We start from the raw sequence: 57,671 nt of genomic DNA, 5'->3' as shown, positions 1-57,671 counted from the left end.
GCAGCAGTGGCGTACTACGACAGCTACCGCGCTGCCGTTCTGCCTGCGAACCTGATTCAGGCACAGCGCGACTATTTTGGCGCGCATACCTATAAGCGTACTGATAAAGAAGGTGTATTCCATACCGAATGGATGGAATAAGTTAAATAACGCGTTGTAATTAAGGCCCGGAGCTCGTCTCCGGGTTTTTTTTACGCAAAATCTGGCTCGCGATACTCGAAGTAGTCTGAATGTCATCCTGCGAGCAGGGATTACTCCTGGTTTGCCTTGACAGTTCTGTTGGCCAGGAGGTACAAAGCCCAACAGTCAGGTTTATCGCGATGGTCAGGCGGCCATCAGTACAGTTAACTCACAGAAGTCATTAGCGAATGAAAATAACAATCTCCGGAACAGGCTATGTCGGTCTCTCAAACGGCATTCTGATTGCCCAGAACCATGAAGTGGTTGCGCTGGACATCGTACAGTCCAAAGTGGATATGCTAAATCAGAAGAAATCGCCGATTGTAGACAAAGAAATCCAGGATTACCTTTCGAACAAACGGCTGAATTTCCGTGCTACCACTGATAAAGAAGATGCTTATCGTGATGCGGACTTTGTCATCATTGCGACCCCAACAGACTACGATCCAAAAACCAACTATTTCAACACTTCGACGGTTGAAGCGGTGATCAAAGACGTTATCGCGATTAATCCGAATGCAGTGATGATCATTAAGTCGACCATTCCGGTCGGTTTCACTAAATCAATCAAAGAAGAGTTGGGTATTGATAATGTCTTCTTCTCGCCAGAGTTTCTGCGCGAGGGCAGGGCGTTATACGATAACCTGCACCCATCCCGTATCGTGATCGGTGAGCGCTCTGAGCGTGCGGAGCGTTTTGCTGCTCTCCTTCAGGAAGGCGCAATCAAGAAAGATATCCCGGTGCTGTTTACCGATTCCACTGAAGCCGAAGCGATCAAGCTGTTCGCGAATACCTACCTGGCAATGCGCGTGGCTTACTTCAACGAGCTGGACAGCTATGCCGAGAGTCTGGGCCTGAACACCCGTCAGATCATCGAAGGCGTGTGCCTCGACCCGCGTATCGGCAATCATTACAACAACCCGTCGTTTGGTTACGGCGGCTATTGCCTGCCTAAAGATACGAAACAGTTGCTGGCGAACTATCAGGCTGTGCCAAACAATTTGATTTCAGCGATTGTTGATGCAAACCGTACGCGTAAAGACTTCATTTCTGATTCCATTCTCGCGCGTCAGCCGAAAGTGGTGGGTGTATATCGCCTGATCATGAAGAGCGGTTCTGATAACTTCCGCGCCTCTTCCATTCAGGGGATCATGAAGCGTATTAAGGCCAAAGGCGTTCAGGTAATTATTTATGAGCCAGCGATGCAGGAAGATGAATTCTTCCATTCTCGTGTGATTCGTGACCTGGATGCGTTCAAGCAGGAAGCGGATGTGATTATCTCTAACCGTATGGCGGAAGAACTGGCCGACGTGGCGGATAAAGTGTATACCCGCGATCTGTTTGGTAGCGACTGAGTCTCTGCTTAAGGCGCATAAAAAAACCGGCACTTACCGGTTTTTTTGTTTTTATACTTTGTAGAAGTCGCGATACCAGTCAACGAAATTCTTCACGCCTTCTTTAACGGAGGTCTGCGGTTTGAAGCCAATAACGTCATACAGCGCTTTAGTATCTGCGCTGGTTTCCAGTACGTCACCCGGCTGGATTGGCATCATATTCTTTTCTGCCTCTATCCCGAGCGCCTCTTCAAGAGCCGTAATGTAATCCATCAGTTCAACCGGAGAGCTGTTTCCGATGTTATAGACGCGATAAGGCGCAGAGCTGGTTGCCGGTGAACCGGTTTCAACGGTCCAGTTTGCATCGGCCTGAGGGATAACATCCTGCAGACGGATAATGGATTCGGCGATATCATCAATGTAAGTGAAGTCGCGCTTCATCTTACCGTAGTTGTAGACATCAATGCTTTTGCCTTCAATCATCGCTTTGGTGAATTTAAACAGCGCCATATCCGGACGACCCCACGGACCGTACACGGTAAAGAAACGCAGGCCCGTCGTGGGCAGGTTGTACAGGTGGGAATAGGTATGCGACATCAGTTCATTGGCTTTTTTGGTCGCGGCATAAAGTGAGACAGGGTGATCGACCGAATCGTCAGTCGAAAAAGGCATCTTGCGATTCAGACCGTAAACGGAGCTGGAAGATGCATACAGAAGATGTTGTACCTTGTGATGGCGACAGCCTTCCAGCACGTTGAGGTGCCCTACCAGGTTGGCATCTGCATAGGCGTGAGGGTTTTCAAGCGAGTAGCGTACACCTGCCTGTGCGGCCAGGTGGATGACGCGATCAAATTTCTCACGGGCGAACAGTGTGGCCATGCCTTCACGGTCGGCCAGGTCCAGCTTGTGGAAGGCGAAAGTGTCAGATGTCAGCAGATCCAGACGTGCCAGCTTAAGATTGACATCATAGTAGTCATTCAGGTTATCAATACCGACGACCTGATGACCGGCATCCAGGAGCCGTTTGCTGACATTTGCGCCGATAAAGCCTGCTGCACCCGTTACCAGAAATTTCATATCTTCCCTCATAAACATGTGTTCTTACTGATGCCATCACGCATCACATTGCGTCTATCATAGCGCGGCGGATGTCAGTTACATAACCCATCTTTCCGATTTAACTCATCGGATTCTTATAGAAAAATCCGTAGCAACAGATACACTATGTGAACATGTTTATTTTTGCCCTTTTTTATCTGTTAGGGATTGTATGACGCAGAACAACAATAGTCAGGTCAGCAGAAGTAATGACCCGGAGCAAATTGATTTACTTGATTTAGTGATGCAATTGTGGCGTGGGAAATGGGTTATTGGAGCTTTTGTCGCCTTTTTTATCATACTAGCGGGCGTTTATATCACCATAGCTAAAGAAAAATGGACATCGTCCGCGATCATTGCTCAACCTGATGCCGCCCAGATTGCGACGTATACAAACGCGTTGAATATCCTTTATGGGGGCGCCTCGCCCTCGATTTTGGATATTCAGAATCGTGTAATCGGTCGTTTCAATTCATCCTTTTCAGCATTAGCGCAGGCTCTTGAAAATCAAGAAGATCCAGAAAAGCTGACTATTGAGCCTACAGTGAAGGGGCAAGGGCTGCCATTAACCGTAACCTATCAGGGTGAAACTGCCGAAGCTGCGCAAAAGCAGCTTGCACAGTATATTCAGCAGATTGATGAACAGACGGCGAAAGAACTGACGCTCGACCTAAAAGATAACATTAAGCAGCAGATCACAACCCTGAATGACTCCCTGGGGAACCAGGAGAAAGTCTCTCAGGAACAAAAAGATCTGCGCATTAAACAGATTACGGAAGCGCTGAAGAACGCAGAGGCAGCGAAAATCACCTCTCCGCAAATTCAGCAAACTCAGGACGTGACGCAGGAAACCATGTTCCTGCTGGGCAGCGAAGCGTTGAAATCGATGATTGAAAACGAAGCGTCTCGTCCGCTGGTGTTCTCAGGAGCGTACTACCAGACCAAGCAGAACTTGCTGGATATCGAAAAGCTGAACGTTAACCCTGACACTATCCACGTCTACCGTTATGTGATGAAGCCAGATTTACCGATCAAACGTGACAGTCCGAAAAAGGCCATCACTCTAATCCTTGCCGTACTCCTTGGCGGGATTATCGGTTCAGGTGTGGTGTTGGGTCGCAACGCGTTGCGGAACTACAAACCAAAAGCGTGATTCTCATCAGATAAAAAAACCGGGGACATTCCCCGGTTTTTTTATTGTCATCCCTAAACCACCTCCTGGGGAGGTGGTGATTGTTCCTGTAAGGCTCTAGCCTGAAGAATGCCCATGTCGGAATATCTTTGCTTACTCACCACAAGTAAAAGGAGACAAACCGACATGGGGCTTTACAGGAGTTCATCACATGTATATTGGCGTTGCAAATACCACATAGTCTGGACGCCGAAGTACCGTTTCAGGATCCTGAAAGATAAGCTGGGTAAAGAACTTTACAGGACAATCTACATTCTCTGCGGAATCAAAGATTGTGAGGTTCTGGAGCTAAATGTTCAGCCAGATCATGTACATCTCGTTGTCATTGTCCCACCGAAAATTTCTATATCCACTCTGATGGGGCATCTGAAAGGCCGCAGCGCTATCAGGCTCTACAATCGTTTTCCGCACATAAGAAAGAAGCTATGGGGCAATCATTTTTGGTCCCGCGGATACTTTGTAGATACGGTGGGGGTAAATGAAGAAATAATCAGACGATATGTGCGGCATCAGGAGAAAACGGAACAGACACATGAACAGCAGATGGAATTGTTAGAGTGGTTAGTGGAAAGTGATAGTAGCCCCCCTTACAGGGGGCATTCTCAAAAGCCACCTTCTAAGAAGGTGGTCTTTTACTTATGTCTCTTACGTAAATTCTCAATCACCGCCGTCAAATCCAGCTCCTGATCCTGCAGCAGTACCAGCAAGTGATACATCAAATCCGACGCCTCGTTGGTCAGCTCTTCGCGGTCATGCACGGTCGCGGCCAGTGCTGTCTCAACGCCTTCTTCCCCCACCTTTTGCGCAATACGTTTAGTCCCGCTGGCGTACAGCTTAGCCGTATACGAACTTTCAGGATCCGCCGTTTTACGCTCAGCGAGTAACTGTTCCAGTTGATACAGGAACAGCCACTGGTGGCTTGCATCTCCGAAGCAGCTGCTGGTCCCTTTGTGGCAGGTTGGGCCGATCGGATTCGCCAGTACCAGAAGCGTATCGTTATCGCAGTCCGGCGTAATGCTGACCACATTCAAGAAATGGCCAGAGGTTTCCCCTTTGGTCCACAAACGTTGTTTGGTACGCGAGAAAAAGGTGACCTTGCCGCTGTCGATGGTTTTGGTTAGTGCATCCTGGTTCATATATCCCAACATCAGCACTTCACCTGAGACGGCATGCTGTACAACCACCGGCAGTAATCCGTCAGTTTTTTCCCAGTCCAGTTGTGCCTGTTGTTGCTCTGTTAACATACCCTGATCTCCACGCCCTGGTCGGCCAGGTACGTTTTTAACTCACCAATATTAATAATCTGTTTGTGGAATACGGAGGCCGCCAGCGCGCCGTCAACGTTTGCATCGCGGAAGGCTTCCAGGAAGTGTTCCATGGTGCCTGCACCGCCGGAAGCAATCAGCGGTACGTGGCAGACCGCGCGGACTTTTTTCAGCTGCTCCAGGTCGTAACCGTTACGCACGCCGTCCTGGTTCATCATGTTCAGCACAATTTCGCCTGCGCCACGTTTCTGCACTTCCTGCACCCAGTCCAGCGTTTCCCATTGGGTTACGCGTGTCCGGCTTTCATCGCCGGTGTACTGGTTGACATGGTATTTACCCGTTGCGGCGTCATACCAGGTGTCAATCCCCACAACAATACACTGTACGCCAAAGCGATCGGCCAGACGGGTAATCAGCTCCGGGTCTGCCAAAGCAGGGGAGTTAATGGAAATCTTATCGGCACCAAAGGAGAGGATTTTTGCCGCGTCTTCCGAAGATTTAATCCCGCCTGCCACGCAGAAGGGAATATCAATCACTTCTGCCACGCGCGCCACCCAGCTTTTATCCACAACGCGGCCATCGCTGGAGGCGGTGATATCGTAAAATACCAGTTCATCTGCGCCTTCTTCAGCGTAGCGTTTTGCCAGCGGGACGATATCGCCAATGATTTCGTGATTGCGGAACTGCACGCCTTTCACTACCTGGCCGTCACGTACGTCCAGGCAAGGGATTATCCGTTTTGCCAGCATTGAATCGCCTCCGTCACAGTAAATTTACCTTCCAGCAGGGCCCGGCCCACAATCACGCCCTGTACACCCGTTCCGCGCAGCGCGGCAATATCAGCGATATCACCAATACCCCCCGATGACTGGAAGGCCACCTGCGGATAACGCGCACAGACTTCTTGGTATAAAGAAACGTTAGAGCCTGCCAGCGTGCCGTCGCGGGAGATATCGGTGCACAGCACGTGCTTCAGGCCAACGGGCAGATACCTCTCAACCAGTTCTTCCAGCGTCACCCCAGAGTTTTCCTGCCAGCCGCTGACTGCAACCTGCTTGTTACCCTGTTCGTCGATACGAACATCCAGCGCCAGCACCAGCGCGTCAGCGCCAAAGCGGCGGAACCAGGCTTTAACCTTTTCAGGATCGTTAACGGCAGTCGAGCCGACGATCACACGCGCCACGCCAGCGTCCAGCAGCGCCGCAACGTCATCTTCCGTACGCACGCCACCGCCTACCTGGACGGGCACATCCACGCCGGCCACCAGTTTTTTAAGAAGTGGGATTTGACGTTTTGTCGGATCTTTTGCGCCAGTCAAATCCACAAGGTGCAACACCTGCGCGCCCTGGGCGGCGTAATCCTGCAAACGTGGCAAGGGGTCGTTACCGTAGTCGCGTTGCTGCCCGTAATCGCCCTGATGGAGACGGACAACCGTGCCGTCGATTAAATCTAAAGCGGGAATAATCATTACATCTCCAGGAAGTTTTTCAGCAACTGTGCGCCTGCGGCACCGGAGCGTTCCGGGTGAAACTGCACGCCGAAGAAGTTATCTTTCTGCACCGCCGCGGTAAATGCTTCGCCGTAATTGCACTGGGCAATGGTGTACGGATTTACCGGCATGGCGTAGCTGTGCACGAAGTAAAAATAGGCCCCGTCTTCAATGCCGCGAAACAGTCTGTCACCGGCTTTGGCATAAACACGGTTCCAGCCCATGTGCGGCAGAGGCAGACCGTGATCGGTCATTTTCGGCACGTCTTCGTCGATAATCCCGAGCAGATCAACGCCGTTGCTCTCTTCACTGCGTCGGCCCAGCAGCTGCATGCCGAGACAAATTCCCAGCACCGGTTGAGTACAGGCTTTGATGAGACTCACCAGCTCACGCTCGTGGATCTGATCCATCGCCGCCTGCGCTGTCCCTACGCCGGGCAGAAAAAGCTTATCGGCGCGCAGTACGACGTCCGGGTCGCGACTCACGTCCGGTGCATAGCCGTGACGGGCAATTGCCGATTTTACGGAGTTCAGGTTGGCGCATCCGGTATCCAGAATCACCACATTCATTACAGCACTCCTTTCGATGAGGGCAGGGCGTCACCTTCCACACGAATCGCCTGGCGAAGGGTACGGCCAAAGGCCTTGAACAGGCTTTCCACGCGGTGGTGGTCGTTCTTGCCCTTGGTCTTGAGGTGCAACGTCAGGCCCATGGTGTAGGACAATGAACGGAAGAAGTGTTCAACCATTTCGGTGCTGAGGTCGCCCACGCGCTGGTAGGTGAAATCCGCTTTGTATTCCAGGTGTGGGCGCCCGGAGATATCCATTGCGCAGCGCGCCAGGCACTCGTCCATCGGCAGCACAAAACCAAAACGGTTGATGCCGCGTTTGTCGCCGAGTGCCAGCTTCAGCGCTTCACCCAGCGCCAGGCCGGTATCTTCCACGGTGTGGTGATCGTCGATATACAAATCGCCTTTCACGGCGATCTCCATGCGGAAACCACCATGGGTCGCGATCTGGTCCAGCATATGGTCAAAGAAACCCACACCGGTGTGGATCTTGCTGCCGCCTTCACGATCCAACCAGACCTTAACGTCGATTTGCGTCTCTTTGGTGTTGCGCTCAACGTGCGAGTAGCGGTCACGCTGGGTCAACTGCTCACCAATTTTTGCCCAGTTAAGGGTGGAACGGTCATAGCGCAGCCCGGAGATACCCATGTTCTCCGCCAGTGTAATATCGGTCATGCGATCGCCAATGACATAGCTATTGGCTTTATCCAGCACGTCATCCGTCAGGTAGCGTTCGACCAGCTTTACCTTCGGCTTGCGGCAGTCACATTCATCGGCAGGCAGGTGTGGGCAGATCAGCACCTCATCAAATTCAACGCCCTGAGAGGTCAGCACCTGCATCATCAGGTTATGTGGGCCGTCAAAATCCGCCTGCGGGAAACTGTCGGTACCCAGCCCGTCCTGGTTAGTGATCATCACCAGCTTATAGCCGGCTTTCTGCAGCTTGAGCAGCACCGGGATTACATCGGGTTCAAAAGCCAGTTTGTCGAAACGATCGACCTGAAAATCGGTTGGCGGCTCCGAAATAAGGGTACCGTCACGATCGATAAAGAGGGTCTTCTGGCTCATACTTTCTCCGCTTTCAGGGCGTCAATCACGCGCTGACTCTCTGCACGGGTGCCTACGGTAATACGCAAACAGCCGCTTAAGGATGGTTGTTTATTTTGGTCTCGTAAGATAATGCCCTGATCCCATAAAGATTTAAATACGGCACTCGACGCGGTAAAGCGTACCAGGATGTAGTTGGTTTCAGAGTCGAATACCTGCTCCACGCAGGGAATATCTTTCAGGGCAGTGACCAGATACTGCCGTTCTTCAAGAATTTGTGCCACGCGTTCGCGCATTGCCTTGATCCCCTGAGGGGCCAAAGCCTGCGCCGCAATGTCGGCAACCGGCGTAGAGAGTGGATATGGCGCAATCACTTTCATCAGCAGGTCGATGACTTCTTTATTGGCCAGCGTAAAGCCGCAGCGCAGGCCAGCGAGAGCGAAAGCTTTTGACAGCGTACGCAGTACAACCAGGTGCGGGTACTCCTCGAGCCAGCCAGCCAGCGTCGCCTGCGGGCAGAACTCAATATAGGCTTCGTCAGCCACCACCAGCGCTTTACCGCGCGTCATCTCCAGCAGGGTTCGAATGTCCTGCGGGTTGATAATCTGCCCGGTCGGGTTATTTGGACTGCAGACGAACACCACCTTCACGCCGTCAAGATTATCGGCAATCCCCTGCAGATTGAGCTGCCAGTCTTCCAGCGAAAGCACGTTACGGCACGCCACGCCAAAGGTTTCTGCGCTGACGCTGTACATTCCGTAGGTTGGCTGGCAGTACATAACAGCATCTTTGCCCGGTTCGCAGAAGGCTCGGATCAGCAGTTCAATGCCTTCATCTGCACCCCGGCTGACCAGCACCTGCTCAGGCTTTACGCCTGCGTACCGGGCGTAATTTTCGATAACCGCTTTCGGCTGGCATTCCGGATAGCGGTTCAGTGTTTGCTGCGACAGCTCGAACTGTACGGCCGTCGGGTATTCGTTGGCGTTCAGCCAGACATCACCGTTGCCACCCAGACGACGAGCAGACTGATAAGGCGTCAGGCGACGGACATTTTCGCGGGCTAATTCTTCAATGCTCATGCTTGCTCCTTCAGGGCTGCAACGCGCAGCGTAACGGCGTTTTTGTGGGCGGTCAGACGTTCGGCGGCGGCCAGGGTCTCAATGGTGGAGGCCAGAGAGGCAAACCCCTCGCGGGACAGCTCCTGTACGGTCATGCGTTTCTGGAAATCCGCCAGCCCGAGGCTCGAACAGGTTGATGTATAGCCGTAGGTTGGCAGAACGTGGTTGGTGCCGGAAGCGTAATCGCCGGCGGATTCCGGTGACCAGTCGCCAAGGAAGACCGAACCTGCGCTGGTAATGCTGTCAACCAGATCGCGCGCATTGCGGGTCTGGATAATCAGGTGTTCCGGGCCGTACTGGTTGGAGATGGCAATGCACTGCGCCAGATCGCGCGCCACAATCAGGCGGCTTGCTGAGAGTGCCTGGCGTGCCGTGTCGGCGCGCGGCAGGTCGGCAAGCTGACGTTCAACGGCTTCACCCACGCGTCTTGCCATATCCGCATCCGGCGTCAGCAAAATAACCTGTGAGTCCGGGCCATGTTCTGCCTGGGATAACAGATCGGAGGCGACGAAGTCCGGCGTTGCACCGCTGTCGGCAATCACCAGCACCTCAGAAGGACCGGCAGGCATATCAATCGCGGCACCGTCCAGACGCTGGCTGACCTGACGCTTTGCTTCGGTCACATACGCGTTGCCCGGGCCAAAAATTTTATCTACTTTAGGAATGGATTCGGTACCAAACGCCAGCGCGGAAATTGCCTGTGCACCACCCACTTTATACACCGCCTGTACGCCACACAGTTTTGCCGCATAGAGAATTTCATCGGCAATCGGAGGCGGCGAGCACAGTACAACTTTCTGACAACCGGCGATGCGTGCCGGGGTTGCCAGCATTAATACGGTAGAGAACAGCGGGGCGGAACCGCCGGGGATGTAAAGCCCCACCGACGCTACCGGACGCGTGACCTGCTGGCAGCGTACGCCGGGCACGGTTTCCACATCGACCGCCTGTAATATCTGCGCGGTGTGGAAGCTATCAATGTTTTTCACCGCGACGGCCATCGCCTGTTTGATCTCGTCACCGAGGCGGTTTTCCGCGTCCGTGATTTCCTGTTCAGTTACCTTTAAAGCGCCAACCTCGGTTTTATCAAACTTTGCGCTGTATTCCCGCAGCGCATCGTCGCCACGGGCTTTGACGTTATCAAGGATCTCGGCCACGGTGCGGGTAATGCTTTCTGAGGCGGAAATCGCCGGACGCATCAGCAGCGCGCGCTGTTGTTCTTGCGAACAATCGTTCCAGTTGATAATTGTGTTAAAGCTCATGGCCATCACTCCATCATCTTCTCAATTGGCAGCACCAGAATTGAGCTTGCGCCCAGCGCTTTCAGTTTTTCCATGGTTTCCCAGAACAGGGTTTCGCTACTGACCATGTGCATGGCGACGCGCTGCTGGTCACCGGCCAGAGGCAGGATGGTCGGGCGCTCTGCGCCTGGCAGCAGGGCAATGACCTCATCAAGACGTTCGGTTGGCGCGTGCATCATGATGTATTTCGATTCACGGGCCTGAATCACGCCCTGAATACGGGTCAGCAGTTTGTCGATCAACTGCTGTTTCGCTTCGGCCATTTCGCCGTCGCGCTGGATAAGGCACGCTTTGGAGCGGTAAATCACTTCCACTTCGCGCAGACCGTTCGCTTCCAGCGTGGCGCCCGTAGAGACGAGGTCACAGATGGCGTCAGCCAGACCCGCGCGCGGCGCCACCTCAACAGAGCCGTTCAGCAGACAGGATTTAAACTGTACGCCTTTCTGATCTAGGTAACGTTTTAACAGGTGAGGGTAGGAGGTGGCGATACGTTTGCCGTTCAGCGCGGCCGGGCCGTCCCAGGCTTCATCGACAGGCGTGGCCAGCGACAGGCGGCAGCCGCCGAAGTCCAGACGACGCAGGGTAAAATAGCGTGGATCTTCACCCTGAGCACGGCGGGTCAGGAGCTCTTCTTCCAGCACGTTTTCACCGATGATGCCGAGGTCAACAACGCCATCCATCACAAGGCCGGGAATATCGTCATCACGCACGCGCAGAATGTCGATGGGCATATTTTCAGCCAGGGCAATCAGGCGCTGGGTGTGCAGGTTGATTTTAATCCCGCAGCGGGCGAGCAGTTCGCGTGAATCATCACTCAAACGGCCTGATTTTTGAATAGCTATGCGTAAACGTGAGTTATCTAACATTCTGTTTTCCTCGTTGACCTGTTTTAACCTGTCTGAATTTGGTCCAAAAAAAAGCCCCCGGAAGAAGATCTTCCGGGGGCTTTTTCATGCGTTCATGCACCACTGGAAGATCCAAACGTCTTCCAGCACACATCGCCTGAAAGACTAGTCAGGATGATGGTGATGATGGTGGTGTTTAAATTGAACGCGTGTCATAAAATTCTCGATGAATGCTTATTCATTTGATGTCTTTTAACCTAAACCAGTTGTATGACTGATTGCAAGGGCTTTTTTTGATCATTAATTCATTTCATATTGACGCTATGAATTGTGTGTTCTGTCGGGCTGGCGTAGCCTTAAGAAAGACGAGTAAAAGTCAGGAGAATTCGCATGAAAAAGGTCGCGATTGTCGGTTTAGGTTGGCTGGGAATGCCGCTGGCGATGTCATTGGCCGCAAAAGGCTGGCAGGTGACCGGAAGCAAAACCACGGCGGATGGGGTAGAAGCGGCGCGCATGTGCGGTATTGACGGCGTCGAGCTGCGTCTGGAACCTGAACTGGTGTGTGATGCTGACGATCTGGACACGCTGATGAACGTTGATGCGCTGGTGATTACGTTACCTGCACGGCGCAGCGGCCCGGGCGAATCATTTTATCTGCAGGCGATGCAGGAGATTGTCGACAGCGCGCTGGCGCATCACATCCCACGCATTATTTTTACCAGCTCAACCTCGGTCTACGGCGATGTTGACGGCGTGGTGAAAGAGACCTCTGAGCGTCATCCCGTTACCGCGAGCGGTAAAGTGCTGAAAGAGCTGGAAGACTGGCTGCATCATCTTCCCGGCACCCAGGTCGATATCGTACGGCTGGCAGGTCTGGTTGGCCCCGGACGACATCCAGGGCGCTTCTTCGCGGGAAAATCCGCGCCAGACGGACAACATGGCGTCAATCTTGTGCATCTTGATGACGTAATTGCCGCAATAGAACTACTCTTACAGGCTCCAAAAGGTGGGCACATCTATAATATATGTGCGCCTTCTCATCCAGCGCGTAGCACGTTTTACCCGCTGATGGCACGCCAGCTGGGTCTGGTTCCGCCTGTTTTTGGTGAAGCAAAGGACGAAAGTAAAGGCAAAATTGTTGATGGCAATCGCATTTGTCATGAGCTGGGGTTTGAGTATCAATATCCCGATCCGCTGGTGATGCCGATGGAATAAGTTTCTCAGCGGAAACGATCGCACACCGGAAGGGGGCGAACATGAAACCGCTGCTGGATGTTCTTATTATTCTGGATGCACTGGAAAAAGAGGGGAGCTTTGCCGCTGCTTCGGCAAAGCTCTTCAAAACCCCGTCGGCGCTGAGCTATACCGTTCATAAACTGGAAAGCGATCTTAATATCCAGATCCTCGATCGCTCTGGTCACCGCGCCCGTTTTACCCGTACCGGGCAGATGCTGCTGGAGAAGGGGCGCGACGTCCTGCATACCGTTCGCGAATTGGAAAAACAGGCCGTCAAACTGCACCAGGGATGGGAGAACGAACTGGTCATCGGCGTTGATGATACTTTTCCGTTTTCTCTTCTGACGCCGCTGATTGAGGCGTTCTATCAGCACCACAGCGTAACCCGATTAATCTTCATTAATGGCGTGCTGGGCGATTCATGGGATGCCTTAACTCAGGGCAGGGCAGATATTTTTGTCGGTGCGCTGCATGAACCGCCCCAGTTAAGCGATTTCGGTTTCGCCCGGCTGGGTGTGCTGGAGCAGGTTTTCGCCGTCGCGCCACACCATCCGCTCGCGCAGGAGCCGGAACCCCTTAACCGGCGCACGATTAAAGGCTACCGCGCCATTGTGGTCGGTGACAGCTCGCGTCCCGACTGTGCGGCCTCCACGCAGTTGCTTGATGAGCAGGAGGCGATCACGGTGTTCGACTATAAAACCAAGCTGGAGCTGCAAATCAGTGGCCTGGGGTGCGGCTATTTACCCCGCTATCTGGCACAGCGGTTTTTAGACAGCGGTGCGCTTGTTGAAAAACAGGTGCTTGCACAAAGCAGCAATGAATCGGTGTGGGTCGGCTGGAATGAACAAACTGCGGGGCTGGCAAGCGCCTGGTGGCGGGACGAAATTTTAGCAAATAGTGCTATTGCTGCCGTTTACTCGCAAAGCAGCGTCGAGAAATCAGCCAGTTAGAAAAAAGAAAATCGCCCCGGGCGTTGCAAAGTATTGCCTTTTGTATCCGATGTGGGGCAAAATGCGCCGCTGCAACCAAATGAATAATCGACGATATAAAAGGCGTCGGTTATTTTTTTTTGCACGTATGAAACGAAACTAAAAACCAAGAGGCCGGGCTTCGTACCGGATAGATATTTACTAAAATCCGACAGTTGTTGTCGCTGAGGAATACAGAAATGGGGCAATTTTTCGCTTACGTGGCGGTTATCACCGTAAAGGAGAATAACTATGTCGCATAACGCAACTCCAAACACCTCTCGCGTGGAATTACGTAAAACCCTTACGTTAGTTCCGGTTGTTATGATGGGCCTTGCCTATATGCAGCCAATGACGCTGTTCGATACATTCGGTATCGTATCAGGCCTCACAGACGGTCATGTGCCGACGGCTTACGCCTTCGCGCTGATTGCGATCCTCTTTACCGCGCTGAGCTACGGTAAACTGGTCCGTCGCTATCCGTCTGCCGGTTCCGCCTACACCTACGCCCAGAAATCCATCAGCCCGACCGTTGGCTTTATGGTGGGCTGGTCTTCGCTGCTCGACTATCTGTTCGCGCCGATGATCAACATTCTGCTGGCTAAAATTTATTTTGAAGCACTGGTGCCGTCGATCCCTTCGTGGATGTTCGTCGTGGCGCTGGTGGCCTTTATGACGGCGTTCAACCTGCGCAGCATCAAGTCCGTTGCGAACTTTAACTCCGTTATTGTTGTGCTTCAGGTCATCCTGATTGCCGTGATTCTGGGCATGGTTATCTTTGGTGTCTTCCACGGTGAAGGCGCAGGTACCCTGGCGAGCAGCAAGCCGTTCTGGTCTGGTGATGCGCATGTGATCCCGATGATTACCGGGGCAACCATTCTGTGCTTCTCCTTTACCGGTTTTGACGGCATCAGCAACCTGTCTGAAGAGACCAAGGACGCAGAGCGTGTTATCCCGCGTGCTATCTTCCTGACGGCGCTGATTGGTGGTCTGATCTTTATCTTTGCGACCTACTTCCTGCAGCTGTACTTCCCGGATATCTCTCGCTTTAAGGATCCGGATGCCTCTCAGCCAGAAATTATGCTCTACGTGGCGGGTAAAGCGTTCCAGGTTGGCGCGTTGATCTTCTCCACCATCACGGTACTGGCATCCGGCATGGCCGCGCACGCAGGCGTTGCACGTCTGATGTACGTAATGGGTCGTGACGGCGTATTCCCGAAAAGCTTCTTCGGCTACGTTCACCCAACCTGGCGTACGCCGGCGATGAACATCATCCTGGTCGGCGCTATTGCTCTGCTGGCGATTAACTTTGACCTGGTGATGGCAACTGCGCTGATTAACTTCGGTGCGCTGGTGGCGTTCACCTTTGTTAACCTGTCGGTTATTTCTCAGTTCTGGATCCGTGAAAAGCGTAATAAAACGCTGAAAGACCACTTCCAGTATCTGTTCCTGCCGATGTGTGGTGCGCTGACCGTGGGTGCGCTGTGGGTTAACCTGGAAGAGAGTTCCATGGTGCTTGGCCTGATTTGGGCGGGTATCGGCCTGGTTTACCTGGCGTGCGTCACGAAGAGCTTCCGTAACCCGGTTCCTCAGTACGAAGACGTTGCGTAAGAGCTAAGTAAAAAAAAACCGGAGACCATCGCCTCCGGTTTTTTTTCGCCCAAAATCTGTCAGACGATTTCCTGCGCATACTGATACAGCGCTTTTAACAGCGCCTGCTTTTCAGCATTTCCTTCATACTGGCTATACAGCATCTCCAGCTCCTGCGCGTAGCTCTGCAGAAACTCCGGTGTAAACACATGACGACGATGCTGAAGCCAGCGCGCCTGTTCGGTTTCATCCAGCGTGCCAGGATAGTTGCGCGCGCGGTAATTAAACATCAGTTTTTCGATACGTGCATCCGCGAAGGTAATATCCAGCGCGGGTAAGTTACGCGGTTCGGTTTGCAGAACAATATTCATTGCCGCACGGTCTGCGTCGCTGAAAAAGCCGTTGTACAGCTGCGCATCGACGTTGTCGGACGGAACAAAGGGTTCGGCTTCGGCAAAGATCGCCACCGCTTTCTCACGCACCTGCGGGTTTTCACGCAGCACCTTGAGGTTATCCAGGCAACGCTGACGGTTAATCCCCAGCCTGTCGGCATCCTCTGCGCGCAGCGTATTGGCCTGGGCCAGGACCGGACATTTATTGATATGGACCAGTTTGACCGGCACCGCGGGCAGATCGCCGAGTTCATCTTTTGGGGTATAGAGCCGTTCGCGCAGCGTATCGCTGTCGAGATCGAGCAGCGGTGTAATATCACCGGCTAAATCCACCATAATCACGGCATTACGGTTATCCGGATGCCAGGCCAGCGGAGCGACCCAACTGGTATTGCCGCACCAGGCGCCAAACATACCGGAGATATGTACCAGTGGTTTCATCTGCGGCACATCAATCAGCGTGGTGAGTTTCTGCTTGCTGCGGTGGCTCAGCAGATAGTCAAACAGCCGCGGCTGAGCAGTTTTCACCAGCTTTGCCATAGCAATGGTGGCGTAGACATCGGCCATCGCATCGTGGGCATTACTGTGCTCAATACCGTTCGCGCGCGTCAGGTGTTCCAGTCTGAAACTCGGCAGCCCTTCGTCATTCTCAGGCCAGTTGATGCCTTCCGGGCGCAGCGCATAGCAGGCACGCATAATGTCGAGCAAATCCCAGCGCGAGTTGCGGTTCTGCCAGCTCCAGGCATAAGGATCGTAGAAGTTGCGGTAGAAGATATTGCGCGTCACTTCGTCATCGAAACGGATGTTGTTGTAACCGACCACGCAGGTATTCGGGACGGTGAAGAGGTCGTGAATGCGCCGGGCGAATGCGGCCTCGTTCACGCCTTTGTCCCGGGCTTCCTGTGGGGTGATCCCGGTGACCATTACCGCGCCGGGCTGGGGCAGGTAGTCATCGGCCGGCTTACAGTAAAAGACCTCAGGCTCGCCTATGATGTTGAATTCATCGTCGGTACGGATGGCCGCAAACTGTGCCGGTCTATCCAGCGCCGGGTGGGTGCCAAAGGTTTCGTAGTCGTGGAACAAAAAGGTTGATGATCGTTGTGTTCCGTTCACATAAATCTCGCAGTTGCTTCCTAACATGGGGGTTAATAGTAAACGATGAGGTCGTTGCACCCCAACAAATTCTCTTACAAAAATTAAGATTAATCTGATAAAATGTTGAATCAATGTTGGGCCTAAGAGTGGTTTTTTGCCACGTAATAATATTATTCAGGTGATTAAGTGTTCTCAAAAGGGAAGCAATTAAAAGTTGGTTATCGTCCAGATATTGATGGTATTAGGGCAATTGCTGTTTTGGCTGTGATCTTCTATCATTTTAATATTACGGGATTTTCTGGCGGATTTGTAGGTGTCGATATTTTTTTCGTAATCAGTGGCTATTTAATTACAAGCGGCATTGTTAAAGGGGTTGATAACAATCGCTTTTCATTTGGTGATTTTTATATCCGGCGTACGCGAAGACTAATCCCGGCATTGTTATTTGTTATAACCATAACATATGTAGGCTCTTTTTTTATACTTGCACCAAAAGATTTTTCTTCACTTTCTGGGTCTGTTGTTTATGCGTTATCCGGTATCTCAAATATTTTTTTCTGGATGCAGTCTGACTATTTTGATAACTTCTCAACTCTAAAACCGTTGTTGCATACGTGGTCGCTAAGTGTTGAGTTGCAATTTTATCTTTTATGGCCGCTATATTTGATTGTATTATGTAGGATTACCAAAAACATTCATTTTCGGGCGTTTGCTGTTTTTTTGTTTTTTATAATTTTTGCTTTCTTAGCGATTTATTATATTAGTGTGGATTCTAGTGGGGCTTTCTATTTGACTCCATTCCGCATGCATGAATTTGCAATTGGAGCAATTGGGGTTTTTATTAATCATTTATTTAATGGTAAGAGATTTAATCAGGTGTTATATGTTTCAGGCTTTTTTTTAGTTCTATATTCAATTTTTTCTTTTGATATTAAATCAATTATTTTCCCGGGTTATTATGCATTAATTCCTTGTTTTGGTACATTGCTAATGATACTTTCTGGGGAGAAAACTGCTATTTCAATGCTCCTCTCATGCCGTTTCCCGAAATATATTGGAGAAATTAGCTATTCATTATATTTGGTTCATTGGCCAGTTTACGTACTTGGGAGTTATATTGTTGTTTTCACACCTAGTACGATGCAAATAACTTTAATGCTTGCTCTTACTCTAATATTGAGTGCTGTAGTATATTATACTATTGAAAAACCATTTAGGTCGTCAAATCCAGAGAAAATGAATGGTTCTACATTTTCTTTGGCATGTGCAGCAGTTGCATTAATTGTAATTGTACCTTCTGCCAGCAGTTGGGCAAATAATGGTTGGGAATGGCGAATTCCTGAGGAGATTCGTATGATCAATCAAATAGATAAGAAAGATGCCGCTGATTATACATGGACCAAACAACGTATGCTTACCCATAAAAGTAATTTTTCAAATGCCGATGGGAAATTAAAGGTTCTGGTCATTGGAGATTCCCAGTCCGCTGATCTGATTAACTTATTGGAAGAGTCTGGGGTTTTAGAAAAAGAAGATGTAATAGCCAGGACAGTTTATTTTGATTGCGGTACAAATTACGTCGAAACAGACAAGATGCACGATTTTTTCTATAAGCTAAATGCGCTAACAATAGCAAAGCCAGATTTGATCCCTGTCTGTAAGGCACAAATGATGAAAGCTATGAACCAGGACCTTCTTCAGCAAGCTGATAAAATCTATATAGCCTTTCATTATCAACCTAACCTAGTTGAGTATGTTACTCATGGTGTTGAAAAAATACGTGCGATGACTAATGCAAAAGTATACGTGGTTGGTCGTAAAAATCTCAAGAAAAGCAGTATTGAAATCATTAATTCTTTCAATCGTTTGGTCGGTGTTGAACGATTCGCAGCAAAGTTTAAAGATAATGAAACTGTAATAATTAACGATAAACTTTCAACTATACCTGGCGTGCATTTCATAAACATGATGGATTATATCTGCCCAGAAAAAAATAAGTGTTTAACTGTTACTGATAACAACAAGCCAATTTTTTATGATCCAGCTCATTTAACTCGATTTGGTGCGCAGTATTTGGCTGAAAAAATAATTCCCGATTTATAATAAAAACGGATAAAAAACAGCGATTGCTGTTTTTGTTACCATTGATAGCCCCCTAGACAGGGGGCTTTGTATCACACACAGAGTTTTCCTGGCCATTAACATTTTTTTGCAATTAAGCCAGGTAACGACAACAGAACTCCCGTAAAAAGGTCATCGATTTTTAATGACCTGAGGATATACCGTTGAAACGCCGTCTGTTTATTGCTGTTTCTTTACTCGCTTCGAGTGTCTCTTCTGCCTTCGCGGCCGATCCGCTGGATTTTTCGCCGCAGCCTCCGGCCATTCAGGCGGGCTCCTGGGTGCTAATGGATTACACGACTGGTCAGATCTTAACGGCGGGCAACGAACATCAACAACGTAATCCGGCGAGCCTGACCAAGCTGATGACGGGCTACGTTGTCGATCGGGCCATCGACAGCCACCGCATTACCCCGGATGACATCGTTACCGTTGGCCGCGACGCGTGGGCAAAAGGGAACCCGGTGTTTGAAGGATCGTCGCTGATGTTCCTGAAAGAGGGCGATCGCGTCTCGGTGCGCGACCTGAGCCGTGGTCTGATTGTGGATTCCGGTAACGACGCCTGCGTGGCGCTGGCGGATCATGTGGCGGGTGGTCAGCCGCAGTTTGTGAAGATGATGAACGACTATGTACAAAAGCTGAACCTGCGCGATACCCACTTTGAAACCGTCCACGGTCTGGACGCGCCGGGCCAGCACAGCTCTGCCTATGACCTGGCCGTGCTCTCCCGGGCTATCATTCACGGCGAGCCAGAGTTCTACCACATGTACAGCGAAAAGAGCCTTACCTGGAACGGGATCACCCAACAAAACCGTAACGGCCTGCTGTGGGATAAAACCATGAACGTTGATGGCCTGAAAACGGGGCACACGTCGGGAGCGGGCTTTAACCTGATTGCGTCAGCGGTTGACGGTCAGCGTCGTTTAATCGCGGTGGTGATGGGCGCTGACAGCCCGAAAGGGCGTGAGGAACAGGCCCGGAAGCTGCTGCACTGGGGGCAGCAGAACTTTGATACGGTGCAGATCCTGCATAACGGCAAAAAAGTGGGAACAGAGCGTATCTGGTACGGCGATAAAGAGCAGGTGGAACTGGGCACCGACCAGGATTTCTGGCTGGCCTTGCCTAAAACAGAAGTTCCTAACATCAAAGCCAAGTACGTGCTGGATAAAAAAGAGCTGGAAGCGCCGATTGCGGCTCATCAGCGGGTAGGGGAGATCCAGCTTTACGACCGTGACAAAGTCGTGGCGCACTGGCCTCTGGTGACGCTCGAAGCGGTGAATAAAGGCGGCCTCTTCTCCCGTCTGAGCGATTATCTGCATCACACGCTGTAACGGCCTGCGTTAAAGCACATGAGCAGACTGGCGCGGTTGCGAGTCTGCTCACATAATAAACACTCCTCGTTTGCTGAACAGTTAAAACCTGCTTTATAGTGTATAAATATACAGTAATAAAAGGAGGCAGCATGGACTACAGCATCAAGCAGCAACAGAAACGTAAAATCGCCGGCTTTCATCTGGTCGGGCCGTGGGACAAAACGGTAAAACAGGGCTTCGAACAGTTAGTCATGTGGGTGGATGGCCGTCACATTCAGCCGCTGGAGTGGGTTGCGGTTTACTACGATAATCCGGACGAGGTCCCGGCAGAAAAATTGCGCTGTGACACGGCCGTAACGGTCCCGGACGATTTTGTCATTCCTGAAAACAGCGAAGGCGTCATGATGACGGAAATCGCCGCTGGAGAGTATGCGGTGGCGGCGGCGCGCGTTGAAAACCATGACTTCGCGACCCCATGGAACCAGTTCTTTAATTCCCTCTTGCAGGACAACAGCTACCAGATGGCCCCTAAACCCTGTTTCGAGCGCTACCTTAATGATGGTAACGCGGACGGTTACTGGGACATCGAAATGTATATTGGTGTAGAGCACAAAGCGGGTTAAGCCTGGTTATTACAGGGTTTTTCAGCCGGGTGTGATCCGCCCGGCTGAAAACACAGTACAATTGTGATTTGCCGTGTAGCTGGAGAGCGGGTGTGCGTCCCGACAAATCATTAACCCCTTTTGAAATTCGTCTGTACAAACACTACCGCGTGGTACATGGGTGCCGTATCGCGCTGGCCTTTGTGTTGACGTTTGTGCTGGTTCGTTTGCTGGATGTTCCTGAGGGAACATGGCCGCTTATCACGCTGGTGGTCGTGATGGGGCCTATTTCGTTCTGGGGGAACGTTGTTCCACGCGCCTTCGAGCGCATTGGCGGTACCGTTTTAGGCTCTGCCCTGGGGCTTATCGCGCTGAAGCTTGAGCTTATCTCGTTTCCGGTTATGTTGATCTGGTGCGGTGTCGCGATGTTCCTTTGCGGCTGGCTGGCATTAGGCAAAAGGCCCTATCAGGCGCTGCTGATTGGTATCACGCTGTCAGTGGTGGTCGGTGCACCGGCGGGGGATATGACGACCGCCCTGTGGCGAAGCGGGGACGTTATCCTCGGCTCACTGCTGGCTATGCTTTTTACCGGCATCTGGCCACAGCGTGCTTTTCTGCACTGGCGTATTCAGATGGCTAACTATGTCACCGCGTTCAACCGCGTCTATCAGGCCGGATTTTCCCCTAACCTGGTTGAGCGTCCCCGGCTGGAAAAACACCTGCAAACGATCCTCAACGATGTGGTCAGGATGCGCGGGCTGATTACTCCGGCCAGCAAAGAAACCCATATCCAGAAATCCATTTTTGAAGCCATTCAGACGGTAAGCCGCAATCTGGTATGCATGCTTGAGCTGCAAATCAACGCGCACTGGGCTTCTCGTCCCAGCCACCTTTTAATGCTCAACGCCCATACCTTAAAAGAGACGCAGCAGATGACGCAGCAAACGCTGCTCACCATCGCCCACGCGCTTTATGAAGGTAACCCGCAGCCCATTCTGGCGAACAGTGAACGTCTGAATGAGATCGTTGCGGAGCTGAAGCAGTTAATGAATGAGCGTCAGAGCGATAACGTTGCGGAAACGCCTATTCATGGTTATGTCTGGCTGAGCATGGAGCTGGCGCGGCAGCTGGAGCTACTGTCGCATCTCATTTGCCGGGCGCTGCGCAAATAAAGAGCAGCTATCTCCATATGTGACGCCTGCTGCTTCGATTCAGCATCAATTGGGGTTATGATAGCTTTAAACGATATACTCATTGTCATTCGCAGCCGCTGTCAGTAAGGTTATTGTTACAACGGTTGCTTTAACGAATCCGAATCTCACATTATCAGGGGTGTAAAAATGGAAACTACCAAGCCTTCGTTCCAGGATGTTCTGGAATTCGTCCGCCTGTTCCGCCGCAAAAACAAACTGCAGCGTGAAATCCAGGACGTTGAGAAGAAGATCCGTGACAACCAGAAACGTGTCCTGCTGCTCGATAACCTGAGCGACTACATCAAGCCAGGCATGAGCGTTGAGGCTATTCAGGGCATCATCGCCAGCATGAAGAGTGACTACGAAGACCGCGTTGATGACTACATCATCAAAAACGCTGAGCTGTCTAAAGAACGCCGTGATATCTCCAAGAAACTGAAAGTAATGGGCGAAATCAAAAACGGTGAAGCCAAAAGCGAGTAATCGCCGATGAATACAAAAAAGGCTCTCTGGTGACAGAGAGCCTTTTTTATTACGCAGTACGCGGCTGTAGCTGATAAATCCAGGCGTTGACCTGTTTTCCATCCGGCGTGGTCACATTGACCTCAACCCGATCGTAGCCGTCTTCAAATTCGTCCAGCATTGGCCAGTGTGCACTCAGGCTATCAGAGATAAACAGGAAGCCCTCCACGCGTGGGCCGTCCGGGTGCAGCACTATCCCCGGAAAATCTGCCGCCGCGCCCCAGCCACGTTCGTAAAACGTCCCGGTGACAAAACCGGCCTGCCATTCGCCACCGATGTTTTCAAGAATATGTGCATTCGCGTGACCCGGGCGTAGCGTGCCGTAGACAAACAGAGCGTTCATTTTCCCTCACCAGCAAAGCAAAAAGCCTGCTATAAAAGCAGGCTTTTTAAATTTGGCTCCTCTGACTGGACTCGAACCAGTGACATACGGATTAACAGTCCGCCGTTCTACCGACTGAACTACAGAGGAATCGTTGTGGAGGCTTATCTTAGCGGCGAAAAAAGTTTTGTCAAACCTGATCTTAGCGATTAGCGATCGATTGATGATTCTGTCGACAGTTTGTTGTAAATCCACACATCTTTTTATGGAAAATACTTTGCAGGTTTAGCATTTCTCCCCCATCATTTGAAATGGAGTTTCAACTTTCTCGTTAAGGTCCATTTTGAACGTCACTGCCCCCCTACGCCAGGCGATTATGCGCACGCCATGGTATGCAAAGCGTAAAAGCTATCGTGTTCTGTTCTGGCGTGAAATCACCCCCCTTGCCGTGCCTATTTTCCTGGAAAACACCTGCGTTCTGTTGATGGGGGTGCTGAGTACCTTCCTGGTCAGCTGGCTGGGTAAAGAGGCGATGGCCGGTGTCGGGCTGGCGGACAGCTTTAACATGGTGGTTATTTCTTTTTTTGCCGCCATTGACCTCGGGACGACGGTTGTCGTCGCCTTTAGCCTCGGTAAGCTCGATCCTAAACGTGCGCGCGAGGCTGCCCGACAGTCGCTGATGATCATGACCATTTTCTCGATCGTGCTGGCGGCGGTGATCCACTATTTCGGCAGGGAAATTATCGATTTTGTCGCCGGTGAGGCCACAAATGAGGTTAAAGACCTCGCGCTGACCTACCTGGAAATGACGGTCCTGAGTTATCCGGCTGCAGCCATCGCGCTGATTGGCAGCGGCGCGCTGCGCGGGGCGGGCAACACCAAAATTCCGTTGCTGATAAACGGCGGGATGAACATCCTGAATATCATTATCAGCAGCGTGCTGATCTACGGCGTCTTCTCCTGGGACGGGCTCGGGTTCGTGGGCGCCGGGCTGGGGTTAACGATTTCACGTTATATCGGTGCGGCCGCCATTCTCGGCGTGCTGATGGCGGGGATCACGCCGTCACTGCGCCTTACGCTGAAGAGCTATTTCCGCCCCTTTAACTTCGCCATTATCTGGGAAGTGATGGGAATTGGTATTCCCGCCAGTATTGAATCCGTGTTGTTTAACGGGGGCAAGCTGCTGACGCAAATGTTTGTCGCCGGGATGGGGACTGACGTTATCGCCGGTAACTTTATTGCCTTCTCCATCGCCTCCCTGATAAACCTGCCGGGCAACGCCCTCGGTTCGGCGTCGACCATCATCACCGGTAAACGGCTGGGGAAAGGGCAGATAGGGCAGGCGGAACGGCAGTTGCGGCACGTCTTCTGGCTGTCAACCATTGGCCTGACGCTGATCGCCTGGGGAAGCGCCCCCTTTGCCGGGCTTATGGCCTCTTTTTATACCCACGAAGATGATGTCAAAGAGGTCGTTAAGATCCTGATCTGGCTGAACGCGGCCTTTATGCCCATCTGGGCGGCTTCATGGGTTTTGCCTGCCGGGCTGAAAGGGGCACGCGATGCACGCTTCGCGATGTGGGTGTCGATGCTCGGCATGTGGGGTTGCCGTGTGGTGGTGGGTTACACGCTCGGGGTCATGCTTGGCATGGGGGTAGTCGGCGTCTGGCTGGGGATGTTCCTTGACTGGGCGGTGCGTGGGGCGTTGTTCTACTGGCGTATGGTCAGTGGGCGCTGGCTCTGGAAATACCCGCGAATAAAACAGGAACCAACGACCACAGAATCAACAGAATGCCTGACAAATGCGCGAAGTGGAGAATAATTCGGCAAACAGTCAGAAATATGCATTCTGCCTTTGACATCATCGGGGAGCATCGATAATATGCGCCCCGTTCACACGATTCCTCTGTAGTTCAGTCGGTAGAACGGCGGACTGTTAATCCGTATGTCACTGGTTCGAGTCCAGTCAGAGGAGCCAAATTTAAAAAGCCTGCTTTTATAGCAGGCTTTTTGCTTTTCTGCGTTCTGAAAAGGTCCGATGCGACGGGCTTACAGCCAGGTCAGGCGAAACCGCCGCCCGGCATCCATTGACATTTCTAGTGGTTAACCCCAACCGGCGTCGTCGCCTCAAGCAACCATTGCCGCGCGTCGCTGTCGACCAACGGTAACAGGGCCTCACGCACCTGCTGATGATACTCATCCAGCCACTGTTTTTCCTGTTCGTTCAACAGCTGTAACTCGACCTGACTCAGGTCGATCGGGATCAGCGTCAGTGAGGAAAACGTGCAGAATCCCGGACGGCTTTCGACAATCTCCACCTGGTTTTCAATGCGGATCCCATGGCTGTCCGCCAGATAATATCCAGGCTCGATAGTCATGATGGTGCCGGCCACCAGGGGCCACGGGTTAACCTTTTTGGCGAGACGATGCGGGTTCTCATGGATAAGCAACTGATGTCCTACGCCATGCCCTGTCCCGTGATCGTAATCCAGCCCCATTTCCCACAACGGGCGACGCGCGAAGGCATCAAGCTGATGGCCCTGGCTGCCGGAGGGAAACTGTAAGGTTATCAACGACAGGAACCCTCTCAGTACGGCGGTGTAGTGCAACTTCTGCTGTGGCGGCACGCTACCCCATGCCAGCGTACGCGTGGCGTCAGTGGTGCCGTTATGATACTGACCGCCGGAATCATTAAGGTAAAAATGATGTTGACCGATGGGCTTATTGCTGGCTTCGCTTGAGTGATAGTGGCACATCGCCGCATTACTGGAGGAGGCGGAGATGGTGGCAAAACTTTGCTCAATAAATCCAGGCTGCTGTTTACGGAATGCAAGCTGCTGCGCCTGCGCTTCCAGCTCCGTCAGCGGTTTTCCCGCCGCCTCACGCAGGGGGACTTCACGGCTTAGCCAGGCCAGGAAATTCACCCAGGCAGCACCGTCCTGGTGATGACACTCGCGATACCCGGCAAGTTCGACCGGGTTTTTAGTGGCTTTCATCAGAGTGATGGGATCGGTTCGCCAGACTATTTCGCCCTCTGGCTCAATGGCAAAGCGCAGGGCGACCGGCGCGGAATCGGCATCAACCATCACCCGCTTGCCTTGTGACAGGCGCTGGCAGCGTTCGATAAAGGCATCCTGTGGCGCAATCCTGAACGCGTTTCTCACGCTCTCGGGTAGCTCGCTGAGCTTATTGTCGTTAACAAACCACTCCACGCTACCGTCACGATCAAGAAGGGCAAAGGAGAGGGGAACAGGACTGGATGGAATGTCAGCGCCACGCACGTTCAACAGCCAGGCGATGTTATCTGGCAGAGTCACGGCCAGATAATCGGCATCGTGTGCGGCCAGCACGGCGGCAACGCGCTGGCGTTTGGCGAGGCTGCTTTCGCCACTGACCTCCACCGGCATTTCTCGAATACGTCCCGCCGGCGCGGCAGGGCGATCGTGCCATAAGGTATCAAACGGCGACTGACTGAGCGGAACCAGTTCACAGGGTGTTGCAGACAGTTGCCCGAACTCCGTATTGGTCATTAGCAGTGCTTCAAACCCAATACGCATGCCGGCCCCGACGTTGGCTGTGAGCCATTCGGCCAGCGGTTCATTGTGCAGATGGTGGATTTCAATTTCATCCATATTGACCTGAAGGCGAGCCTGAACCTGATAGCGACCATCGACAAACAGCAGGGCTGTGTTTTTCAGAATCAGCGCCAGACCTGCGGAGCCATCAAAGCCCGTCAGCCAGGCCAGCTTTTCATCGTACGGCGCGCAATACTCACTCTGCCAGGCATCCGCGCGCGGCACGATCATGCCATCAAGATTGTTTTCCTGTAGCCACCGGCGCAGGGCCGATAAGCGTGATGGGGTGTGCATGGTTATTCCTTGTTCTGGTTAGCGGAATGGCGGCTCGTTGAAGGTACGTAATTTACGGGAATGCAGCCTGTCACCTTCCGCACGCAGCAAATCAATGGCGCGAATGCCGATTTGCAGATGTTCGGAGATTGCCCCTTCATAGAAACGGTTGGCCTGACCCGGAAGCTTAATTTCGCCGTGCAGCGGTTTGTCGGAAACGCACAGCAGCGTGCCGTAAGGGACGCGGAAGCGATATCCCTGTGCGGCGATGGTGGCGCTTTCCATATCAATCGCGACGGCACGGCTGAGGTTGAAACGCAGCGCGGAGGCGGAGTAACGCAGTTCCCAGTTGCGGTCATCCGTCGTCACTACCGTACCGGTACGCAGACGCTGTTTAACCTCTTCACCCGGCATACCGCTCACCTCTTTGGTGGCGTCATACAGCGCACGCTGCACTTCGGCGATGCTCGGGATAGGAATATCCGGTGGAAGCACAGCGTCAAGCACATGGTCATCACGCAGATAGGCGTGGGCCAGCACGTAGTCGCCAATCAGCTGGCTTTCACGCAGGCCACCGCAGTGTCCAATCATCAGCCACACGTCCGGGCGCAATACTGCCAGATGATCGCAGATGGTTTTGGCATTTGACGGACCAACCCCGATGTTAATTAAGGTGATCCCCTGGCCGTCAGCGGTGATCAGGTGCCAGGCAGGCATCTGGTGTTTTTTCCACGCCAGGTCGGAGATGGCCTGCTCGGGTGCCTCGGTTTCCGCGGTGATCCAGATACCGCCGGCGCAGGACAGCGCGATGTAAGGGCTATCCGGGTCGAGGATCTGGCTACAGCCCCAACGGACAAACTCGTCGACATAGCGGGTGTAGTTGGTAAACAGTACAAAGGGCTGGAAATGGTCGACGGGCGTCCCGGTGTAGTGACGCAGGCGCGCCAGAGAGAAATCCACGCGGCGGGCATCAAAGTGCGACAGCGGTGAAAATTCTGCCGGGTGGTAGATACCATCCGCCGTCTCATCGCCAATCTGCGACAGCTCGGTGGTCGGGAAATGGCGCGTCAGCCCCGCGCTCATGGAGCGGTCAAGGGTTAATGCCGAACCGTCAATCACATACGGATACGGGATCTCATGCTGTGAGGGTTCAACGGCAATGTGCGCGCCGTAATCCTGATACAACAGCGTGAGTTGCTCTTCAAGATAAGGGCGGAACAGTGCAGGGCGGGTGACGGTGGTGCTGTAGCAGCCGGAGTGGGTAAAGCGTGCGTAGGCGCGCGTTTTCGGCGTGTTAGTCGCGCTGCCGTCCCAGGTGACGGAAAGCGATGGATAAACAAAAAGGCCCTTACTTCTGGCCTTTTCGTCGGGGAGTTTCCCTGTTTCGATATACTCACTGATGGCGCTGCGCAGCGCGTTGACGGACTGTTCATACAGTGCATCGAGTTTTTCCAGTGCCTGAGCCGGGGTCAGGCTGGAGCCCTTATTATTCATCTCTGTCTCCTTGTTCCACAGGTGTGCGACTCTACCCGATAGTATGTCACACGCCTGTGAAACAAAAGTGAGATCAGGTGTGGCTCGTCTCTTTCATCAATAACGCCGTCGCCGCTGACAGCAGGCAACCGGCCAGCAGATAAAGTGCCACACTGTGCCAGTTGCCCCCGGAGAAGGTCACCAGCGCGGCGGCAATAAATGGCGTAAACCCGCCGCCGACCACGCTTGCCACCTGATAGCCTACGCCCGCGCCGCTGTAGCGATAGCTCGCCCCGAACAGTTCTGTAAACATGGGCTGCTGCACGCAGACCACCATATCGTGGGCGATGTTAGCGAGCATGATGGCAAAGAAGACAATCCAGAAGATCGACTGTGCCTCCAGCGCCATGAAGAACGGCCAGGCGCTGAGGGTGCCAATCAGCGCCCCAGTGATATAGACGCGACGGCGACCAAACCTGTCCGCCAGCCAGGCGAAGCAGGGGATAGTCAGGCAGCTGATCCCGCCGACCAGCAGGCCAATGTTCAGGAACAGCTCGCGGGGCAGACCGAGATTTTGCGTTGAATAATTGAGGGCAAACGCGGTCACGATATACATCGTCAGCAGTTCGCACAGGCGCAGGGCGATAATTTTCAGAAAAGCGCCAGGATGCCGGACAAGCGCCTCCATCACCGGAAGCCGTTTTCTGGCAACGGGCGGTTCTTGCCGCTGTTGTTCGAACTCAGCAGATTCCTCCATGCCGTTGCGGATCCACAGTGCAGCGACAACCAGCACGATGCTGAAGATAAACGGAATGCGCCAGCCCCAGCTCAGGAATTGTTCATCGGTGGTGAAGTGGCTCATCAGCGACACCAGCCCGGTGGAGAACAGCAGACCTACGCCATAGCCCACCTGCACGCCGCTGCTGTAAAACGCTTTCTTGTTCTTCGGGGCACTCTCAACGGATAACAGCGCCGCGCCACCCCATTCGCCGCCTACCGCGAAGCCCTGAATGGCGCGCAGCGTAACCAGCAGCACCGGCGCCCACCAGCCAATGGTGGAAAATGAAGGGAGAACGCCAATCAGCGCGGTGGCGATGCCCATCATCCAGACGGTGAGCATCAGCATGCGTTTGCGTCCGAGACGGTCACCGAAGTGGCCGAAGATCACTCCGCCCAGTGGACGAAACAGGAAGCCGACGCCAAAGGTAGCAAACGCGGCGAGCGTACCCATTGCCGGGCTAATCTGGGGGAAGAATTCGCGGTTAAACACCAGCGCGGCAGTAATGCCGTAAAGCAGAAAATCATACCAGTCGACGACGGCACCCGCGAAGCTGCCGAGGGCTGCGCGGCGGGCACGATTGAGCGAAGGTGTCTCCTCGTTGGGATGTGTGGAGGTGAGAGTGGAGTCCATAGTTGTCCTGTCTGCACGTATTTCTAATTATTGGTATAAGAAAAGGTCACTCACATAGCCACCGTCATATAAACGGAACGTATGAGACTACCGCGCCAGGGCGCGTGTGCAAACTGATTTTATTTCCTGATGGGTAATGCAAAGCGGCTACGCTATGCTTAGCAAATCAAGGTGCGACTGAGGAAGGGAATATGTGTCGTATAAATGTGTTGAGTTGTCTTGCTGCATTACTTATCAGCCAGAGCGTTCAGGCGGTAAGTTATCCTTTACCGCCGACAGGCAGTCGGCTGGTGGGCACTTCGCAAACCATTACCGTGCCGGATCACAATACGCTACCGCTCGAAGCGTTTGCCGCGCAATACGGGCAGGGTCTGAGCAATATGCTGGAAGCGAACCCGGGCGTGGATCCTTTTTTGCCTAAATCCGGTACGCAACTGGTGATACCCCAGCAGCTGATTTTGCCTGACACCGTCCGCGAGGGAATTATCGTTAATGCGGCAGAAATGCGCCTCTACTATTACCCACCGGGAAGCAACACTGTTGAAGTGTTACCCATCGGCATTGGTCAGGCCGGGCGCGAAACCCCGCGAAACTGGGTCACAGCGGTAGAACGTAAGCAGGAAGGCCCCACCTGGTCTCCTACGCCGAATACGCGCCGTGCCTATGCGGCAGAGGGGAAAACGCTGCCTGCATTCGTGCCCGCCGGGCCCGATAACCCAATGGGACTGTATGCGATTTATATTGGCAGGCTGTATGCCATTCACGGGACAAACTCCAATTTTGGCATCGGACTGCGGGTGAGCCAGGGTTGTATTCGTCTGCGCAATAACGACATTAAATATCTTTTCGATAACGTCCCGGTAGGCACCCGTGTGCAGCTTATCGATCAGCCCGTTAAAGTGACGACAGAGCCGGACGGCAGCCGCTGGGTTGAGGTGCATGAACCGCTATCACGGAACCGGGCGGAATTTGAATCGACCCGGAAAGTGCCTTTGCCGATATCTGCCTCGCTGCGAACCGAGCTTGTCAACGAGGGGGCGGGCGCGGAACTGGAACGTCGGTCAGGGATGCCGGTTAAGCTCGGCAACTGAGGGCAATTTTACCTGCCGCAGAAAAGCAAAAAGCCTGCTATAAAAGCAGGCTTTTCAAATTTGGCTCCTCTGACTGGACTCGAACCAGTGACATACGGATTAACAGTCCGCCGTTCTACCGACTGAACTACAGAGGAATCGTGTGAACGGGGCGCATATTATCGACGTCAGCCGGCCTTGTCAAAGGGTGGATCAACGCCTTTTGATCGTTTGCTGACAAAATCAGCAAAATGGCGTTTTTGACGCCGGAATGCACCGTAATGGTGCGCACATACCCCTAATGGGGCAGATCATAAACTGCTGTTTCAGTAATAAAACCGCTGCTTATGATTAGCTTTCCTTATTTTCAGCCGCTTAGCGACAAATCAGACCTCTTCGTAAAACTGGCATTCATATTGCAAAACCCTATCAACAATGAAAAGCCAGTACCGGCACAGCATTTCGAACAGGGGGCAAAATGAACTTAAGACGACTGAAATACTTCGTAAAAATCGTCGATATCGGCAGCCTGACTCAAGCGGCGGAAGTGCTACATATCGCGCAGCCTGCGCTGAGCCAGCAGGTGGCTACTCTGGAAGGCGAGATGGATCAGCAGCTGTTGATCCGCACCAAACGTGGCGTGACGCCAACGGAAGCAGGCAAAATCCTTTATACCCATGCGCGCACCATCCTTCGCCAGTGCGAACAGGCGCAGCTGGCGGTGAATAACGTGGGCCAGACGCTGAGCGGTCACGTATCCATTGGGCTGGCTCCGGGAACGGCCGCGTCCTCTATTACCATGCCGCTGCTGCAGGCCGTCCGCGCAGAGCTGCCAGAAGTACTGGTTTACCTGCATGAGAACAGCGGTTCTGTGCTGAATGACAAACTTCTTAGCGGCCAACTGGATATGGCGGTGCTGTACGACCGCTCACCGGTGGCCGGGATCACCAGCCAGCCGCTGCTGAAAGAAGATCTCTACCTTGTGGGCACCCGCGACTGTCCGGGGCAGAGCGTCGATCTGACGGCCGTTGCAGAAATGAATCTTTTCCTGCCGCGTGACTACAGCGCGGTGCGCGTGCGTGTGGATGAAGCGTTCTCCCTGCGCCGCCTGACGGCAAAAATTATCGGTGAAATTGATTCCATCTCCACGCTAACCGCCGCTATAGCCAGCGGTATGGGTGTGACCGTTCTGCCAGAATCCGCAGCACGTTCGCTGTGCAGCGCAGCAAACGGCTGGATGGCGCGCATCACCACGCCTTCCATGAGCTTACCGCTGTCGCTGAATATGTCCGCGCGCGGATCGCTGTCACCTCAGGCGCAGGCGGTAAAAGAGATTCTGATGTCGCTGGTCAGCAAACCGTCTCTGGAGAACCGTGAGCTGCAGCTGGTGAGTTGATATTCCATAAAAGCATAAGATGCTGGTTTTTATTATTTGTTCTGCAGGTCGGCTGACTCTAACAATAGCGTTATGTCAGATGCGCCGGAGTGAATCGTGAATTTCCAGCAACTTAAAATTATTCGTGAGGCGGCCAGGCGGGATTACAACCTGACCGAGGTCGCCAATATGCTTTATACCTCTCAGTCCGGCGTCAGTCGCCATATCCGCGAGCTGGAAGAAGAACTGGGAATAGAGATTTTTATCCGTCGCGGCAAGCGTCTGCTTGGCATGACGGAGCCGGGAAAAGCCTTGCTGACCATCGCTGAGCGGATCCTCAACGAGGCCAGCAATGTGCGTCGCCTGGCGGATCTCTTTACCAATGACGCCTCGGGCGTCCTCACTATCGCCACCACCCACACCCAGGCGCGTTACAGCCTGCCGCCGGTGATTAAAGCCTTCCGTGAACTTTTCCCTGACGTCCGTCTGGAGCTTATCCAGGGCACACCGCAGGAAATTGACGTGCTGTTGCAAAACGGTGGGGCAGATATCGGCATTGCCAGTGAACGGTTGAGCAACGACCCGCTGCTGGTGGCTTTCCCGTGGTTTCGCTGGTACCACAGTCTGTTACTTCCCGTCGACCATCCGCTGAATCAGGTTACGCCCCTGACGCTGGAAGATATCGCGAAATGGCCACTGATTACCTACCGGCAGGGTATTACCGGACGCTCGCGCATTGATGAAGCCTTTAACCGCAAAGGCTTAACGCCGGATGTGGTGCTGAGTGCACAGGACTCTGATGTAATCAAAACCTACGTCGAGCTGGGTCTGGGCATTGGTCTGGTGGCGGAACAGTCCGGTGGTGAACGCGAGACGGAGAACCTGGTACGACTGGATACGCGTCATCTCTTTGATGCCAATACCGTATGGCTTGGCCTGAAGCGTGGACAACTGCAGCGCAACTATGTGTGGCGCTTTATCGAACTCTGCAACGCCGGGCTGTCCGTGGATGAGATTAAACGTCAGGTGATGGAGCCAGAAGAAGTGGCGATTGATTATCAGATTTAAGCCCCTTATAGCACCCGTCGCCGTCGACAAGAAGCACAAGCCTGCAATTAAAGCAGGCTTTTTTATTGAAACCGTTTAATTTCCTGACCGCTTGTTCTCAATAATATCCTGATGAATAACGATACCTTGTGACGTCATAAGATTGCTTTATATTGAAATGTTTCTCATATTTTCCATTGGGTTACATATAAGAATAAATAAAGAAATATGATTCTTTTAGATGAGGATAATATTCCCGTGCGGCAAAAAAAGGGCTGAAAAGCCCCATAACACGCCGAGCGAAGCGTTAACTAAAAGGGTATTTTTTAAATGCCGCCTGGTTTTCGAAAACGTCGGCTACCGCCTGAATTCTTTTAAAATCCCCGGCGTTAACGACGTGAGGGATCATTGACTGAATAAATGTCCAGATAACCGTACTGGTAACAGCAACCTGATCGGCCACCGCGTTTTCCGGACGTGCTTCCAGCAGCGCGTTCCATTCCCGACAGGCAGCCAGCAGCTGGACGGTAATACGTTCTATCCACGGATTATGTTGTTTCTCCGCCGGGCGCAGATTGTGTTCGTACACATTTTGCACAGCTTTCTCCGCGGCGGCGAGGATAAAGCCCAGCGTCTGGAGATCGTTCGCCAGTGCATCCGGCGTCACGGGCAGGAGTCTCCGTTCAGGCGCGGCCTGAGCCTCAAAATAATTCAGTATGAGAGACGAGTCCATCAGACGTGTTCCATTCTCCAGAACCAGCGTTGGCGCTTTTACCGCAGGGTTAATCCGGGAAAATTCCTCAAACGTGCTGAATACGGACAACGGCTGGCTTTCAAACGCAACGCCATAAAGTTCCAGGGAGACCGCCACGCGGCGTACATAAGGAGAATCCATCATGCCAATCAGCTTTATCATGATTCCAGTTTTCCTGTCTGTGTGAAATAACGCTTCATTGAAGATGATAAACAGACATTACAATAAATTCGTTATGGCGAATATCATCAGTATCTTACGGCCTGAGTGAGTATTACTGACAGATTGGCCGGTTGACCTGCTCCCCGTTGATTAATACACCGCGATGTTAGTAATGTCTTCATCAGCAACGTGAGGGCATCCCTATGAAGAAGCGTTTTTCCGACGAACAGATCATCAGTATTCTCCGTGAGGCTGACGCCGGGGTTTCTGCCCGGGAACTCTGCCAAAAGCATGCTATTTCAGACGCCACTTTCTACACCTGGCGCAAGAAGTTTGGTGGCATGGAAGTTCCTGAGGTAAAGCGGCTTAAGTCGCTTGAAAAGGAGAACGCCCGACTCAAGAAGTTACTTGCCGAAGCTATGCTGGATAAGGAGGCGCTTCAGGTGGCTCTTGGGCGAAAGTACTGACGACGGACCAGAAGCGGGAAGCCGTGGTGGTGATGTGTGATGCGACCGGTCTGTCGCAACGTCGTGCCTGCAGGCTTACAGGTTTGTCTCTGTCGACCTGCCGTTATGATGCTCAGCGTCCATCTTCTGATGCGCATTTATCAGGGTGTATCACTGAGCTGGCGCTTGAACGCCGACGTTTTGGTTATCGGCGCATCTGGCAGCTACTGCGTCGGGAGGGTCTTCACGTCAATCATAAGCGGGTATACCGCATTTACCACCTTAATGGACTGAACGTCAAACGCAGACGACGCCGTAAAGGGCTGGCGACCGAACGGTTTCCGCTTCTGCGCCCGGATGCACCGAACCTGACCTGGTCGATGGATTTTGTTATGGACGCATTGACCAACAGTCGCAGGTTCAAGTGCCTGACCTGCGTGGATGATTTCACGAAGGAGTGCCTGACGATTACCGCCGCATTCGGGATTTCAGGCGTGCAGGTCACGCGTATTCTGGACAGTATCGCGCTGTTTAGGGGTTATCCGACGACAATAAGAACCGATCAGAACCCGGAATTTACCTGCCGCGCGCTCGATCAATGGGCCTTTGAGCATGGTGTGGAACTACGGCTTATCCAGCCAGGTAAGCCAACGCAGAACGGATTTATTGAGAGTTTTAACGGACGCTTTCGCGATGAGTGTCTGAATGAATACTGGTTCAGCGATATTCTTCATGCCCGGAAAACGATTAATGACTGGCGGCAGGATTATAACGAGTGTCGGCCACATTCGGCACTGAATTATCAGACGCCATCAGAGTTTGCAGCACGGTGGCGAAATGGAAAATGTGAAGGTAAACAAACCGACATTACTAACTGACGGTTGTAGCTAATACTGGGGGCAGGTCACCTGCACCGTAAAACGCCCGACCTGCGGATCGTAATAACGGAACAGATTATTGTGTAATCCCGTTTCACTGTCGGCATAGCGCAATGGCTGATGAGCGAGGGCTGTTTGAAAATCATCCTCAACAAAAGAATTAAGTTAGAATAATGGCTTTCACGAATGTCATGAAATGATTACAAGTTATTGCCCTCGCGAGACTAACGTCTGTTCATATCCTCAGTTAATTTCTGGTGAAGATGGTGCTGAAAATAGTTTAATACAGCCTGCAACCCTTAAAAATAGTGTGCAGGCTGTCTGGATAAATGTCAGAAATCTAAAAAATCATCATTCTCAAGGTAATAGTTTAAAGCATCAATAAAATCTTGATTACTGGCAGAAGGTTTTTGTTCGATTACTGATAAGATTACATCAGCAAACTGCTCACCAGAATAAATATATGATAAACCTCTGCTAGCCGCATCTTGCGGATAGACTTCTTTATCGTTTTCATCTACCTGTGGATAACCGGAGACAAAATATTCTTTTTCTCCGAATAACTCTCCGTCTGAGCCATAAATGCAAAAATTATCATCTTCGCAACGCGATTTAACCATGATGTCAATTATATCTTTCAATTTCATATGGTTACCTTTAATCGACATACTATCCCCTTTTTATTTAGGTTTAGCTACAAATTTTTCTACCAGTAGGACCATCAAGCTTACCTTGTCGTCCAGGTTTTCCACCACCCCATATGTCACGTCCACCTTTACCAGTTGGATGATATAAAGAATGATTAGATCTGTGGTCTGCTCTGTCGACCAGAGTCAGTCTGTTTATATCTTCATGATGATGCCAGGTTAATCCCGAAGGACTTCTGCTCATATCCCCATCTTTGAGCCAGTCATTTAGTTTTGGATATCTGTTGAGCATATCTTGGCGAAATTCCGGATTCGTCTCCATTTTCTGAACAAAATCCACATTAGCTCTGTTGAACTGGACAGCATCACTGGAATATCGATATTGAGGGTCAAGTGAATAATCATGAAAAATATGATATTCACCATTATTTGGCCTGTTAGCTAACCCCCACGGATCAATCCAACCCAGCGGATTCGGTGCATACTGATAAAGATTCCAGCCTCCCAGTAATCCAATCGGGTCCTGCACCGTAAACCGCCCAACCTTCGGATCGTAATAACGGAACATATTATAGTGTAATCCCGTTTCACTGTCTGCGTACTGCCCGGCATAGCGCAGTGGCTGATGAGCGAGGGCAGTTTGCTGCGTGAATCTGTGGAAGCCTTCCGTCTGTCGTGCAACCTCACCAAAACTCTCGTAATGACCGCTCCACCGGAGTTGTCCCTGTTCATCAGTGATATCCAGCGGTGCACCGTTCAGATCGGTTGTGAACCAGAGAACCTCTCCGCTGGTTTCGTCACGCAAATGGTCAATACGCGCCAGCGGGCTGTATGTTTCGTTCGGGTCGTAAACATATGTCTGACATTGTCCGTTCTGCTGCTGTTCCTGCAACAGCCGGTATCCCTGCCACAGAAAGCGGGTCTTTGTGGTGCCGTGTGGCATGGTGACCGTTTTGCGTGTGCGGCGGCCCAGGGCGTCATAATGGTAGCGGGCGGTAAAATTGCCTTCTGGTCCATTGCCCCCGGCCCGTATCAGGCGGTTTTCCGCGTCGTATACATAATGCTGTTCATACAGACCACTTCGGCGAAAGACCAGGTTACCCCACCAGTCGTATTTCATAAACAGGTTCTGCCAGTGCGTGAGGCGGTTATCCCTCAGCGACAGGGCAGGAAGGTCATCATCCGGCAGCAGGTTATCCGCAGCGTCGTACCGGAACCTCCTGTTACTGTGGTCCGGACGGGCTTCGTAGTGCCTGAGAAAACGGCCTTCCTCATCATAGCCGTAAATTGTGTTGCCACGCAGGGTGTCACTGACGTCTGACAATTCTCCATGCCCGGTGTAGTTGAAGGCGCGTTCGAAGATTGTCTGTTCCGGCAGGTCGGGTGAGAAACTGCGCTGCCCGGTACGTCTGCCGAGACTGTCATACCGGCGGGTCTGTTCACGGGTTCCCTGAGTGCGGGCCACTTCCCTGTGAAGGCGGTCGCGTCTAAATTCAGAGATGATTTGCTGACCGAACCGGATGGCACTGACGTGTCCGGAACCGTAATGCAGCCAGCTTATCTGCTGGCCGCCGGGCAGGGTCAGCGCAGTGAGATTACCCAGAACGTTATACGCAGAATGCAGTTCACCGTTGACTCCCTGCTCAGCGAGCAGGTTTCCTGCCGCGTCAAAGGTAAACTGAATTTCATCTTCTTCGATTCCCAGCGCCATGCCATCGGCGGTTGGCTTGCGGGTCAGGCCGGTAAGCTGCCCGCTGTTTTTACGCTGGTAATGGTACTGAGCATCGCGGGTAGTGCGTGTGGTCAGCAGGCCGCTGCTGTCATAGCTGAAATGCTGAGCGCGTCGTGGGATGCCGCCATCAACGTCTGGTCTGCCGTTTTCCATCAGCGTGGTGAGCAGTCCACGTTCATTCCATTCCATCTGCCGGGATGTATCGTCCGGGCGGACTTCGCTCAGTGGGTGGCCTGTCGGGTCATATGTAAAACGATACTCGCCACCGTTGCCGTTTTCCAGACGCAGCAGATTGCCTCTCGGGTCATAGTGCCAGCGGCGGGTTCGTCCCGTGCGGTCGGTAACGCTTTCTGGCAGTCCAAGCGCGGAATACTGCCAGCGAACCTCACTTTCCAGCGGGTCACGCCAGGCAGTGAGCTGTCCGTGCGCGTTCCACCGCAGCGTTTCCTGACTGCCATCGGCACGAATAACGGCGGTGAGCTGGCCTGCATCGTTCCATTCGCGGCGAGTGAGGTTGCCTTCTGCATCTTCACTGTTCAGGAGCTGACCGAAGCGGTCATAGGTAAAGCGGGTCACGCTGCCGGAGCAGTCGGTGCGTTGCGTCAGCAGCCCCTGACGGTTCCACACCAGCAGCACGTCACCACCACTGGCATCGGTGATGCGGTCAGGCAGCGTTTCTTCTTCATCAGGGTAGTGAAACGTGGTGGTGTGATTCAGTGCATCGGTTTCCGACAGCAGGCGACCGTTCAGGTCATACACAGACTGAGTGGCTGTTGAATCCGGGAAAACCGTGCGGGCGATTCGGTCAGTATTACGGAACCAGTAATACGCTGTGGTGCGCCCTGCCGGGTCGGTCTCTGACGTGAGGCGGCCATAACGGTCCCACTGGCTGCGCCGCATGGCTCCGTCAGGCAGGATAACTTCGCACAACTCCCCATCACGACAGACGAAGCCGGTCTGGCGACCGTCATAATCGGTGAAACGTGCAACATTATCATCGTCGTCAACCAGCCAGTGTGCCTGTGCGCCATCCTCGCGGGTGGCGCAGCGGGTGCCGTTTTCAAAATCGTAATCAAAAGTAAGCTGCTCACCCGCGCTGTTGCGGTAAGCCAGCACGCGGGGCAGTCCGTCAAGGCTCTGCCAGAGATACTCGTTCAGCAGACCGTTGCTGTCCTCATGGCTGCGCAGTAAATCCGTACCGTCCCCGTCGTCATACCAGCTGAAACGGCGGCGTACCTGACCGCCACGTCCGGTGACGCTAATCAGCCGGGCCTTGTCATCATAATCGTAGCTGACCAGACAAATCTCATCGTCCAGCGAGGCTCCGGCAAGGCGAACCTGTCCGCTGACGGTCTGATAACGGCAGACCACGCGCTGTCCGGCGCTGTCGGTGAGCGCATGCAGCATGTGGTCGTCGTTCCAGTCAAAAAGAATATCGTTACCACAGGGTTCGGTGAGTCGCAGCGGCATGGAAGGGGAATCGTCCCGCAGGGATGAGTAATGCCAGCGTTCGCCGCCGATGTCATACACTGACCAGGTATCATCCTGATGGTGTTCCAGCCAGCGTTTTTCAGTTTCGCAGAAGGTACGCTTCCCTTTCGGCACGAGAGGAAATGACACGTAATCGCCGGACGGTGCACGCCACACCAGCCCGTCCTGATATTTTTCCAGTCGCGTTTCCCAGAAAAGTGACCAGCCACGGCCCAGTACGCTGTCGCCGGGATTGCCACTGCGCCAGTAACGCTGCCAGACAACCGGCAGACGGGACGGTAATACAAAGTCCAGATCGTCATCACCGGACAGGAATTTCTGCCCACTGACGATATCAACCGGGCGGGCGATGATGCCCACGGCGGCGGCGCTGGTCATCAGCACGCCAGCGCGGCAGGCGACGCGGGCCAGTTTGTTGATACCCGGGATTTTACTGAACAGTCTTCCCAGCGCACCGACTTTGCCTGCCGCTCCGCCCGCTCCACCAAGCAGTCCGGCAAATAACAGTGTCAGGTCAGAGGCTTTATAGAGCCATTCTGGCACCTCTGACTGTATCGGCAGTGTCTGTTCCGCCTCACCGCCGATAATCACATCTGCTGAACCGGTCATGACCTTTCCACCACAAGTGGTCTGATCGCCGAGACGGGCAGCAGGCAGGCCATTGATGTAAACCTGTGAGGATCCTTCGGCCATCTGATGCGAGCCAGCATCCCTGGCGCATTCCACCATGCTTTCGGTGGCAAGGGCGGCAGGTCTGCCATTAATGAACACGTTATGCGAGCCGGTGGCAATAACGCCTTCCTTCCCCATACTGGCGACCCCGGCATCCGCAATGCTGTCTCTGGCCTTCGTTGCCAGTTCGCCAGTAGCATATCCTACTGCCAGACTGGCCCCGACCAGAAGCACACCAATACCCAGACATGACGCACCGATACCGGCAATCATCAATGCCCCGGCGGCGATACCTCCAACTGCGGCAATCAGTCCACCGACAATCGTCCCGGCAATCATCCCTGCCAGCGCATGAGAATGGCCAATATCATCACCCACGCGTGCCGCTTCAAACATAACAACGTTCCTTAATTGTCAGGTGTTAAAAGAAAAGCTGGCAAGCAGCGCATGGAACTGTTGACTGTCTCCGTCCGTCAGTATCGCGGTGCAGGACACAGTGAACACCAGAATATGGTTTGCAGACGTGTTAAATACCGCCTGTTGCTGGAAGACCCGTTTACCGTCACGCAGATAGCTGGCATGCACACATTCACCCTGTAAAAGGTTATTGCCGAGCTCAGCTGGCACCCGTTCCGTTTGATTCCAGCCTTTCAGATGCTTCTGCATCAGCGTTAACTGCCGGTCAATATAGTCCGGCAGGCTTTCACCCTCATTCAGGTTGTCGCGGGAGATGTTAAAAGCAGGCTTATTCTCACCGGGAAGGGTGAAGAGATTAACGGTACGATCCTGATAGTGATCAGGAAGGGTGATGTGGCCTTCGGTAAAAACACAGAGAGGGAGATTTTCAGACATTAAGCAGCTTCCGTATGCATCAGGACGGTTTAAGTGTGCCACAGGGGCATAAAGCTTGCTATATGAAAGGTCGCTTTTCCCCATGTCAGGCATATGTCTATAAATAAGTACCCGTCAGGAAACAGTCAAAACCAGCAGAGGGCTACTTTCGATGTGCAAAATCAGTTAATTTAGCTCACATTTCATTAACTTATTGATCTGTTATATCGATCGATAAATGTATATTTTTAGCGCTGGGATCAACTCCTGATGCTAAAAGCTTTTTGGCTTCGTCGCGGCGTTGCCTTGCGCCTGCCAGAGAAACGGCAGGGTAGACACCTATGGAAAACACCTTTTGTTTCGCTTCAAAGCGATAACCCAACTGCCAGTACGTTGAACCGTTAGGATGTACCAGAAGGTAGAGGCCGAACCCATCAGTGAGCTTAACGGGCTTTTCAGCGGGTTTAGCATTTTTACTTTGGTATCAGTAAGTGGCATGGCGGTTACCCCTGGATGCTGGTAAAAGAAAAACCGAACCAGCTTTACCAGCATTTTTACCAGCAAAAGGGTGTAGCTTCGAGAGTTTTTTACTAGACGTGAGTAGACAAGCTAGAAGGATTAACCAATTGATAGAAAGCAAAAAACCAGACGTCAGTAGACATCTGGTTTCTTTAAATTGGCTCCTCTGACTGGACTCGAACCAGTGACATACGGATTAACAGTCCGCCGTTCTACCGACTGAACTACAGAGGAATCGTGTGAACGAGGCGCATAGTATCGACCTCAGTTCGTCTTGTCAAAGGGGGAAAACGCACTTTTCGTTCGTTTGCCGACAATTTCAGCAAATCGCTGATTTTATAGCAAATTTGTGCTGAAATTACACAGCAAATTGCGCCGCCCGCAGGCGGCGCGCAGGATTAGAACAGTACGGAGTAGTTCAGACCAAACGTACGGCCACGGCCTTTATAAGTATACAGACCTGGTGCACCGTAGGTTGGGCTATACAGCCCCGGCGCACGCTGACCCCAGGCGGTGGTGTAGTCTTTGTCCAGCACGTTTTCCACGCTGAAGCTGACTTTACCCACCGGCAGGTCGTAGCTGCCCAGGAAGTCGACCGTGTTATAGCCATCGATCTTCTTACCGTCGGCATCAGACACGTCAAAGGTCTGCGTACTCTGCACGCGCAGGGTCCAGTCGCCCGGTGCCCAGTTGACCCAGGCGCTGGCTTTCGACGGGCTGGCGCTGTCTACCGTCAGCTTCTCCCATTTGCCGTTTTCGCGGGTTTCAGACTTAATGGCGTTAAAGTTCGCGCCGGTGCTCCAGTCGCTGTCGGTGAAGAAATAGTCCACCTGGCCTTCAATCCCGTAGATACGACGTTTGTCGTCTTCGAGGTTGATGGTCATGTCCGTCTTGTTGATGGTGATGGTTTTATCCGAGAGCGAGTAGTACGCCGCAACCTGCGTGCGCAGGTTATCGCCGGTGTAGCGCCAGCCCAGCTCATACGCGTTAACCTTAATGCCGTCCAGCGTCGAGTCGTTCACGTTCACGCTGTTCAGCAGGCGATAGTGCCCGTCGACAAGCTGGTAGGTACCGGAGCCGTAGTACTTCGCCAGGTCCGGAATTTCAAAGCCCTGGGAGAAGTTAAACCACAGCTGCTGCTGTTCGGTCAGACGGCCAAGGATCCCGGCGTTGAACAGGAAATTGTTGTAATTGGTTTTCCCGCCCGGTACCGCATCAGCCGATGTGGCTTTCCCGTTAGCGATGGCCTGTTGCTGGGTATAACCTACGAAGTCATCCACCTTGTTTTCGGTGTACTGATAGCGCACGCCGCCGCTCAGGGTAATGGCATCAATGTCGTAGCTGGCCTGCAGGAACGGGGCGAGGTTGGTAATGCTGTAACCCGGGTAACGGCCCACGTTATAGGCGTTCTCCAGATCCATGCCGCCGCTTGCTGCCGCTTTATCCAGGTTGAAGAACTGCTGGTTAGCGTCGAAGGTTTCGTGGTCAGCATCCACACCCCAGGTCAGCGTTAAATCATCCATCGGTTTGCTGTTCAGCGTCAGCTTGCCGCCGTAAAAATCGGTTTTCTGCTGCGACGCACCGATGCTGCTCACCACGCCTTTGGTCAGTGTCGGGAACGGGTAGTAGGTCAGGCTTTCGTCACGATAGTAAATCTGTGCGACCAGATCCTGGCCCCAGAAATCGGTGTTGGAGTACTGCAGGTTAATCAGATGCCGCTCTGTGCCCGGCAGGCGGTCAGAGTTCAGGTTGCCTTTATTGTAGGCTTTGGCATCACCCGTAACCGCGGAGAAGTTTTCCCCAAGGAACAGGCCATGCTTCCCGTCGGACTCGCTCTTGTAGTATTGCGTCGTAAGCTGCAGCTGCTGGTGATCGTCGATGTTGAGGGTGCCTGTTCCCATCACATCCAGACGGTCGGAATATTGTAATCCGGTCTGGGTGTTATCAATAATCACCTCGTTACCTTTGCCGTCGTACCAGCCGCCGTAGCGCTGATACGATACTGACAACCGGCCAGAGGCATTGTCGTTGCCGCCGCTCACCGCGGCTGACACGTTCTCATCGTGATCGTTATGGCTGTTAAAGCCACTCTTTGCTCCGGTCTGGAACTCCACTTCGGTATCAGGCTGGCCTTTTTTGGTCACGATATTCACCAGACCGCCGGTACTGCCGCCGCCGTAGAGGGACGTGGCGCCGGAGATCACTTCGATACGGTCAATGTTGAACGGATCGATGGAGTCGAGCTGGCGGCTGTCGCTGCGGGACGAGTTAAGACGCACGCCATCCACCATCACCATCATCGAGCGGCCGCGCAGGTTCATACCGTAGTTGGTGCGGCCCTGGCTGCTGACGTCCATGCCCGGGATCAACTGCGCCAGCACCTCTTTAATCTCTTTTCCACCCTGAACCTGCTGTTCAATCTCAGCACGCTCAATAACCCAGGTAGTCTGCGCCATCTCCGCCACGCTGCGGTGCGCGCGGCTGGCGGAGACAACAATATTTTCTTCCTTTTGTTCTTCCGCCCACGCAGAGGTAGAAAGCATTGCAAGCAAGCAAGGATTTAAAACCCAAAGATGAGAACGTTTCATTGTTATGTAGTTCCTGAATGTGTGTGTCAGTACTCGGTGGTTCTTGCTAAGGATTGATAAACCTGGCTGCTGTCCGGGCGGGGAGTGCTACGCCAGTGGATCACGCCAGGGGTGGTGGCCAGCTCAAACGGCTCGTCGTCGTGCGCGCGATTCAGAATTCGCGCGGCGCGCCAGGCCATCAGGCTGAGCTGGGGTTCGGCAATGCCAAGACGGTGCATCCCGGCATTCACGGCGAACAGGCGGTTGCTCTGCGGACCGTCCCATTCAAGGGTGAAATCATTGTTGATGCAGAAGGTTTCGTCGGCGTCCAGACGCAGGCGATGGGAGAGCGGTGCCAGAAACGCAGGCTGCACGGTGCGATAGCCGGTCGCGAAAATCACCACGTCGGTATCGAGTTGTTCACGGCCGCCGTCAAGGTGATGCTGTAACGTCAGGCGCTTGCCGTTCTCCTGCTGCGCGATCGCGGTGACCGAGCGAGAGGGCAGGAGGTGTGCCCACGGTTTTTCCCGCAGCACTTCGAAGCGGTGATACATGGCGCGATAAATCGCCAGCAGAGACTCCGTGGTGATGCCGTCGGAGGTCATCTTCTGTTCGTGCAGCATCTGACGACGCGCCTCTTCGCCAAGCGTGGAGAAGCTGTCTACATATTCCGGCGTGAAATACTCGTTGGCGAAAGCCGCTTCATCCAGCGCGTTATAATTGTTGCGTCGGGAAACCCAGTTCAGGCTCAGTGGCTGACCCCACTCCCCGCGGAAGATATTCAGAAACAGATCTGCACCACTCTGACCTCCGCCGACGACGGTGACGCGCTTGCCCGCTAAGTCCGGCGTGCGCAGCATCATCTCGCTGGCGTGGAAGCAGCTGTCATCCTGCGCCGGAGCGCAGTCAGGCAGGTTAATCTGTTTGCCAATTCCCACGCAGACGTGACGCGCCAGGAAGCGATCGCGTTGAGTCACCACGTCGAACAGACCGTTTTTTTCATCAAAACTGACCTGCTGTACCTGCTGGCTGAAGGACAGGTTGGTGAGGTTTTCCGCGGCCCAGCACAGGTAATCGGCAAACTCTTCGCGAGAAACGGTACGCTGCTCGGTGGTCAGAAAACGATAGAACTTTTTACGCTGCACCAGATAGTTAAGAAAACTGTGGCGATTGGTGGGCTCCACGGCGCTCACCAGATCTTTCAGGAAGCTGGTTTGCATATGGCAGTCCGGCACCATCATGCCAGGGTGCCAGGAGAAATGCGGCTTGCGTTCAAGAAACAGCGAACTAAAACCGTCCAGTCCTTCAGCTAATGCGGCGATGCTGAGGTTAAACGGGCCAATACCAATGCCGATGAAATCATACGTTTTCATTGCGCTGACTCCTGGGAGACCAGAAAAAGAGGGTTATCAAGATCGGTGACATAGTTCGGCAACATGCGGCTGCCGCCGTCGTGTTCGGAGAAGGTCAGTTTGACCGGGTTGAGGATCACGCGAATAATTTGCGGCTTAAACAGATCAAACTTCGCAAAGCGTTCGGCGAGATCGGGATGCGCGGCCATATAGCGGCGCAATACCTCGGCCAGGATCTGGTAGAAACGGGTTTCGCTGACGCCGCTGTGCAGGGTAAGGCGTGAAATAAACCGCAGCACCGTGACAAAGTTACCGGTTTGCAGATCGTGAATGATGTAATCCGCACTCAGGCGCGCCGTGACGGACTTCACCTGTTCAGGCAGGCTTGCTGCCTGCGGGAAATCTTCATCCACCAGGCGCATGTCCCCCTGGAAATCTTTCAACAGGATGCGTTGCGGGATGGCGTCTTTCATCACCAGCGTCACGTTCTGGCCGTGGGCGATAAGCGCCACGCCGTAGCGGCAGAGCAGGTGATAGAAGGGGATGACCGTCGCGTCAAAGAGCTTTTCCAGCCAGGCTTCAGCGGTCAAACCGGATTGGGCGATCCATGCGTCAATCAAGGGGCGTCCGGCGTTATCGCTCTCCATCAACGCAGCCATCAGCACCGCTTCTTCACCCTGCTGAAGATAACAGGACGGATTTTCGCGCCAGATAACTCCCAGCATCTCCTGATAACGGTAAGGCGCTTTCGGCAGCGCGGCGTAACCCGGGTGGGAAAGATACCCGGCCGCGGGCTCGCCAAGCACCTGCGCGCCACAGCGAATAAGCGTGGCATCGCTGGCGAACTGCTGCTGTAACCAGCGTGAGGCCAGCGGGCCAGCGGCAATGTACTTACCCGGAATACCGCGATAGCAGGAGGTGTTGTAAATGGTCAGCGGCAGCTTGATGTCAAACGGCACACGGCGGCTGGCATTGGTGAGGGTACGCAACGATTGCTGCGCCAGGTACTCGTCGCCAAACTCGCCCAGCTCAACCATTTCGCCGCGCGCGAGTTGCGCCAGGAAATGGACAGCAATCTTTTGTTGCCACTGCCACGGATGCAGCGGCACGGGCAGCCAGTTATCATCAAGATCCAGCGCCTGCCAGCGGGCATCAAACCGGGCGCGCTCGGCGTTATCCATGGCGCTCGCCAGCAGGGTATTGATATCGCAATCAACATCGCTGCTCCAGACCAGGTGCGCACGTTGCACGGCGACCCAGTGCAGGCGAAAACGGCCACGGTATTCCGGGGCATACTGGCGTAGCGCATCCAGCCCCCAGCCGCGCCGTCCCTTGTTAAAGATAAACTTAGGATGGCCGCTCATCAGGCACTGTAATTCGTCCGGGTCGAGATGAATGAGCGCGTCAGCATCCAGCGTTTCGCGCGCCTGTAACAGCTGAATATCACCCCGCAGCGTGGCATAGAGATCTTCCAGATGCTCCGCGGTCTGCGCGTCGCTCATCTCCAGTACCGTCGCAAGCTGCAGCAGTGCAGTTTCTGCGTCCACGGCGTTACCGCTGACGGTGGTCAGGCTCTCGGGGTCGATATGCAGCCAGCCCCAGATCCCGCGCGTGGCCTGGAACTGCCAGGTCTCCGCGCCCATGGTGATTTGCCAGCGATTGTCTGCCAGCTGCCGGGCGCTCAGGGTGCGTTCATATTCCAGCTCGGCGAGGATCTTCGCCACCATGTCGCGGTTCACTTTCTGCCAGTACACGTTCACAGTCCCACCTCGCTGAAGAAGCGGTGACGCTGGTTCATGATGAGGCGCGAGCGTTTATGCGGGAAGTCGAACTCTTTTACGGTTTCGAAACCGGCAGACGAAAGATGGCGGAACAGGCGCTGGTTGTCGAAACGCGGCTCGGCAACGATGCGTGTTGTGCGTGGCTCATCCAGCCACAGATAATGGCTCAGACCGCGCAGCCAGCTGCGGATATACTGCGCGCCGCGCCAGTTTTCTTCCCCAACCAGCATGTGCAGGCCGCGGTCAAACGGCTGCCAGCGATAGTGACGACCAATACGGTCTTCCGCCGCCCAGTAAATTTCAAAGTAGCCGAACGGCTGGTCATCAAAGCAGCCGATAAGCGGATAACAATAGGTCGAGTCGAGCTGACGGCGCAGGTAATTTTCCTGCTCCGCCTGCGGGCCGGCCATCTCCCAGAAGGCGTTAACACGCGGGGTGTTCATCCAGCGGGTGAAACGTTCGCCGTCCTGCGCCACATCGGCCACGCGGAAACTCAGGGTGCGTTTAATCTGCGGGTCGTAACGGCGATAGACTTCGCCTTGCGGACGGTGAGGGCGCAGCGGGAAGTAAAGCTGACGGCTTTCATCGAACTGCATGCCGCCGTGGTTCTGGGGCCGTTCTCCCTGCAGCCACAGGGGTAACTGCCAGAACGTTTCGCGCGCCAGATAATCTCCGCTGGCAAGCGTAAACAGCACCTGCGCCTGCGGTTCATCCTGCCAGGCAGACCAGGGGAGCGTGACGCCGGTCAGTGCCGGCGCGCCGATAAACAGCTGATCCAGCGCGTCGACTAACCAGCCTTCCGGGATACCATTCACGCGCTCAAGCACTGCGCTGCCGTCGAGACCTAACGTCAGGGGCAGAGCGTTCTCCGTTGCGGTGCAGCGAAAGCCATAGCCAGAATGGGCGATATTCGCGTTTGCCATCACGCCTTCTCCTTGTAAAACGGGTTGCTAAAGTCGAAATAGATCACTGCCGGATCGGCGATGGTGTTTTCGTTGCGATCGTGCAGATAGCAGAAAAAGTTGCCTTTACAGTTCCAGGTTGGGCTGTCGAGCACGTAGTCGAGGCAGCGGGTCTGTTTCGCTGTTTTGCGTAATTCGGCCAGTGCGTCACGCACCTGCTCCATCAGGCTCTCTTCGCTGTCGAAACCGGCGGCGGCGAGGGCGGCAGTCACGGCAAGCGTTGAGTTCAGCAGCAGGTAGTAGGGGAAGTAGCGCAGCAGCTGGCTTTCGCCAAAACGGTTTTCCACATCATGTTCACCCGCCTCTTTTAGCCATTCATCGGCGCCTTCAGTCCAGGCGCTGCCCTGACAATCGCGGTAGATCAGCCCGACGGGGAAATCCTGCTGCATCTCAACGAGGATATTTTGCTGGTGCGCCAGCAGAACCAGGCCGTAATCCGCTTCCACGCTAAACAGCGGAAGTAAGACGCGATCGCAATACGCCTGCACCCAGCAGCGCGCAGCCTCGGCAAGGGGTAAATCCAGGCGCTGGCTCAGACGACGTACCGCCGCAACCAGCAGACTGTCACCTCCGTCCGGTGCCGCCTGCGTCAGGCTCACCAGTACGTTGGTCTGGTTGTCTGGCGTCTCGAACAGCAGGTTCACGCGCAGGGCCATCAGGCTCTCTTCCTGGATGACGCCATTTTCATCACGCAGCCCCGCCCAGCCGTCTTCCTGCATAACACGCAGGGTCGGGTAGCGTGCCTGTAAGGTCTGCCAGCGCGCTGTCTTAGCCAGACGCGCCAGGCGCATACCGCGTTTAACCTCTTTCACTGACAGCGTGCGCACGGAGTTGGTCAGGCGCACGCTGAGGGAAAACTTGATCATGTCGCTGTTGGTTTCGCTGTAGAGCGAGCGCGAGGAGCTGGTGGGCAGCCACTGCGCGCCCGCTTCGCCCAAATCCTGCAGGTCGCCGTTAGCCACAAGACGCTGGCACCAGGCCTGACCCAGCAAATGCTCGGCCTGCCACGGATGCATCGGCAGCAGCCAGCAGGTATCGGTGAAGTGACCGAGGAGCTCAGGGGCGCTCTGCGCTGCGAAGCGCAGCAGGCGTTCGCGAAGAGAGACGGCCAGGCTGTCGCCGGCAATCAATTCACGCTTAACCGCAAACCAGCGCAGCGGGAAGCGGGAGGCAAAATCAGGCAAATAACGGCGCGCTTCACTTTCGTTAAACGGCTCGTGAGATTTGGGGGCCGGGTGAAACGCATGGCCCACCAGCAGCGCCTGTTCTGCTTGCGCAAAATTCAGCGGTTTGTCACGCAGGGTTGCCCAGTTGTGGCGCAAATCGATGGCCTGCCAGGTGTGGGCATGGCTTTCAAGGGCGCGTTGCTTAAAGCGAGCCAGCGTTTCGGTATCGAGTGAGCCTTTAACTGAAGGTTTTTCCAGAATTAAGTCAATCAGTTGCGTGAAAGTGACGGCGTCACCGCTGTCGCTGTCGCGCTGGATAAGCGTCGCCGGAAAGTGATACTGATGATGCTGAGTCGGAGAGAAATAGCGTACCGGAACCCGAATGGCCTGGGTTGAAGAGAGCGGAATATGAATCTGCGATAGCTCATCCGCAACGGTAGCGGGGAGATAGCGCCAGTCCTTCGTTTCACGCAACAGGGCGTTCAAAAAACACTGGGCCGCAACGTCTGTACCGGCGGAGCGGGGCAGAGTACGCATAGGTGTACCTCATTCCATGATTGATAATAATTATCGTTATGATATGCATTCTGTTTACAGTCGCAACTATTTTTGCAATATTTGTTTTCATAAACTTCATGATTTCCACACATTTATTGACACTATGTTCACATTCTCATGCGCACTTACCCTGAAACACTGACGGAAAACCTCACCCCGAAAGCGAACTGGCCACTGGCGTTATGCGCCGGATTGTTAGGTATTGGGCAAAACGGTTTGCTGGTCATGCTGCCGCAACTGGTCACCCTGACCGGGTTATCGCTCTCCGTCTGGGCGGGGCTGTTAATGTTCGGCTCCATGCTCTTTTTACCCGCATCGCCGTGGTGGGGACGCCAGAGCGAGCGACACGGCTGCAAGGTCGTGATGCTGGCCTCGCTAAGTGGCTATCTGGCGAGTTTTGTCGTGATGGCGCTGGTGGTCTGGGCGATGGCAAGCGGGATGATGAGTGCTGTCTGGGGGCTGGCGGGCCTGATCCTCTCGCGTACGCTGTACGGCCTGACCGTCTCAGGGCTGGTGCCCGCGGCTCAGACATGGGCCATCCAGCGCGCGGGTCTGGATAAACGCATGGCCGCGCTGGCGACCATAAGCTCCGGCCTCAGCTGCGGTCGTCTGCTGGGGCCGCCGCTGGCGGCGATGATGCTTAGTATCAATCCGGTGGCTCCCCTCTGGTTGATGGCGATTGCACCGTTTATTGCTCTCCTGCTGGTCCTTCGAGAGGTCGCCGATCCGCCGCTGCCGCCGGTCGCGCATCAGGCGACGCGTGTGCAGGTTTCAATGCTGCCGTACCTTGTGCTGGCGTTGCTTCTGGCCGCACTGGTGAGCCTGATGCAGCTTGGCCTGTCACCGCATCTCAGCCCTCTGCTGGACGGTAACCCGCGAGAGGTGAGCCATCATGTCGCGCTGCTGCTGAGCCTGGCCGCGCTGGCAACGCTCGCTGCGCAATTTCTGGTGGTCCGTCCGCAGCATTTCAGCCCGGTGACATTGCTCTGCCTGGCCGCGGTACTGATGGTGACGGGACTGGGGCTAATGTGTATTGCCGGTCTGGTGTTGTTCTACGTGGGGATTGTTATGACGTCGCTGGGAGCCGCCATGGCGACGCCGGGATACCAGCTGCTGCTGAATGAACGGCTGACCACCGGAAAAGGGGCGGGAGTGATTGCCACCAGCCACACGCTGGGCTACGGCCTGAGTGCGCTGCTGGTGCCTGTCGTCACGCGTTTATTCGGCGAGGTATTTTTAACGCAGGCCGCCTGGGTGATGGCGCTGATGTTTCTGGTGATGAGCCTATGGGTACGGGCGGTCAATCGTACCCATGTCGACCCGTCTTAATGGAGCTGGTGAGATGAATTGCCGGCAGGATCCTCATTTTGCCGCAGACGCAGCAGAGGGTCTTGCTGATAAAACTGACAGAACCGTTGCCAGAGGGCCGGGAAACGGGGGGCGAAAAGCTCAGGCGCGCTAAAGAAATATTCTGACAGTACCGCAAAGCACTCCGCAGGATCGGTTGCCGCATAGGCATCGATGCTGGCGGCACTTTCGCCCACCAGATCTATCTCATCCTGGATATTATCCATTGCCGCATGCAGATCGTGTTCCCAACCTGCAACCTCACGAAGCGGGATCAGCGGTACACCGCTGGCACGATCCCCGTTGCGGGTATCCAGCTTATGCGCCACTTCGTGAATGATCAGGTTAAAGCCTGATGCGTCGAACGAGTCCTGAATATCAAGCCAGTTCAGAATGATCGGTCCTTGCTGCCAGCTTTGCCCGGACTGCACCACCCGCTGGTTATGCACCAGGCCGAAATCGTCCTGCCATTCATCGTCCACCACAAACGGTGCTGGGTAGATGAGTACTTCATGGAAGCCATCCAGCCACTCAATACCGAGTTCCAGTACCGGCAGACAGAAAAGCAGGGCGATACGCGCGTTTTTCAGGGGATCCAGCTCGAAACCCTGCAGCGGAACCAGACGTTTTTGCTGCAAAAAGCGATCCGCCAGTTGAACCAGTTTTGATTGTTCATCTGGCTGAAGATTAGCCAGAACAGGGATCGCCAGCGCTTCATCCCACGGCAGCGCCATATTTCGGCCAGCGTCATTCGTTTTCCAGGGCCACTTAATCATCGCTTTGCTCGCAAACTCGTCACTTGAACAAAAGGGGAAGGTAAGGTTCTGTTAAAATGCCAGACATTCGGTCATTGCTTCAATTCCAGCCTGGATAAACTATCACTTCGTACGTAACGGTGGATAGCGGTTTGCTGGTATCACCTTCATTTTGTGAACTCAGTCGAAGCCTAATCTTATGACACTTACCCCATTATGGTCAGCGTGAAAACCAACTCCTTAAGGGATTTCGGCGCTTCACCGGTTGCGGCAGGACAATAAGCCGCTATTATTTTTGACTTTCGTTCGTATTGCCAGACAGGACATTCAGACGCTATGCCCGTAAATTTTGACCTTAACGATCTTTATGCTTTCAGAGCGTTAGTGGAATACGGCAACTTTCGGGTTGCTGCTGAATCTATCTGTTTGTCCCCGTCAGCACTGAGCCGCAGGATTGAAAAACTGGAGGTGGCGCTGGGAGCGAAGCTGTTTGACCGGACCACCCGCCACGTGGCTCTGACATTGTACGGGCAGAACTTTGCTGAACGTTCAGCGCAGTTGCTCGATAACGTTGAGTCCATGCTGGCTGATATTGATAAAGTGAGTGAAGAGCGGACCGGGCTGATTACCGTCGCTACGGTACCGTCTGCGGCCTATTACTTTATGCCGGATGTCATTCGTCGCTTTCAGTCCCGTTATCCGCGTGTCCGGATTAAGCTCATCGACAGCAGCGCGGGGAATGTCATTGATGCGGTTGCCCGTAGCCAGGCGGATTTCGGGATCTGTTTCGCCGGGAGTTTGCCCTCTGAAATCGAGTTTTTCCCCCTTGTGGAAGATAGCTATGTCGCCGCGTGCAGGCGCGATCACCCTCTGGCAAAAAAGACTCACCTGACGTGGCAGGCGTTTTATCAGCAGGACTATATCATCCTCGACAAAACGTCAGGCAACCGTAACCTGCTCGACCGGATGCTGGGGGATATCGTGCCTGCGCGTCCCAGCGTTTGCGAAACGCGCCATGTGACCACGATGCTCGGTATGGTAGAGGCGGGCATCGGCATTGCTGCCGTGCCCGCCATGTCGATGCCGACGTCAGAGCACTCGCTACTGACGTCTGTCCCGCTCGTGGCGCCGGAGGTGAAACGCACTGTGGGGCTTATCCGACGCCGGGGGCGTATCCAGTCTTACATTGCGGCTGAACTGGAAAAACACATTACTGAGCAGTACCGCGGGACGTGACGGGGCTCATCCCCGTGTCGCGAATCACGGCGCTGGACTGTGTCGAGGAAAGGTAATCCAGCAGCGCTTTCCCTTCGCCAGGATGGTCGGCGTGGCGGGTCACGGCACCAGCAAAGCGGGTGATGTATTGCAGGTTGTCCGGGAGTTTGCCAATAAACGTCACTCCCGGAATCGGCAGCAGTTCGCTGACCTGCTGGAAACCTACCGCGTATTTCCCTTTCGCCACTTCTTCGGCGACGGGGGTGCGCTCAACCTTCGTTGCTTTACCCATCACCTCTTTTTCAATCCCCAGCGTTTTGAACAGCGTCTGGCTGACGTATCTGCCGCTGGCGCTGTCGGAGTAGGCGATGGACTCCGCCTGAAGCAGCGTATGGCGAAGTTTCGCCTCGTTACTGATATCCGGGACGTCTGCGCCTTTTTTTACCACCATACCGACAGGGGAGTCCGCAAGTTCCGTGCGCGAGCCTGGCTGAGTCAGGTTGTCCTTTTCAAGTGTTGCCAGCGCATCGCCCACCATGATCACCACGTCGGCTTTTTCCCCGCGCGCAAGCCGGTTAGGAATTGCCTGCGGAGTCGTTCCCATAGACGGGCCGGGAATGAGCACAATGTTATCTCCGGTCTGGCGTTCATATTCCGGTGCCAGCTTTTCAAGGGCGGCTTTAAAACCGCCTGAGATCATGACCGTCACCTCTTTCGCTGAGGCACTGAAGCTCAGGACGGTCAGTATCAACGCGCTGGTGGTCAGTCGAGGAATCAGTCTCATGCCGCCCCCTCTGATTTCACGGTATTTTGCAGCGTCACTGCACGACGACGGTACAGGTAGAGCGTTGCCAGCAGGGCGCACACCGCGGCGAAACTCATCCAGTAGCCGGGAGAGGCTTTATCCCCGGTATATTCAATCAGCGCGGTAGACATTACCGGCGTGAACCCTCCAAATACCGCCGTTGCCAGACTGTAGGCCAGGGAGAACCCCGCTACCCGAACTTCAGAAGGCATGATCTCCGTGAGCGCCGGGATCATCGCACCGTTGTACAGGCCATAGAGGAAAGAGAGCCACAGCAGGACGCTCAGCATCATTGAGAAGCTCGGTGCCTGCGCCAGCAGCGTCAGTGCCGGGTAGCTCGTCGCCAGAGCCAGCAGCGTCATGGCGATAAGCACCGGTTTACGCCCAAAGCGGTCCGACAGCGCACCGCCTACCGGCAGCCAGATAAAGTTGGAAATTGCCACCAGAAGCGTGACCAGCAGGCTGTCCGAAGCGCTGAGCATCAGCACTTTTTTCCCGAAAGTCGGCGCGTAAACGGTGATCAGATAAAAGGCCGTGGTGGTCATTGCCACCATCAGCATGCCGGCAATGACCACCTGCCAGTTACCGAGCAGGGTTTTAAAGACCTGATGCATCTCCAGATGATGGCGGCGTGCGTTGAACTCCTCTGTCTCTTCCAGCTTGCGGCGCAGGAAAAAGATAAACGGTACGATTAAACAACCGACCAGGAACGGGATACGCCAGCCCCATTCACGAATGGCGCTCTCTGCCATCAGCGCATTCAGCGCAAAACCCATGGCTGCCGCAACCATAATCGCGACCTGCTGGCTGCCAGACTGCCAGCTGGTGTAAAAACCTTTGCGGCCGGGCGTGGCAATTTCTGCCAGATAGACCGATACGCCACCCAGCTCCGCTCCGGCAGAAAACCCCTGCAACAGTCGGCCAGTCAGAACCAGTAACGGTGCCCACAGACCTATGCTGTGATAAGACGGAATAAGCACGATCAGGAAGGTACCCGCCGCCATAATCGACAGGGTCACGATGAGTCCTTTTCTGCGCCCAACCTTGTCGATATAGGCACCCAGTACGATTGCCCCGATGGGGCGCATTAAAAATCCTGCGCCGAAGACGGCAAACGTCATCATCAGGGAAGCAAATTCACTGCTCGCCGGGAAAAAGGTGTGCGCGATGTAGGTCGCATAAAAGCCGAAGAGAAAGAAGTCGAATTGCTCGAGAAAGTTGCCGGACGTCACGCGAAGTATCGCGCCCGCTTTCGAGCGAACGGTTGCAGGTGAGGTTGAGGAAAACATGGTTATCTCCAGTTTATTGTTGACGTTTTGCTCGTCTGTTTCTGAAAACTGGATCAAGAACCCCAAATTTATAAGCGCAATTAATACATGGACTGATGCATTTAACGCATCAATAGCGCGTGGTCGCTCGGGAGTGATTGCTGTAACAACAACTTAACAATTAATTGATTTTTTATTCACCCGTTTGGGTAAGTCACTGATATTGCCGTTTTGTGACATCGCGCAGAGGCATCCTTGTTTGCAGAGAATACAAAAGCCAGGCGATGCCTGGCTGTTAACTATCACTTACCGCGACTTACCGCAACGCGTTGGCAATCGCACTGAACATCAGTGAGGCTTCCAGCGGCTGTGCGCTAAACGACGGTTCGGCCTGCGGCCAGGTGGACCACTGAACGATCACCAGATTTTCCGCCTGGTTTACCATGATCATCTGCCCAAAGATCCCCAGCGCCCAGAGCGAGCCTTTCAGCGACTCATTCGCCGCGGGCACCACCTTCGTGGCCGTGACGGGCACTTCGTTGTTCCACCACTGATAGCCGTACAAGCCGGTCGGGTGTGCGTCAGAGACAGAGCCATCAGCCTGCGTCCAGCGTGAGGCGTCTTTCACCCAGTTGTCGGGGAGGATCTGTTTACCGTTCGGTAGTGTGCCGTTATGCAGGATAAATTCCCCGAAGCGTCCCCAGTCTTCCAGCGTGGCGTTAAAGCCATGCGCGCCGACATCATGCTGACCTTTACGGTAGGCATGCCATACACCGTCGCTCGCCATGCCGTACGGCTGCCAGATGCTCTTCTCAAGATAGGCGGCCAGGGTCATGCCCGTTGCACGCTCAAGCACGTCACCCAACAGCCAGGCGCCACCGGAGGAGTAAGACCAGTGCTGGCCTGCCGGGTGTTCGCGTTTTAGCCCGGACACCAGCTTACGCACGCAGTCATAGGTGCCTGGTTTCGCTTCGCACTCGGTGAGCTGCGCGAAATCGGAGGCGGGATTAGTGTAGTCTTCGTTCCATGCCACGCCGGAGGTGTGGGTGATCAGCTGTTTTAACGTCACGCCGTCCCAGGCGGTGCCTTTCAGGTCTGGCTCGTATTGCGTGACCAGGTCGTCGAGTGAGCGAATTTTTCCCTCTTTGAGAGCCACGCCAGCCAGCGTTGAGACCACGGATTTCCCGACCGAACGGGAGGTCCAGAGCGTCGTATCCGTATTGCCTTCGCCGAGATATTTCCACGCGATTTTGCCGTCTTTCAGTACCAGCATGCCGCTCACGTTCTGACGTTTCAGGTAGTCCTGCAGGTTATAGGTCTTGCCGTTGACCTGATAGCGGGCGTCAGTGAGCGGTTTCTCTGCGCTGAGCAGCGGCGTGGCGTTGCCGTGATGGAACACATCTCCCGCGTAGTTGCGGTAGTCATTTCGAAAGCCGACCACGCGATCCGCCTGGCTCCAGGTGAGCATCTTGTGCGTGTCAGGAAGCTGTTTGTCGAACGGAGCAGGGCAGGTGTTCAGGTCAGTACCGTCGCAGGCCGCCAGCGCGACAGGCGCAAACAGAGCGCTGCACAGGCTAATTACAACGCCTGCCAGCAGCGTGCGGTTCAGTGAAGGATAATTCATCATTTTTCTCGCTGTGATTAGGAACGCCTTCAGTTTAAGAACCCGCGACTTATAATAAAAAACGCATAATGGGGGAAATTCCCCCCGAAAACTGAATGGAGAGCGGCGTGTCGACGATAATGTATTCCTTTGCCCAGCTGGAAGCGTTTACCGCCGTGGTGGAATACGGTGGCCTGGCAAAAGCGGCGATGAAGCTCGGGAAAGATCGTACGACGCTGCGCGACCTGATTGATTTTCTCGAAGATGGATTAGGGTACAGGCTGTTTGTGCGTGAAGGACGCACGCTGCGTCTGACCCCTGAGGGCGAGCAGCTGCAGCGGCAGGCGCACCTGCTGATGCGCCAGGTGAAAGCCTTTGAGGCATTTGCCAGCGCGGTGCCGGAGCGTGCTACGCAGGACATCACGCTGGTTTACGATCCCTTTACCTCGAGGCCATTTTTGCAGGCGCTGATTGGCGAGATGGCGAAGCGACATTTACGTCTGAGCCTGGTCAGCGCCTCCCGGGATGAGGCGGAAGCGATGCTGGCCAGCGGGCAGGCGGATCTGGGCATTTGCCAGGCACGTAATCGCAGTGTGGGTAATGAAATGGAGTGGCGGGCGCTCGGGGCGATCGATATGGATTTCTACGCCTGCAACACGCTGTTCGCCGAAGCCACGCAGCCGCTGTCGCTGCTTGAGTTGTCGCTGGTGCCGCAGGTGATTATGCACGCCGCCTCGGATGAGCCGGTGGCGCGTCGTCTGCAGATTTCGGGGCACACCCTTTTCACCAATGAGCTGGAGATGTTGCGGGGCCTGCTGGAGCAGGGATGCGGCTGGGGATTTTTACCGACGCATTTCCAGCCGACCGGGTGGAAAAAGGTAAAAAGGCTGCACACCGAAGTGGGCAGCCAGGGGATAAGTCAGACGATGGTGACCATCTGGAAGCCGGGAAGCAACAAGCGAGAGAGGATCGCTGAAACGCTGTCGCTGTTACCGGCGTTGTGGAAAAACTCAGCGCTGTGAACACCCATTGCACTGCTGATTCTGGATCTGCTGGAAGAAGTCGTTACCCTTGTCATCCACCAGGATAAACGCCGGGAAGTTTTCCACTTCGATTTTCCAGATGGCTTCCATACCCAGCTCAGGATA

Annotated in this window: 49 protein-coding genes, 4 tRNA genes, 2 pseudogenes and 1 other annotated feature (2 of these 56 cut by a window edge); of the genes and pseudogenes, 22 read left to right on the top strand and 33 right to left on the bottom strand. The window is 53.9% G+C overall.

The features are described 5' to 3' along the window. A protein-coding gene (gene gndA / locus ACN9MQ_RS14610; protein ID WP_426021393.1) for an NADP-dependent phosphogluconate dehydrogenase crosses the window boundary here: on the top strand, positions 1-141 show its final stretch. Its footprint begins 1,266 nt before the window's first position; only the last 141 of its 1,407 coding nucleotides appear in the window; the start codon falls outside the window, past its left edge; the stop codon is at positions 139-141. 227 nt (positions 142-368) lie between these two features. After that, positions 369-1,535, top strand: a complete 1,167-nt coding sequence (gene ugd / locus ACN9MQ_RS14605; RefSeq protein WP_426021394.1) for a UDP-glucose 6-dehydrogenase — start codon at positions 369-371, stop codon at positions 1,533-1,535. 51 nt (positions 1,536-1,586) lie between these two features. On the opposite strand, the gene ACN9MQ_RS14600 is transcribed toward ugd, so the two are convergent. After that, entirely contained in the window at positions 1,587-2,591 is a 1,005-nt protein-coding gene (locus ACN9MQ_RS14600) for an NAD-dependent epimerase (RefSeq protein ID WP_426021395.1), read from the bottom strand. A 193-nt stretch (positions 2,592-2,784) separates the two neighbouring features. Here ACN9MQ_RS14600 and wzzB point away from each other — a divergent pair, with 193 nt between their 5' ends. Continuing rightward, the gene (gene wzzB / locus ACN9MQ_RS14595; RefSeq protein WP_047742841.1) at positions 2,785-3,765 is read left to right on the top strand and encodes an LPS O-antigen chain length determinant protein WzzB; all 981 of its coding nucleotides are present in this window, start codon (positions 2,785-2,787) and stop codon (positions 3,763-3,765) included. A 165-nt stretch (positions 3,766-3,930) separates the two neighbouring features. Next, a pseudogene (gene tnpA, locus ACN9MQ_RS14590) lies at positions 3,931-4,356 on the top strand (IS200/IS605 family transposase); the annotation flags it as partial. An 80-nt stretch (positions 4,357-4,436) separates the two neighbouring features. On the opposite strand, the gene hisIE reads toward tnpA, so the two are convergent. The 9 genes from hisIE to hisL form a co-directional block, all read right to left on the bottom strand. Continuing rightward, positions 4,437-5,048 carry a bifunctional phosphoribosyl-AMP cyclohydrolase/phosphoribosyl-ATP diphosphatase HisIE gene (hisIE, locus tag ACN9MQ_RS14585; RefSeq protein ID WP_014170795.1) on the bottom strand — a complete coding sequence of 204 codons (612 nt, stop codon included), beginning with the start codon at positions 5,046-5,048 and terminating at the stop codon, positions 4,437-4,439. Continuing rightward, on the bottom strand, positions 5,042-5,818 hold the full coding sequence (gene hisF, locus ACN9MQ_RS14580) for an imidazole glycerol phosphate synthase subunit HisF (protein ID WP_426020950.1): 777 nt from the start codon (positions 5,816-5,818) through the stop codon (positions 5,042-5,044). The genes hisIE and hisF overlap by 7 nt, the downstream gene beginning before the upstream one ends. Further along, positions 5,800-6,537 carry a 1-(5-phosphoribosyl)-5-[(5-phosphoribosylamino)methylideneamino]imidazole-4-carboxamide isomerase gene (gene hisA / locus ACN9MQ_RS14575; protein ID WP_426262644.1) on the bottom strand — a complete coding sequence of 246 codons (738 nt, stop codon included), beginning with the start codon at positions 6,535-6,537 and terminating at the stop codon, positions 5,800-5,802. Before hisA ends, hisF begins: the two co-directional genes overlap by 19 nt. Then, positions 6,537-7,127 carry an imidazole glycerol phosphate synthase subunit HisH gene (hisH, locus tag ACN9MQ_RS14570; RefSeq protein WP_020883288.1) on the bottom strand — a complete coding sequence of 197 codons (591 nt, stop codon included), beginning with the start codon at positions 7,125-7,127 and terminating at the stop codon, positions 6,537-6,539. Before hisH ends, hisA begins: the two co-directional genes overlap by 1 nt. After that, positions 7,127-8,194, bottom strand: a complete 1,068-nt coding sequence (gene hisB / locus ACN9MQ_RS14565) for a bifunctional histidinol-phosphatase/imidazoleglycerol-phosphate dehydratase HisB (protein WP_040017933.1) — start codon at positions 8,192-8,194, stop codon at positions 7,127-7,129. The genes hisH and hisB overlap by 1 nt, the downstream gene beginning before the upstream one ends. Further along, a complete protein-coding gene (gene hisC, locus ACN9MQ_RS14560) occupies positions 8,191-9,252 on the bottom strand; it encodes a histidinol-phosphate transaminase (RefSeq protein ID WP_426262643.1) in 1,062 nt (353 codons plus the stop codon). The genes hisB and hisC overlap by 4 nt, the downstream gene beginning before the upstream one ends. Beyond that, positions 9,249-10,553, bottom strand: coding sequence for a histidinol dehydrogenase (gene hisD / locus ACN9MQ_RS14555; RefSeq protein ID WP_426020951.1), 1,305 nt, complete (start codon positions 10,551-10,553; stop codon positions 9,249-9,251). Before hisD ends, hisC begins: the two co-directional genes overlap by 4 nt. Before the next feature lie 5 nt (positions 10,554-10,558). Beyond that, positions 10,559-11,458 carry an ATP phosphoribosyltransferase gene (hisG, locus tag ACN9MQ_RS14550; protein ID WP_032623983.1) on the bottom strand — a complete coding sequence of 300 codons (900 nt, stop codon included), beginning with the start codon at positions 11,456-11,458 and terminating at the stop codon, positions 10,559-10,561. 45 nt (positions 11,459-11,503) lie between these two features. After that, positions 11,504-11,627, bottom strand: a sequence feature (His leader region). Continuing rightward, a complete protein-coding gene (gene hisL / locus ACN9MQ_RS14545; RefSeq protein WP_001364200.1) occupies positions 11,603-11,653 on the bottom strand; it encodes a his operon leader peptide in 51 nt (16 codons plus the stop codon). Its footprint overlaps the feature before it by 25 nt. Positions 11,654-11,827: 174 nt before the next feature. Here hisL and ACN9MQ_RS14540 point away from each other — a divergent pair, with 174 nt between their 5' ends. From ACN9MQ_RS14540 to plaP, 4 genes are all read left to right on the top strand, one after another. Further along, positions 11,828-12,652 (top strand): SDR family oxidoreductase, encoded by an 825-nt coding sequence (locus ACN9MQ_RS14540; protein ID WP_063215330.1) that lies wholly within the window; start codon positions 11,828-11,830, stop codon positions 12,650-12,652. 41 nt (positions 12,653-12,693) lie between these two features. Then, positions 12,694-13,623, top strand: coding sequence for a LysR substrate-binding domain-containing protein (locus tag ACN9MQ_RS14535; RefSeq protein WP_014170787.1), 930 nt, complete (start codon positions 12,694-12,696; stop codon positions 13,621-13,623). A gap of 218 nt (positions 13,624-13,841) precedes the next feature. Next, positions 13,842-13,904, top strand: a complete 63-nt coding sequence (gene yoeI, locus ACN9MQ_RS14530) for a membrane protein YoeI (RefSeq protein ID WP_099458931.1) — start codon at positions 13,842-13,844, stop codon at positions 13,902-13,904. After that, complete coding sequence (gene plaP / locus ACN9MQ_RS14525) at positions 13,894-15,252, top strand: putrescine/proton symporter PlaP (protein WP_014170786.1); 1,359 nt, start codon at positions 13,894-13,896, stop codon at positions 15,250-15,252. The genes yoeI and plaP overlap by 11 nt, the downstream gene beginning before the upstream one ends. A 59-nt stretch (positions 15,253-15,311) precedes the next feature. On the opposite strand, the gene sbcB is transcribed toward plaP, so the two are convergent. After that, entirely contained in the window at positions 15,312-16,736 is a 1,425-nt protein-coding gene (sbcB, locus tag ACN9MQ_RS14520) for an exodeoxyribonuclease I (protein ID WP_426262642.1), read from the bottom strand. A gap of 168 nt (positions 16,737-16,904) precedes the next feature. Between sbcB and ACN9MQ_RS14515 the strand changes: the two genes are divergently transcribed. From ACN9MQ_RS14515 to ACN9MQ_RS14495, 5 genes are all read left to right on the top strand, one after another. After that, complete coding sequence (locus tag ACN9MQ_RS14515; RefSeq protein WP_074170003.1) at positions 16,905-18,821, top strand: acyltransferase family protein; 1,917 nt, start codon at positions 16,905-16,907, stop codon at positions 18,819-18,821. A gap of 182 nt (positions 18,822-19,003) precedes the next feature. Beyond that, positions 19,004-20,170: a serine-type D-Ala-D-Ala carboxypeptidase DacD gene (gene dacD, locus ACN9MQ_RS14510; RefSeq protein ID WP_014170783.1), complete on the top strand. Its 1,167-nt coding sequence runs from the start codon at positions 19,004-19,006 to the stop codon at positions 20,168-20,170. Positions 20,171-20,301: 131 nt separating this feature from the next. Further along, positions 20,302-20,775 carry a DNA gyrase inhibitor SbmC gene (gene sbmC, locus ACN9MQ_RS14505; RefSeq protein ID WP_059305514.1) on the top strand — a complete coding sequence of 158 codons (474 nt, stop codon included), beginning with the start codon at positions 20,302-20,304 and terminating at the stop codon, positions 20,773-20,775. 92 nt (positions 20,776-20,867) lie between these two features. Next, positions 20,868-21,926: an FUSC family protein gene (locus tag ACN9MQ_RS14500; protein ID WP_032678500.1), complete on the top strand. Its 1,059-nt coding sequence runs from the start codon at positions 20,868-20,870 to the stop codon at positions 21,924-21,926. A gap of 168 nt (positions 21,927-22,094) precedes the next feature. Continuing rightward, positions 22,095-22,430, top strand: a complete 336-nt coding sequence (locus ACN9MQ_RS14495; RefSeq protein WP_008499467.1) for a DUF496 family protein — start codon at positions 22,095-22,097, stop codon at positions 22,428-22,430. A gap of 49 nt (positions 22,431-22,479) precedes the next feature. Here the strand turns inward: ACN9MQ_RS14495 and ACN9MQ_RS14490 are convergent, their stop codons facing one another. Then, complete coding sequence (locus ACN9MQ_RS14490) at positions 22,480-22,812, bottom strand: gamma-glutamylcyclotransferase family protein (protein ID WP_032680657.1); 333 nt, start codon at positions 22,810-22,812, stop codon at positions 22,480-22,482. A 53-nt stretch (positions 22,813-22,865) separates the two neighbouring features. Beyond that, positions 22,866-22,941: transfer RNA gene (locus ACN9MQ_RS14485), tRNA-Asn, on the bottom strand. A gap of 190 nt (positions 22,942-23,131) precedes the next feature. Here ACN9MQ_RS14485 and emmdR point away from each other — a divergent pair. Together emmdR and ACN9MQ_RS14475 are read left to right on the top strand one after the other, a co-directional pair. Beyond that, on the top strand, positions 23,132-24,610 hold the full coding sequence (emmdR, locus tag ACN9MQ_RS14480) for a multidrug efflux MATE transporter EmmdR (protein ID WP_425462589.1): 1,479 nt from the start codon (positions 23,132-23,134) through the stop codon (positions 24,608-24,610). Between the two features lie 80 nt (positions 24,611-24,690). Beyond that, positions 24,691-24,766 (top strand) — tRNA-Asn (locus ACN9MQ_RS14475). A gap of 118 nt (positions 24,767-24,884) precedes the next feature. Here the strand turns inward: ACN9MQ_RS14475 and ACN9MQ_RS14470 are convergent. From ACN9MQ_RS14470 to shiA, 3 genes are all read right to left on the bottom strand, one after another. Then, positions 24,885-26,657, bottom strand: coding sequence for an aminopeptidase P family protein (locus tag ACN9MQ_RS14470; protein WP_426020953.1), 1,773 nt, complete (start codon positions 26,655-26,657; stop codon positions 24,885-24,887). Between the two features lie 18 nt (positions 26,658-26,675). After that, a complete protein-coding gene (locus ACN9MQ_RS14465; protein WP_014170778.1) occupies positions 26,676-28,130 on the bottom strand; it encodes an AMP nucleosidase in 1,455 nt (484 codons plus the stop codon). Positions 28,131-28,203: 73 nt separating this feature from the next. Beyond that, the gene (gene shiA / locus ACN9MQ_RS14460) at positions 28,204-29,520 is read right to left on the bottom strand and encodes a shikimate transporter (protein ID WP_032678496.1); all 1,317 of its coding nucleotides are present in this window, start codon (positions 29,518-29,520) and stop codon (positions 28,204-28,206) included. A 191-nt stretch (positions 29,521-29,711) separates the two neighbouring features. On the opposite strand from shiA, the gene ldtA reads away from it, so the two are divergent. Next, entirely contained in the window at positions 29,712-30,611 is a 900-nt protein-coding gene (gene ldtA, locus ACN9MQ_RS14455) for a L,D-transpeptidase (RefSeq protein WP_040017923.1), read from the top strand. 61 nt (positions 30,612-30,672) lie between these two features. On the opposite strand, the gene ACN9MQ_RS14450 is transcribed toward ldtA, so the two are convergent. Then, positions 30,673-30,748 (bottom strand) — tRNA-Asn (locus ACN9MQ_RS14450). Positions 30,749-31,068: 320 nt separating this feature from the next. On the opposite strand from ACN9MQ_RS14450, the gene nac reads away from it, so the two are divergent. Next, positions 31,069-31,986: a nitrogen assimilation transcriptional regulator NAC gene (gene nac / locus ACN9MQ_RS14445; protein ID WP_014170773.1), complete on the top strand. Its 918-nt coding sequence runs from the start codon at positions 31,069-31,071 to the stop codon at positions 31,984-31,986. 96 nt (positions 31,987-32,082) lie between these two features. Next, a complete protein-coding gene (cbl, locus tag ACN9MQ_RS14440) occupies positions 32,083-33,033 on the top strand; it encodes an HTH-type transcriptional regulator Cbl (RefSeq protein WP_025203722.1) in 951 nt (316 codons plus the stop codon). A gap of 286 nt (positions 33,034-33,319) precedes the next feature. Here cbl and ACN9MQ_RS14435 read toward each other — a convergent pair whose 3' ends face one another. Continuing rightward, positions 33,320-33,928, bottom strand: coding sequence for a glutathione S-transferase family protein (locus ACN9MQ_RS14435; RefSeq protein ID WP_106504309.1), 609 nt, complete (start codon positions 33,926-33,928; stop codon positions 33,320-33,322). A 203-nt stretch (positions 33,929-34,131) separates the two neighbouring features. Here ACN9MQ_RS14435 and ACN9MQ_RS14430 point away from each other — a divergent pair. After that, positions 34,132-35,252, top strand: a protein-coding gene (locus ACN9MQ_RS14430) for an IS3 family transposase (RefSeq protein ID WP_426020954.1) whose coding sequence is annotated in 2 segments (ribosomal slippage) — positions 34,132-34,390 and positions 34,390-35,252 — 1,122 coding nt in all. Because the reading frame shifts where the segments join, the coding sequence is not laid out codon by codon here. 332 nt (positions 35,253-35,584) lie between these two features. Here ACN9MQ_RS14430 and ACN9MQ_RS14425 read toward each other — a convergent pair. From ACN9MQ_RS14425 to ACN9MQ_RS14380, 10 genes and pseudogenes are all read right to left on the bottom strand, one after another. Then, complete coding sequence (locus ACN9MQ_RS14425) at positions 35,585-35,920, bottom strand: DUF7716 domain-containing protein (protein WP_020883305.1); 336 nt, start codon at positions 35,918-35,920, stop codon at positions 35,585-35,587. A 22-nt stretch (positions 35,921-35,942) separates the two neighbouring features. Further along, positions 35,943-40,190: an RHS repeat-associated core domain-containing protein gene (locus ACN9MQ_RS14420; RefSeq protein WP_426020955.1), complete on the bottom strand. Its 4,248-nt coding sequence runs from the start codon at positions 40,188-40,190 to the stop codon at positions 35,943-35,945. 18 nt (positions 40,191-40,208) lie between these two features. Beyond that, on the bottom strand, positions 40,209-40,646 hold the full coding sequence (locus tag ACN9MQ_RS14415; protein ID WP_148576258.1) for a DcrB-related protein: 438 nt from the start codon (positions 40,644-40,646) through the stop codon (positions 40,209-40,211). A 226-nt stretch (positions 40,647-40,872) separates the two neighbouring features. Beyond that, positions 40,873-41,123: pseudogene (locus tag ACN9MQ_RS14410) on the bottom strand (Arm DNA-binding domain-containing protein); the annotation flags it as partial. Positions 41,124-41,302: 179 nt separating this feature from the next. After that, positions 41,303-41,378, bottom strand: a tRNA-Asn gene (locus tag ACN9MQ_RS14405). A 164-nt stretch (positions 41,379-41,542) separates the two neighbouring features. Continuing rightward, entirely contained in the window at positions 41,543-43,732 is a 2,190-nt protein-coding gene (locus tag ACN9MQ_RS14400; protein ID WP_014170770.1) for a TonB-dependent siderophore receptor, read from the bottom strand. Positions 43,733-43,758: 26 nt separating this feature from the next. Next, positions 43,759-45,084, bottom strand: a complete 1,326-nt coding sequence (locus ACN9MQ_RS14395; RefSeq protein WP_020883310.1) for a lysine N(6)-hydroxylase/L-ornithine N(5)-oxygenase family protein — start codon at positions 45,082-45,084, stop codon at positions 43,759-43,761. Then, on the bottom strand, positions 45,081-46,823 hold the full coding sequence (gene iucC / locus ACN9MQ_RS14390; RefSeq protein WP_426020956.1) for an aerobactin synthase IucC: 1,743 nt from the start codon (positions 46,821-46,823) through the stop codon (positions 45,081-45,083). The genes ACN9MQ_RS14395 and iucC overlap by 4 nt, the downstream gene beginning before the upstream one ends. Beyond that, entirely contained in the window at positions 46,820-47,767 is a 948-nt protein-coding gene (locus tag ACN9MQ_RS14385) for a GNAT family N-acetyltransferase (protein WP_426020957.1), read from the bottom strand. Before ACN9MQ_RS14385 ends, iucC begins: the two co-directional genes overlap by 4 nt. Next, positions 47,767-49,509, bottom strand: coding sequence for an IucA/IucC family protein (locus tag ACN9MQ_RS14380; protein ID WP_426020958.1), 1,743 nt, complete (start codon positions 49,507-49,509; stop codon positions 47,767-47,769). Before ACN9MQ_RS14380 ends, ACN9MQ_RS14385 begins: the two co-directional genes overlap by 1 nt. A 138-nt stretch (positions 49,510-49,647) precedes the next feature. On the opposite strand from ACN9MQ_RS14380, the gene ACN9MQ_RS14375 reads away from it, so the two are divergent. After that, entirely contained in the window at positions 49,648-50,859 is a 1,212-nt protein-coding gene (locus ACN9MQ_RS14375) for an MFS transporter (RefSeq protein WP_333097846.1), read from the top strand. Here the strand turns inward: ACN9MQ_RS14375 and mtfA are convergent. Continuing rightward, positions 50,856-51,653, bottom strand: coding sequence for a DgsA anti-repressor MtfA (mtfA, locus tag ACN9MQ_RS14370; protein WP_014170764.1), 798 nt, complete (start codon positions 51,651-51,653; stop codon positions 50,856-50,858). The genes ACN9MQ_RS14375 and mtfA overlap by 4 nt on opposite strands. 315 nt (positions 51,654-51,968) lie before the next feature. On the opposite strand from mtfA, the gene ACN9MQ_RS14365 reads away from it, so the two are divergent. Then, positions 51,969-52,868, top strand: a complete 900-nt coding sequence (locus tag ACN9MQ_RS14365; RefSeq protein WP_078774570.1) for a LysR family transcriptional regulator — start codon at positions 51,969-51,971, stop codon at positions 52,866-52,868. Here ACN9MQ_RS14365 and ACN9MQ_RS14360 read toward each other — a convergent pair. From ACN9MQ_RS14360 to ACN9MQ_RS14350, 3 genes are all read right to left on the bottom strand, one after another. Continuing rightward, entirely contained in the window at positions 52,843-53,631 is a 789-nt protein-coding gene (locus tag ACN9MQ_RS14360; RefSeq protein WP_252452597.1) for a substrate-binding domain-containing protein, read from the bottom strand. The two genes, ACN9MQ_RS14365 and ACN9MQ_RS14360, sit on opposite strands and share 26 nt — an antisense overlap. Continuing rightward, positions 53,628-54,941, bottom strand: a complete 1,314-nt coding sequence (locus ACN9MQ_RS14355) for an MFS transporter (protein ID WP_032680672.1) — start codon at positions 54,939-54,941, stop codon at positions 53,628-53,630. The genes ACN9MQ_RS14360 and ACN9MQ_RS14355 overlap by 4 nt, the downstream gene beginning before the upstream one ends. A 295-nt stretch (positions 54,942-55,236) precedes the next feature. Further along, on the bottom strand, positions 55,237-56,544 hold the full coding sequence (locus tag ACN9MQ_RS14350) for a serine hydrolase domain-containing protein (protein WP_426021111.1): 1,308 nt from the start codon (positions 56,542-56,544) through the stop codon (positions 55,237-55,239). Positions 56,545-56,639: 95 nt separating this feature from the next. Here ACN9MQ_RS14350 and ACN9MQ_RS14345 point away from each other — a divergent pair, with 95 nt between their 5' ends. After that, complete coding sequence (locus tag ACN9MQ_RS14345; RefSeq protein ID WP_426020959.1) at positions 56,640-57,545, top strand: LysR family transcriptional regulator; 906 nt, start codon at positions 56,640-56,642, stop codon at positions 57,543-57,545. Here ACN9MQ_RS14345 and fumA read toward each other — a convergent pair. Next, positions 57,534-57,671, bottom strand: the 3' portion of a protein-coding gene (fumA, locus tag ACN9MQ_RS14340; protein ID WP_426020960.1) for a class I fumarate hydratase FumA. Its footprint extends 1,512 nt past the window's final position; 138 of the gene's 1,650 nt are visible here — the last part of the coding sequence; its start codon lies beyond the right edge, outside the window — the gene reads right to left on this strand; the stop codon is at positions 57,534-57,536. The genes ACN9MQ_RS14345 and fumA overlap by 12 nt on opposite strands.

This window comes from Enterobacter sp. R-25 (assembly GCF_049913205.1).
GTDB classification, from domain to species: domain Bacteria; phylum Pseudomonadota; class Gammaproteobacteria; order Enterobacterales; family Enterobacteriaceae; genus Enterobacter; species Enterobacter ludwigii.
The sequence above is the reverse complement of the archived record's forward strand: the minus strand, read 5'-3'. Positions and strand labels throughout refer to the sequence as shown.

What these genes read in the sequence shown, in the direction of transcription:
- ugd (WP_426021394.1), top strand. Translation starts at nt 369, where the DNA reads ATGAAAATAACAATCTCCGGAACAGGCTATGTCGGTCTCTCAAACGGC.
- ACN9MQ_RS14600 (WP_426021395.1), bottom strand. Translation starts at nt 2,591, where the DNA reads ATGAAATTTCTGGTAACGGGTGCAGCAGGCTTTATCGGCGCAAATGTC.
- wzzB (WP_047742841.1), top strand. Translation starts at nt 2,785, where the DNA reads ATGACGCAGAACAACAATAGTCAGGTCAGCAGAAGTAATGACCCGGAG.
- hisIE (WP_014170795.1), bottom strand. Translation starts at nt 5,048, where the DNA reads ATGTTAACAGAGCAACAACAGGCACAACTGGACTGGGAAAAAACTGAC.
- hisF (WP_426020950.1), bottom strand. Translation starts at nt 5,818, where the DNA reads ATGCTGGCAAAACGGATAATCCCTTGCCTGGACGTACGTGACGGCCAG.
- hisA (WP_426262644.1), bottom strand. Translation starts at nt 6,537, where the DNA reads ATGATTATTCCCGCTTTAGATTTAATCGACGGCACGGTTGTCCGTCTC.
- hisH (WP_020883288.1), bottom strand. Translation starts at nt 7,127, where the DNA reads ATGAATGTGGTGATTCTGGATACCGGATGCGCCAACCTGAACTCCGTA.
- hisB (WP_040017933.1), bottom strand. Translation starts at nt 8,194, where the DNA reads ATGAGCCAGAAGACCCTCTTTATCGATCGTGACGGTACCCTTATTTCG.
- hisC (WP_426262643.1), bottom strand. Translation starts at nt 9,252, where the DNA reads ATGAGCATTGAAGAATTAGCCCGCGAAAATGTCCGTCGCCTGACGCCT.
- hisD (WP_426020951.1), bottom strand. Translation starts at nt 10,553, where the DNA reads ATGAGCTTTAACACAATTATCAACTGGAACGATTGTTCGCAAGAACAA.
- hisG (WP_032623983.1), bottom strand. Translation starts at nt 11,458, where the DNA reads ATGTTAGATAACTCACGTTTACGCATAGCTATTCAAAAATCAGGCCGT.
- ACN9MQ_RS14540 (WP_063215330.1), top strand. Translation starts at nt 11,828, where the DNA reads ATGAAAAAGGTCGCGATTGTCGGTTTAGGTTGGCTGGGAATGCCGCTG.
- ACN9MQ_RS14535 (WP_014170787.1), top strand. Translation starts at nt 12,694, where the DNA reads ATGAAACCGCTGCTGGATGTTCTTATTATTCTGGATGCACTGGAAAAA.
- plaP (WP_014170786.1), top strand. Translation starts at nt 13,894, where the DNA reads ATGTCGCATAACGCAACTCCAAACACCTCTCGCGTGGAATTACGTAAA.
- sbmC (WP_059305514.1), top strand. Translation starts at nt 20,302, where the DNA reads ATGGACTACAGCATCAAGCAGCAACAGAAACGTAAAATCGCCGGCTTT.
- ACN9MQ_RS14495 (WP_008499467.1), top strand. Translation starts at nt 22,095, where the DNA reads ATGGAAACTACCAAGCCTTCGTTCCAGGATGTTCTGGAATTCGTCCGC.
- ACN9MQ_RS14490 (WP_032680657.1), bottom strand. Translation starts at nt 22,812, where the DNA reads ATGAACGCTCTGTTTGTCTACGGCACGCTACGCCCGGGTCACGCGAAT.
- ACN9MQ_RS14470 (WP_426020953.1), bottom strand. Translation starts at nt 26,657, where the DNA reads ATGCACACCCCATCACGCTTATCGGCCCTGCGCCGGTGGCTACAGGAA.
- ACN9MQ_RS14465 (WP_014170778.1), bottom strand. Translation starts at nt 28,130, where the DNA reads ATGAATAATAAGGGCTCCAGCCTGACCCCGGCTCAGGCACTGGAAAAA.
- shiA (WP_032678496.1), bottom strand. Translation starts at nt 29,520, where the DNA reads ATGGACTCCACTCTCACCTCCACACATCCCAACGAGGAGACACCTTCG.
- ldtA (WP_040017923.1), top strand. Translation starts at nt 29,712, where the DNA reads ATGTGTCGTATAAATGTGTTGAGTTGTCTTGCTGCATTACTTATCAGC.
- nac (WP_014170773.1), top strand. Translation starts at nt 31,069, where the DNA reads ATGAACTTAAGACGACTGAAATACTTCGTAAAAATCGTCGATATCGGC.
- ACN9MQ_RS14435 (WP_106504309.1), bottom strand. Translation starts at nt 33,928, where the DNA reads ATGATAAAGCTGATTGGCATGATGGATTCTCCTTATGTACGCCGCGTG.
- ACN9MQ_RS14425 (WP_020883305.1), bottom strand. Translation starts at nt 35,920, where the DNA reads ATGTCGATTAAAGGTAACCATATGAAATTGAAAGATATAATTGACATC.
- ACN9MQ_RS14420 (WP_426020955.1), bottom strand. Translation starts at nt 40,190, where the DNA reads ATGTTTGAAGCGGCACGCGTGGGTGATGATATTGGCCATTCTCATGCG.
- ACN9MQ_RS14415 (WP_148576258.1), bottom strand. Translation starts at nt 40,646, where the DNA reads ATGTCTGAAAATCTCCCTCTCTGTGTTTTTACCGAAGGCCACATCACC.
- ACN9MQ_RS14400 (WP_014170770.1), bottom strand. Translation starts at nt 43,732, where the DNA reads ATGAAACGTTCTCATCTTTGGGTTTTAAATCCTTGCTTGCTTGCAATG.
- ACN9MQ_RS14395 (WP_020883310.1), bottom strand. Translation starts at nt 45,084, where the DNA reads ATGAAAACGTATGATTTCATCGGCATTGGTATTGGCCCGTTTAACCTC.
- ACN9MQ_RS14385 (WP_426020957.1), bottom strand. Translation starts at nt 47,767, where the DNA reads ATGGCAAACGCGAATATCGCCCATTCTGGCTATGGCTTTCGCTGCACC.
- ACN9MQ_RS14380 (WP_426020958.1), bottom strand. Translation starts at nt 49,509, where the DNA reads ATGCGTACTCTGCCCCGCTCCGCCGGTACAGACGTTGCGGCCCAGTGT.
- ACN9MQ_RS14375 (WP_333097846.1), top strand. Translation starts at nt 49,648, where the DNA reads ATGCGCACTTACCCTGAAACACTGACGGAAAACCTCACCCCGAAAGCG.
- mtfA (WP_014170764.1), bottom strand. Translation starts at nt 51,653, where the DNA reads ATGATTAAGTGGCCCTGGAAAACGAATGACGCTGGCCGAAATATGGCG.
- ACN9MQ_RS14365 (WP_078774570.1), top strand. Translation starts at nt 51,969, where the DNA reads ATGCCCGTAAATTTTGACCTTAACGATCTTTATGCTTTCAGAGCGTTA.
- ACN9MQ_RS14360 (WP_252452597.1), bottom strand. Translation starts at nt 53,631, where the DNA reads ATGAGACTGATTCCTCGACTGACCACCAGCGCGTTGATACTGACCGTC.
- ACN9MQ_RS14355 (WP_032680672.1), bottom strand. Translation starts at nt 54,941, where the DNA reads ATGTTTTCCTCAACCTCACCTGCAACCGTTCGCTCGAAAGCGGGCGCG.
- ACN9MQ_RS14350 (WP_426021111.1), bottom strand. Translation starts at nt 56,544, where the DNA reads ATGAATTATCCTTCACTGAACCGCACGCTGCTGGCAGGCGTTGTAATT.
- ACN9MQ_RS14345 (WP_426020959.1), top strand. Translation starts at nt 56,640, where the DNA reads ATGGAGAGCGGCGTGTCGACGATAATGTATTCCTTTGCCCAGCTGGAA.